The sequence below is a fragment of the Methylobacterium sp. Leaf89 genome, from assembly GCF_001422215.1.
In the GTDB taxonomy this organism is placed as follows: domain Bacteria; phylum Pseudomonadota; class Alphaproteobacteria; order Rhizobiales; family Beijerinckiaceae; genus Methylobacterium.
Genome location: NZ_LMML01000004.1, coordinates 85442 through 142696, shown reverse-complemented (window position 1 = coordinate 142696; position 57255 = coordinate 85442). Strand labels below are relative to the sequence as shown.

General features: G+C 66.3%; 52 protein-coding genes, 1 tRNA gene and 1 pseudogene (1 of these 54 running past the window's edge). 35 read left to right on the top strand and 19 right to left on the bottom strand.

Annotation, left to right across the window (positions count from 1 at the left end):
- Window positions 1-38, top strand: partial view of an alpha/beta hydrolase domain-containing protein gene (locus tag ASF18_RS02040; RefSeq protein ID WP_056348936.1) — the 3' end only. It extends 1927 nt beyond the left edge of the window; 38 of the gene's 1965 nt are visible here — the last part of the coding sequence; its start codon lies off the left edge, out of view; the stop codon is at window positions 36-38.
- Here ASF18_RS02040 and ASF18_RS02035 read toward each other — a convergent pair.
- Window positions 29-2584: an EAL domain-containing protein gene (locus ASF18_RS02035; RefSeq protein WP_056348932.1), complete on the bottom strand. Its 2556-nt coding sequence runs from the start codon at window positions 2582-2584 to the stop codon at window positions 29-31. The two genes, ASF18_RS02040 and ASF18_RS02035, sit on opposite strands and share 10 nt — an antisense overlap.
- A gap of 267 nt (window positions 2585-2851) precedes the next feature.
- Window positions 2852-3220 (bottom strand): hypothetical protein, encoded by a 369-nt coding sequence (locus tag ASF18_RS02030; protein WP_056216698.1) that lies wholly within the window; start codon window positions 3218-3220, stop codon window positions 2852-2854.
- 166 nt (window positions 3221-3386) lie between these two features.
- Between ASF18_RS02030 and uraD the strand changes: the two genes are divergently transcribed.
- The 3 genes from uraD to ASF18_RS02015 all read left to right on the top strand — a co-directional run bounded on the left by uraD (window position 3387) and on the right by ASF18_RS02015 (window position 4917).
- A complete protein-coding gene (gene uraD / locus ASF18_RS02025; RefSeq protein ID WP_056348929.1) occupies window positions 3387-4268 on the top strand; it encodes a 2-oxo-4-hydroxy-4-carboxy-5-ureidoimidazoline decarboxylase in 882 nt (293 codons plus the stop codon).
- 122 nt (window positions 4269-4390) lie between these two features.
- Entirely contained in the window at window positions 4391-4618 is a 228-nt protein-coding gene (locus tag ASF18_RS02020; protein WP_156649565.1) for a hypothetical protein, read from the top strand.
- 38 nt (window positions 4619-4656) lie between these two features.
- Complete coding sequence (locus ASF18_RS02015; RefSeq protein ID WP_056348923.1) at window positions 4657-4917, top strand: hypothetical protein; 261 nt, start codon at window positions 4657-4659, stop codon at window positions 4915-4917.
- Window positions 4918-4920: 3 nt separating this feature from the next.
- Here the strand turns inward: ASF18_RS02015 and xdhC are convergent, their stop codons facing one another.
- From xdhC to ASF18_RS01970, 9 genes are all read right to left on the bottom strand, one after another.
- On the bottom strand, window positions 4921-5739 hold the full coding sequence (gene xdhC, locus ASF18_RS02010) for a xanthine dehydrogenase accessory protein XdhC (protein WP_082486940.1): 819 nt from the start codon (window positions 5737-5739) through the stop codon (window positions 4921-4923).
- Window positions 5736-8093 carry a xanthine dehydrogenase molybdopterin binding subunit gene (gene xdhB / locus ASF18_RS02005; RefSeq protein WP_056348920.1) on the bottom strand — a complete coding sequence of 786 codons (2358 nt, stop codon included), beginning with the start codon at window positions 8091-8093 and terminating at the stop codon, window positions 5736-5738. The genes xdhC and xdhB overlap by 4 nt, the downstream gene beginning before the upstream one ends.
- A complete protein-coding gene (gene xdhA / locus ASF18_RS02000; protein WP_056348916.1) occupies window positions 8086-9597 on the bottom strand; it encodes a xanthine dehydrogenase small subunit in 1512 nt (503 codons plus the stop codon). The genes xdhB and xdhA overlap by 8 nt, the downstream gene beginning before the upstream one ends.
- 60 nt (window positions 9598-9657) lie before the next feature.
- Window positions 9658-10734, bottom strand: a complete 1077-nt coding sequence (locus tag ASF18_RS01995) for a BMP family ABC transporter substrate-binding protein (protein WP_056348913.1) — start codon at window positions 10732-10734, stop codon at window positions 9658-9660.
- A 28-nt stretch (window positions 10735-10762) separates the two neighbouring features.
- On the bottom strand, window positions 10763-11689 hold the full coding sequence (locus ASF18_RS01990; RefSeq protein ID WP_056216727.1) for an ABC transporter permease: 927 nt from the start codon (window positions 11687-11689) through the stop codon (window positions 10763-10765).
- Window positions 11690-11700: 11 nt separating this feature from the next.
- Window positions 11701-12777 (bottom strand): ABC transporter permease, encoded by a 1077-nt coding sequence (locus ASF18_RS01985; RefSeq protein WP_056348910.1) that lies wholly within the window; start codon window positions 12775-12777, stop codon window positions 11701-11703.
- On the bottom strand, window positions 12767-14362 hold the full coding sequence (locus ASF18_RS01980) for an ABC transporter ATP-binding protein (protein WP_056348907.1): 1596 nt from the start codon (window positions 14360-14362) through the stop codon (window positions 12767-12769). Before ASF18_RS01980 ends, ASF18_RS01985 begins: the two co-directional genes overlap by 11 nt.
- 1 nt (window position 14363) lies before the next feature.
- Window positions 14364-15725 (bottom strand): 8-oxoguanine deaminase, encoded by a 1362-nt coding sequence (locus tag ASF18_RS01975; RefSeq protein ID WP_056348904.1) that lies wholly within the window; start codon window positions 15723-15725, stop codon window positions 14364-14366.
- A 155-nt stretch (window positions 15726-15880) separates the two neighbouring features.
- The gene (locus tag ASF18_RS01970) at window positions 15881-16879 is read right to left on the bottom strand and encodes a hypothetical protein (RefSeq protein WP_156389557.1); all 999 of its coding nucleotides are present in this window, start codon (window positions 16877-16879) and stop codon (window positions 15881-15883) included.
- Between the two features lie 629 nt (window positions 16880-17508).
- On the opposite strand from ASF18_RS01970, the gene ASF18_RS01965 reads away from it, so the two are divergent.
- The 4 genes from ASF18_RS01965 (at window position 17509) to hpxZ (ending at window position 20431) form a co-directional block, all read left to right on the top strand.
- The gene (locus tag ASF18_RS01965; protein ID WP_056348901.1) at window positions 17509-18183 is read left to right on the top strand and encodes an isochorismatase family cysteine hydrolase; all 675 of its coding nucleotides are present in this window, start codon (window positions 17509-17511) and stop codon (window positions 18181-18183) included.
- A 246-nt stretch (window positions 18184-18429) separates the two neighbouring features.
- Entirely contained in the window at window positions 18430-18630 is a 201-nt protein-coding gene (locus tag ASF18_RS01960; protein ID WP_056348898.1) for a DUF4089 domain-containing protein, read from the top strand.
- A gap of 32 nt (window positions 18631-18662) precedes the next feature.
- Entirely contained in the window at window positions 18663-20039 is a 1377-nt protein-coding gene (locus ASF18_RS01955) for an AtzE family amidohydrolase (protein WP_244472548.1), read from the top strand.
- 11 nt (window positions 20040-20050) lie between these two features.
- Window positions 20051-20431 carry an oxalurate catabolism protein HpxZ gene (gene hpxZ, locus ASF18_RS01950; protein WP_056349307.1) on the top strand — a complete coding sequence of 127 codons (381 nt, stop codon included), beginning with the start codon at window positions 20051-20053 and terminating at the stop codon, window positions 20429-20431.
- 21 nt (window positions 20432-20452) lie between these two features.
- On the opposite strand, the gene ASF18_RS01945 is transcribed toward hpxZ, so the two are convergent.
- Window positions 20453-21031 (bottom strand): hypothetical protein, encoded by a 579-nt coding sequence (locus ASF18_RS01945; protein ID WP_056348895.1) that lies wholly within the window; start codon window positions 21029-21031, stop codon window positions 20453-20455.
- A 220-nt stretch (window positions 21032-21251) separates the two neighbouring features.
- On the opposite strand from ASF18_RS01945, the gene rfbC reads away from it, so the two are divergent.
- The 6 genes from rfbC to ASF18_RS01915 all read left to right on the top strand — a co-directional run bounded on the left by rfbC (window position 21252) and on the right by ASF18_RS01915 (window position 25361).
- A complete protein-coding gene (gene rfbC / locus ASF18_RS01940) occupies window positions 21252-21806 on the top strand; it encodes a dTDP-4-dehydrorhamnose 3,5-epimerase (protein ID WP_056348891.1) in 555 nt (184 codons plus the stop codon).
- A 53-nt stretch (window positions 21807-21859) separates the two neighbouring features.
- Complete coding sequence (gene rfbB / locus ASF18_RS01935) at window positions 21860-22927, top strand: dTDP-glucose 4,6-dehydratase (protein WP_056348889.1); 1068 nt, start codon at window positions 21860-21862, stop codon at window positions 22925-22927.
- A gap of 4 nt (window positions 22928-22931) precedes the next feature.
- Complete coding sequence (gene rfbD, locus ASF18_RS01930; protein WP_056348886.1) at window positions 22932-23852, top strand: dTDP-4-dehydrorhamnose reductase; 921 nt, start codon at window positions 22932-22934, stop codon at window positions 23850-23852.
- Entirely contained in the window at window positions 23849-24739 is an 891-nt protein-coding gene (rfbA, locus tag ASF18_RS01925) for a glucose-1-phosphate thymidylyltransferase RfbA (RefSeq protein ID WP_056348883.1), read from the top strand. The genes rfbD and rfbA overlap by 4 nt, the downstream gene beginning before the upstream one ends.
- A gap of 67 nt (window positions 24740-24806) precedes the next feature.
- Window positions 24807-25124, top strand: coding sequence for a hypothetical protein (locus ASF18_RS01920; RefSeq protein WP_056348879.1), 318 nt, complete (start codon window positions 24807-24809; stop codon window positions 25122-25124).
- A gap of 163 nt (window positions 25125-25287) precedes the next feature.
- Window positions 25288-25361, top strand: a tRNA-Gln gene (locus ASF18_RS01915).
- A gap of 15 nt (window positions 25362-25376) precedes the next feature.
- Here ASF18_RS01915 and ASF18_RS01910 read toward each other — a convergent pair.
- Entirely contained in the window at window positions 25377-26456 is a 1080-nt protein-coding gene (locus ASF18_RS01910) for a tyrosine-type recombinase/integrase (RefSeq protein ID WP_210166749.1), read from the bottom strand.
- A 453-nt stretch (window positions 26457-26909) separates the two neighbouring features.
- On the opposite strand from ASF18_RS01910, the gene ASF18_RS22730 reads away from it, so the two are divergent.
- The gene (locus ASF18_RS22730) at window positions 26910-27866 is read left to right on the top strand and encodes a DNA-processing protein DprA (RefSeq protein ID WP_244472532.1); all 957 of its coding nucleotides are present in this window, start codon (window positions 26910-26912) and stop codon (window positions 27864-27866) included.
- A 10-nt stretch (window positions 27867-27876) separates the two neighbouring features.
- The gene (locus ASF18_RS23425; protein WP_156649561.1) at window positions 27877-29124 is read left to right on the top strand and encodes an HAD family hydrolase; all 1248 of its coding nucleotides are present in this window, start codon (window positions 27877-27879) and stop codon (window positions 29122-29124) included.
- 137 nt (window positions 29125-29261) lie between these two features.
- Here ASF18_RS23425 and ASF18_RS01905 read toward each other — a convergent pair whose 3' ends face one another.
- The gene (locus ASF18_RS01905) at window positions 29262-29819 is read right to left on the bottom strand and encodes a recombinase family protein (protein WP_056348873.1); all 558 of its coding nucleotides are present in this window, start codon (window positions 29817-29819) and stop codon (window positions 29262-29264) included.
- Window positions 29820-30243: 424 nt separating this feature from the next.
- Here ASF18_RS01905 and ASF18_RS01900 point away from each other — a divergent pair, with 424 nt between their 5' ends.
- Window positions 30244-30522 (top strand): hypothetical protein, encoded by a 279-nt coding sequence (locus tag ASF18_RS01900; RefSeq protein WP_156649559.1) that lies wholly within the window; start codon window positions 30244-30246, stop codon window positions 30520-30522.
- On the opposite strand, the gene ASF18_RS01895 is transcribed toward ASF18_RS01900, so the two are convergent.
- Window positions 30523-30705 (bottom strand): hypothetical protein, encoded by a 183-nt coding sequence (locus tag ASF18_RS01895; protein ID WP_056348867.1) that lies wholly within the window; start codon window positions 30703-30705, stop codon window positions 30523-30525.
- 376 nt (window positions 30706-31081) lie between these two features.
- Between ASF18_RS01895 and ASF18_RS01890 the strand changes: the two genes are divergently transcribed.
- The 10 genes from ASF18_RS01890 (at window position 31082) to ASF18_RS01850 (ending at window position 46673) form a co-directional block, all read left to right on the top strand.
- The gene (locus ASF18_RS01890) at window positions 31082-34927 is read left to right on the top strand and encodes a phage tail tape measure protein (RefSeq protein WP_056348865.1); all 3846 of its coding nucleotides are present in this window, start codon (window positions 31082-31084) and stop codon (window positions 34925-34927) included.
- Between the two features lie 255 nt (window positions 34928-35182).
- Window positions 35183-36769 (top strand): class I SAM-dependent DNA methyltransferase, encoded by a 1587-nt coding sequence (locus tag ASF18_RS01885; protein ID WP_244472531.1) that lies wholly within the window; start codon window positions 35183-35185, stop codon window positions 36767-36769.
- Window positions 36766-37977, top strand: coding sequence for a restriction endonuclease subunit S (locus tag ASF18_RS22725; RefSeq protein WP_082486935.1), 1212 nt, complete (start codon window positions 36766-36768; stop codon window positions 37975-37977). The genes ASF18_RS01885 and ASF18_RS22725 overlap by 4 nt, the downstream gene beginning before the upstream one ends.
- A 1-nt stretch (window position 37978) precedes the next feature.
- Window positions 37979-41137, top strand: coding sequence for a type I restriction endonuclease subunit R (locus ASF18_RS01880; RefSeq protein ID WP_056348861.1), 3159 nt, complete (start codon window positions 37979-37981; stop codon window positions 41135-41137).
- Window positions 41138-41454: 317 nt separating this feature from the next.
- Window positions 41455-41877 carry a hypothetical protein gene (locus ASF18_RS01875; RefSeq protein ID WP_056348858.1) on the top strand — a complete coding sequence of 141 codons (423 nt, stop codon included), beginning with the start codon at window positions 41455-41457 and terminating at the stop codon, window positions 41875-41877.
- A gap of 133 nt (window positions 41878-42010) precedes the next feature.
- Window positions 42011-42868 carry a DUF1376 domain-containing protein gene (locus ASF18_RS01870; protein WP_156649556.1) on the top strand — a complete coding sequence of 286 codons (858 nt, stop codon included), beginning with the start codon at window positions 42011-42013 and terminating at the stop codon, window positions 42866-42868.
- 497 nt (window positions 42869-43365) lie between these two features.
- Entirely contained in the window at window positions 43366-43578 is a 213-nt protein-coding gene (locus ASF18_RS01865; RefSeq protein WP_156649554.1) for a hypothetical protein, read from the top strand.
- Window positions 43575-44108, top strand: a complete 534-nt coding sequence (locus ASF18_RS01860) for a hypothetical protein (RefSeq protein WP_056348848.1) — start codon at window positions 43575-43577, stop codon at window positions 44106-44108. Before ASF18_RS01865 ends, ASF18_RS01860 begins: the two co-directional genes overlap by 4 nt.
- A gap of 4 nt (window positions 44109-44112) precedes the next feature.
- Window positions 44113-44502: a hypothetical protein gene (locus ASF18_RS01855; protein ID WP_056348845.1), complete on the top strand. Its 390-nt coding sequence runs from the start codon at window positions 44113-44115 to the stop codon at window positions 44500-44502.
- Window positions 44503-44888: 386 nt separating this feature from the next.
- Complete coding sequence (locus ASF18_RS01850) at window positions 44889-46673, top strand: site-specific integrase (protein ID WP_056348842.1); 1785 nt, start codon at window positions 44889-44891, stop codon at window positions 46671-46673.
- A gap of 45 nt (window positions 46674-46718) precedes the next feature.
- On the opposite strand, the gene ASF18_RS01845 is transcribed toward ASF18_RS01850, so the two are convergent.
- Window positions 46719-46976 (bottom strand): helix-turn-helix transcriptional regulator, encoded by a 258-nt coding sequence (locus tag ASF18_RS01845; protein ID WP_056348839.1) that lies wholly within the window; start codon window positions 46974-46976, stop codon window positions 46719-46721.
- A gap of 108 nt (window positions 46977-47084) precedes the next feature.
- On the opposite strand from ASF18_RS01845, the gene ASF18_RS01840 reads away from it, so the two are divergent.
- From ASF18_RS01840 to ASF18_RS22720, 7 genes are all read left to right on the top strand, one after another.
- Window positions 47085-48335, top strand: a complete 1251-nt coding sequence (locus tag ASF18_RS01840; RefSeq protein WP_056348836.1) for an MBL fold metallo-hydrolase — start codon at window positions 47085-47087, stop codon at window positions 48333-48335.
- Window positions 48332-49408, top strand: a complete 1077-nt coding sequence (locus ASF18_RS01835; protein WP_156649552.1) for a hypothetical protein — start codon at window positions 48332-48334, stop codon at window positions 49406-49408. Before ASF18_RS01840 ends, ASF18_RS01835 begins: the two co-directional genes overlap by 4 nt.
- Before the next feature lie 169 nt (window positions 49409-49577).
- Window positions 49578-49994 (top strand): hypothetical protein, encoded by a 417-nt coding sequence (locus ASF18_RS01830; protein ID WP_156649550.1) that lies wholly within the window; start codon window positions 49578-49580, stop codon window positions 49992-49994.
- A 78-nt stretch (window positions 49995-50072) separates the two neighbouring features.
- A complete protein-coding gene (locus ASF18_RS01825) occupies window positions 50073-50555 on the top strand; it encodes a hypothetical protein (protein WP_056348825.1) in 483 nt (160 codons plus the stop codon).
- Between the two features lie 14 nt (window positions 50556-50569).
- Entirely contained in the window at window positions 50570-51022 is a 453-nt protein-coding gene (locus tag ASF18_RS01820; protein WP_244472530.1) for a hypothetical protein, read from the top strand.
- A gap of 17 nt (window positions 51023-51039) precedes the next feature.
- Window positions 51040-51528, top strand: a complete 489-nt coding sequence (locus ASF18_RS01815) for a hypothetical protein (RefSeq protein ID WP_244472529.1) — start codon at window positions 51040-51042, stop codon at window positions 51526-51528.
- Window positions 51468-51884 carry a hypothetical protein gene (locus ASF18_RS22720; RefSeq protein WP_082486932.1) on the top strand — a complete coding sequence of 139 codons (417 nt, stop codon included), beginning with the start codon at window positions 51468-51470 and terminating at the stop codon, window positions 51882-51884. The genes ASF18_RS01815 and ASF18_RS22720 overlap by 61 nt, the downstream gene beginning before the upstream one ends.
- Window positions 51885-52004: 120 nt before the next feature.
- Here the strand turns inward: ASF18_RS22720 and ASF18_RS01810 are convergent.
- From ASF18_RS01810 to ASF18_RS23420, 3 genes and pseudogenes are all read right to left on the bottom strand, one after another.
- Window positions 52005-52196: pseudogene (locus ASF18_RS01810) on the bottom strand (transposase); the annotation flags it as partial.
- Window positions 52197-53090: 894 nt separating this feature from the next.
- Window positions 53091-53948, bottom strand: a complete 858-nt coding sequence (locus tag ASF18_RS01805; protein WP_056348820.1) for a hypothetical protein — start codon at window positions 53946-53948, stop codon at window positions 53091-53093.
- A gap of 145 nt (window positions 53949-54093) precedes the next feature.
- Window positions 54094-54672, bottom strand: a complete 579-nt coding sequence (locus ASF18_RS23420) for a hypothetical protein (RefSeq protein WP_156649547.1) — start codon at window positions 54670-54672, stop codon at window positions 54094-54096.
- A 967-nt stretch (window positions 54673-55639) separates the two neighbouring features.
- Here ASF18_RS23420 and ASF18_RS01800 point away from each other — a divergent pair.
- On the top strand, window positions 55640-56779 hold the full coding sequence (locus tag ASF18_RS01800; protein ID WP_056348816.1) for a hypothetical protein: 1140 nt from the start codon (window positions 55640-55642) through the stop codon (window positions 56777-56779).
- The last annotated feature ends 476 nt before the right edge of the window (window positions 56780-57255 follow it).

The following is a 57255-nucleotide window of genomic DNA, read 5'->3' as shown; positions in this document are numbered from 1 at the left end:
TCGTCGCGGCCGCCCGCGCGGCGGAGGCTCAGCCTTGACCGGCGGCCACGCGCGGACCCCGTGAGGCTCCGGCCCGGTCGGCACGGGCCGCGATGTAGGCGGACGCCTCCCGCGGCGGCAGCGGCCGGCTGAACAGGAAGCCCTGGACCTGCGTGCAGCCTTCCCGGCGCACGAGGTCGAGCTGCTCCGGGGTCTCGACGCCCTCGGCGACGATGCCCATGCCGAGGCGCTCGCCGATGCCGACCACCGCCCGCACGATCGCGGCGGCATCAGGATCGGCAATGTCGCGGATGAAGGAACGGTCGATCTTGATCTGGTCGAAAGGAAAGCGGCGCAGGTAGCTCAGCGAGGAGTAGCCGGTGCCGAAATCGTCGAGGGCGATCCGGACGCCGCGGCCCCGCAAACGGTGCAGGCAGGCGAGGACCGCCTCGGCATCCTGCATCAGCACGCTCTCGGTCACCTCCAGCTTGAGGCGGTTCGCCGGGAGGCCGCTCGCGGCCAGGGCCGACAGCACCGTGGCCTCGAGGCCCGGGCGCCGCAATTGCACCGCCGAAACGTTCACCGCGACGCGGATCGGCGCGGGCCAGCCCGCCGCCTCCCGGCAAGCCTCCTGCAGGGCCCAGGCGCCGAGAGGCACGATGAGCCCCGTCTCCTCGGCGAGGGGAATGAAGGCGCCGGGCGCGAGGTCGCCCTGCACGGGATGGCGCCAGCGCATCAGGGCCTCGAAGCCCACCACCGTCCCCGTCGCGGCATCGACCACGGGCTGGTAGGCGAGATGGAAGGCATCGCGGCGGATCGCTTCCTTCATGTCGAGGGCGAGGAGACCGCGCTTGGCGATGCGCGCCCCCGCATCCGGCTCGAACTCCCGATGGGTGTTCCGCCCCGCCGCCTTGGCCTCGTAAAGGGCGATGTCGGCGCGCTTAAACAGCTCGTCCGGGTCACAGTCCTGCTCCGTCGCGACGGTCAGGCCGATACTGACGCCGACTTCGACGCTCTGCCCGTCGAGATCGATCGGTTCGCTCACCGCCGCGATCAGCCGCTCCGCGAGGCAGGCCGCTTCCCGCGCGTCATCGAGATAGGTGAGCACGATGGCGAATTCGTCGCCGCCGAGGCGGGCGATGGTATCGTAGGGTCGCAGAGCCGCGCGCATCCGCTCGGCGACGATGCGCAGCAACGCGTCGCCGGCCGGATGGCCGAGACTGTCGTTGACGGCCTTGAAGCGATCGAGGTCGCAGGCCAGCACCGCGAAGCCGGTCCGAACCCGGCGTGCATGGGCGATCGCCTGATCCAGGCGGTCGCGGAACAGCGTCCGGTTCGGCAGTCCGGTCAGGGCGTCGTGCAGCGCCATGTGACGGACCCGCTCCTCGGCCTCACGACGGGCGCTGACGTCGCGCAGGGTCGCCACGTAGGTGATCCGGTCCTCGGCCTGCGCATCCGGCAGGACGCGGACGGAGGCCTCGATCCAGACGTAGTGACCAGCCTTGTGACGATGCCGCAGGCAGGTGACGAACCGCCCCTCCCGACCGGCCTTCAGCTGAGACCAGTGCTCCGTCAGGGCCGCGGCGTCATCGGGGTGGCAGAACTCGGCCGCGGTGGTTCCGATGAAATCCTCCGGCTCGTAACCGAGGACAGTCCGCACGGCGGGCGAGACGTAGATGCAGCGCATGGCGATATCGCCGAGGACGATGACGTCGTTGGCATTCTCGGCGAGGAGCCGATAGCGGCCCTCGCTCGCGCGCAGGGCGCTCTCGGCCGCCCGGCGCGCCGTCATGTCGGTGAAGGTCCGCACGAGCCCGCCCCGCGGCAGGGGCAGGGTGCGGACCTGAAGCACGGTCCCGTCGGGGCGGACGCGCTCATAATCGTAGATGCGGGCCTCCGGTGCACCGTGCTCCAGCCAGGCCCGCAAGGCGTCGGGCAGGTGGGCGAACTCGCCGGTCGCCGCCTGGTGGGCCCGGACGGCCGCGAAGGGCGCACCGTCGTAGAGGAGTTCCTCCGGCACACCTATCAGAGTCGCCACGCGGCGGTTGAAGATCCGGATCCGGTCCGCGGCATCGGTCATCAGCAGGCCCTGATCCATGCGTTCCAGGGTGGTGCGGAGGAGGGTGTCCGAGGCCTCGGCCCGATGGCGCGCCTGACAGGCCTCCGACTCGGCGGCGCGCCCGCGCAGGGTCGCCTCGACGAAGAGGGCAAGGTCGGACAGGCGCCGGACCTGGGCCGCACTGAAGCCGGTGCGCGGAACGGTGTCGGCAATGCAGACGGTGCCGGCATGGCGGCCGTCACCCAGAGCGATCGACACGCCGGCATAGAAGCGCAGGAACGGGGCTCCCGTGACCAGCGGATTGGCGGCGAAACGTCGATCACGACGGGTATCGAGCACGATCAGGGGCGCATGGGCTTCGCCGCGAATCGTGTGGGCGCAGAACGCGATCTCCCGCTGCGTGCCCGGAAGGATCAGGCCCTCGCGGCCGAGGAACCACTGACAGGCACCGTCCAGTTGCGAGACGAAGGCGTAGCGAACGCCGAAGAGCGCGGCCGCTGTCCGGCATACGGCGTCCAGCTGCGGGTCCGGCGCAGGTTGGCTCAAGACCTCGACAGCTACTGGCTCACTCCGAGACGGCGACACTCCGGCCATTCTCATCACACCCACGGGTTTCTGGTCCGTGAGATCTGACATGCAACCTTTAATCGACCCGAAACAGCTGATCGCTTGCTATAGAATTGAGCATCGAGCCTTCCTTCATTTCACACAGCAGACTTTCGACTGTATGAATTCATACAGTTCCGCCAAATGCCGATCCCTCCTTCGCCTGAAGTCGGATCGGCAGGCGACGGACGGGAGTCTCCGGCAGGCTCACGGTGCGCGGGGAGGGCCCTTGCGCAGGTCGTCGTAGAGGCGCTGGACCTCCTGGATCGTCGCGTGGGCCCGGCTCCAGTTCGTCTCGCGGACGTTGGTTTCGGTGAAGGCGCTGTGCGAGGTGCCTCCGAATCCGTTGAAGACCGTCTCGACCCCGTCCACCCGGTAGTCGATCCGGTAAGAGGGGCTGAGACCCCGGCCCTTGCCCTTCCCGGTCACCCCGATCCGCACCAGGGCGTCGCCGTGCCGTTTCTGACAGAATCGCATGTTCCCGAGGAGCCGGCGCAGGTACTCCTCGGGCTCGGCGAGCTCACCGGCGACTTGGATCAGCGTCGCGTCGGGCGGAAGGTGCGTCTTGCGGATCATGGCTGGCCTCGCTGCCCGTCCGGCATTCATCGATCGAGCGGGAGCGCCGGCCAGACCACATTTTCACGCGCCTGGCGATCCTTGCGCGGCGACGCGCCCGCGCCGGATGGCCCGCTGCCTGCTAAGGCTTCCACGGCCCTCCGACCTTACGCAGGATGGATCCGCGATGCCGACCCTCGACGCCCTGAACCAGGCCTCGCACGGCGATTTCGTTGCCGCCCTCGGGGCCGTGTTCGAGCACGCGCCCTGGGTCGCCGAGGTCGCCGCCGCGAAGCGGCCGTTCCCCACCGTCCAGGCCCTGCTCGCCGCCCTGCAGGAGGCGGTCGACGCCGCGCCCGAGGCGGCCCGCCACGCCCTTCTCACCAACCATCCCGAGCTGGCCGGGCGTGCGGCCCACGCCGGCACGATCGCCCCCGACTCCATCGCCGAGCAGGCGGCCGCCGGCCTCGATCGGCTCTCGGAGGCGGAAGACGCGCGGTTCGCGGCGCTGAATGCGGCCTATGGCCGGACCTTCGGGTTTCCCTTCATCCTCTGCGTCAAGCGCCACGGTCGCGCCTCGTTGCTGCGCACCTTTCAGGCACGCCTCGCCGCCGACCCGGAGAGCGAGCGCCGGACCGCCCTCGCAGAGGTGTTCCGCATCGCCGCCCTTCGCCTCGGCACCCTGGTGAGCGGGCCGGGCGCGCCGCGCGTCACGGGCCGGATCTCCACCCACGTCCTCGACACCGTGGCGGGCCGGCCCGCGCCGGGAATCCCGGTGGAGCTCCACGAATGGGTGTCGGAGACCGAGACCGTGCTGGTCGCCCGGACGGTGACGAATGCCGACGGGCGCACCGATGCGCCGCTGATCGGCGGACGCCCCGTTCCGGTGGCCGCCTACGAGCTGCGTTTCCGCATCGGCGATCACTTCCGCGCCACCTGTCCGGGCCTGCCCGAACCGCCCTTCCTCGACATCGTCACGCTGCGCTTCGGGGTCGCCGATCCGGAAGGGCATTACCACGTGCCCCTGGTGGCGAGCCCGTGGAGCTACCAGACCTATCGCGGCAGCTGAGCGGTCCGAGACTGCGGCATCGGCACGATGTGACAAAGCCTTGTGATTTCAGTCCGCTCCGGCATGTCCTTTGCGTGCAACTTGATCGCCCCCGGTCACGTGGGGCGCAGGGAGGATGGGATTTGACGCATCGGCTTTCGGTTCGGACCCTGATGGTGCGCGGTCTTGCCGCGGCGCTGCTCCTGACGGGTCCCCTGATGTTTGCCCCGGCCGCCCGGGCCCAGGGCACCCTGATCGCGCCGGGGGGCCAGCCCCGGGTCACCGCCCCAGGCGGCCTGCGCGGCCGCTCCGCCTTCCGACACCGGCACAAGGCCCGCCACCAGCCGGCGCTCACCCGCCGCCACCGTTGAAACCGCCTCGACCATCCGCTTCCAGGAAACCAGACCGCATGATCCGTGTGCTCAGCCTTCTCAGCCTCTCCCTCGGCCTTGCCGGACCGGTCCTGGCCCAGGGCGCCGGCGCGCCCGCCGGCATGGAGGCTGCCACCGCCCCGGGGGGAACCGAGGGGCGGGCCGGCCCCCGCAACGAGGCGGAGGCGATCCGCAGCGGCGACGCGATTCCGGTTCCGCCCCGGGCCGGCGGCATTCCGATCGAGGAGCGGCCGGTGCACGGCACCGAGGCGCCTCCCCCACCACCCGGACGTCCCTGAGGCTCAGGACGCCAAGGCGGCGAGGAGTTCGGCCGCCGCCAGGGCGGCGATGACCGCGGGGCGCTTGTCGCGCACCCGCGTCCCGCCTATCGGGCAGACGAGGCGAGCCAGCGCGGCCTCGTCCAGGCCCATCGCCCGAAAGGCGCCGAGGAAGGTTGCCCGCTTCGTGGCGGACCCGATCAGGCCGAGATACGCGAAGGTGTTCGCCTCCAGCAGGCTGGCGCAGATCAGGCTGTCGAGGGCGTGGCTGTGGGTGACCACCACGTGGGCGGCTCCGGGCAGTGCGGCTTCCGCCGCGGCGCTGGCCGAGCCGACGATCCGCGCGACGCGCGCGCCCGACACCCGTGCGATCTCCTCGGGCCGGTCATCGATGATCCGCGTACGGAGGGGCAGCGGATCGAGCGCCAGGGCCAGGGCGCGCCCGACATGGCCCGCGCCGTAGATCATCACCAGGGGCGCCCGTGCGGCGGATTCGGCCTCCGAAGCCCGGAGGGCGGCAAGCGTACCGGCATCGGCCCGGTGGATCACCAGGGTCACGTGCCCGCCGCAGCACTGGCCGGTCTCGGGTCCCAGGGGCCTGCGCAGGATCGCCTCGGCCTCGCCCGCCGCCAGAAGCGCCCGGGCGCGGGCGATGCCCGACCATTCATAGGTGCCGCCCCCGATGGTGCCGGCGACCCGTTCGGGCATCACCAGCATGGCGGTGCCCGCCGCGCGCGGCGTCGAGCCCCGCGCCTCCGACAGGGCGACGAGGGCCGCCGGCTCGCCCGCCGCGAGGGCGGTCGCCAGGGCTTCCGACAGCGCCTCCGACGAATCGGCGCTCACGGCTGCGCAGATTGCGCGTCTGCCAGCGCCCGCATCCGGTCGACGGCGTCGAGGACGCGCTCCGGGGTCGCCGGGGCATCGAGGCGGGGGCAGTACCGGTGGCCGGCGACGCTCGCCACCGCATCCGAGAGGGCGTGCAGGCCGGCGATGCCGAGCATCAGCGGAGGCTCGCCCACCGCTTTCGAACGGTAGATCGTCGCCTCTCGGTTCTGGTTCTCGTAGAGCGCCACGTTGAAGATGCGCGGGCGGTCGCCGCAGGCCGGGATCTTGTAGGTGGAGGGGGCGTGGGTGCGCAAAGCGCCCTTGCCGTCCCACCACAGCTCCTCGGTGGTGAGCCAGCCGAGCCCCTGGATGAAGCCGCCCTCGATCTGGCCCCGATCCACCGCCGGGTTCAGGGAACGGCCGCAATCGTGCAGGATGTCGGCCCGCTCGATCCGGTACTCGCCGGTCAGGGTGTCCACCGCCGCCTGCACGCAGGCCGCGCCGTAGGCGAAGTAGTAGAACGGGTGGCCCCGGCCGGCCTCCCGGTCCCAATGGATGGTCGGCGTCTTGTAGAAGCCCGTGGCGGAGAGCTGGATGCGGGCGAGGTAGGCCTTGTGGATCAGCGTGGCCCAGGCGATCTCCTGGTTGCCGACCCGGACCCGATTCGGCAGGAACAGCACCGTCTCGGGCGCGACGCTCCAGGCCTCGACTGCGAAGGCCACGAGGCGGCCCTTCAGGGTCTGGGCGGCGGCGCGGGCCGCCATGCCGTTGAGGTCGGCCCCCGACGATGCGGCCGTGGCCGAGGTGTTGGGCACCTTGCCCGTCGTGGTCGCGGTGATGCGGACCCGGTCGGCATCGATCTGGAATTCCTCCGCCACCACCTGCGCGACCTTGACGTAGAGCCCCTGGCCCATCTCGGTGCCGCCGTGATTCAAGCCGACCGAGCCGTCGTTGTAGATGTGCACCAGGGCGCCGGCCTGGTTGTAGGCGGTGGAGGTGAAGGAGATGCCGAACTTCACCGGCGTCAGGGCGAGGCCGCGCTTGATCACCGGGCTGGTTTCGTTCGCCGCATGCAAAGCCGCGCGGCGGGCGGCGTAATCGCAGTCCGCTTCCAGCTTGGCCACCAGATCCCGGATGCAATTGTCGGCAATGGTCTGGTGGTACGGCGTGACGTTGTCGCTCTCGGTGCCGTAGAAGTTGCGCTTGCGCACCTCCAGCGGGTCGAGGCCGCAGGCATAGGCCACCTCCTCGATCACCCGCTCGGCCGCCACCATGCCTTGGGGCCCGCCGAAGCCCCGGAAGGCGGTGTTGGACTGGGTGTTCGTGCGGTAGGGCCGCGAGGTCAGGTGCACCGCCGGGTAGTGGTAGCAGTTGTCGGCATGGAACAGGGCCCGGTCGGTGACCGGCCCCGACAGGTCGGCGGCCCAGCCGCAGCGGGCGGCGAGCTGCATGTCGACGGCGAGAATCTTCCCGTCCGCGTCGTGCCCCACGAGGTAGTCGACCTCGAAATCGTGGCGCTTGCCGGTGATGACCATGTCGTCGTCGCGGTCGGGCCGGATCTTGGCGGCGCGGCCGGTCGTCTTGGCCACCAGGGCCGCCACGCAGGCGAACAGGTTCGACTGGCTCTCCTTGCCGCCGAAGCCGCCGCCCATCCGACGGACCTCGGCGGTCACGGCCGAATTCACCGTGCCCAGCACCTTGGCGACGAGGGCCTGGGCCTCGGAAGGGTGCTGGGTCGAGGTGTGGACCGTGACCTCGTCGTCCTCACCCGGGATCGCCAGGGCGATCTGGCCCTCGAGGTAGAAGTGTTCCTGGCCGCCGATCGCCATCCGGCCGCGGACGATACCCGGGGCCTCGGCGAGCCCCGCGTCGGAATCGCCGCGCTTCAGGGTCATGGGCGGCCAGACGAGTTTTCCGTCCGCCCGCGCTTGCCGGTAGGTGAGGACGGGGTCCAGATCCTCGTAGGCGATCACGGCCAAGCGGGCGGCGCGGCGCGCCGCATTGCGGGTCAGGGCCGCCACCGCGAAGATCGGCTGGCCGACATACGACACCGTGTCCTCGGCCAGCATCGGCTCGTCGTCCCGGTGCGAGGAGGAGATCTCGTTGACGCCCGGCACGTCGGCGCCGGTGAACACCGCGACCACGCCCTCGGCGCCCCGCACGGGCGCCAGATCCACCGAGACGAGGCGGGCATGAGCGCGTTCGCTCAGCCCCAGGCAGACGTGGAGCAGGCCGGCCGGCTCGGCCATGTCGTCGATGTAGAGGGCCGAGCCACTGACGTGTCGGGCGGCGCTGTCGTGGATGCGCGGCGTGTGGGCGCCGCCCGCGATCCGGTCGTCCACCTTCGGGGCCGGAGGCGTGCGATCAAGCATGGGCCGGCGCTCCGACGGTGGCGAGGCGGGTTTCCGGGGCCTCCGGCGCGGCCTCGTGGATCAGCCGCTCGATGAGGTTGCCGGCGACCTGGAGGCGGTAGGCGGCCGAGGCCCGCATGTCCGAGAGGGGCGTAAAATCCCGGGCCACCGCCGCCTTGAAGGCGGGGATGACGGCCGGGTCGAGGGACTGGCCCATGAGCGCGGCCTCGGCCTGGACGGCCCGCTTCGGGGTGCCCGCCATGCCGCCGTAGGCGATGCGGGCCTGCCGGGTCGTGCCAGCGTCGACGGTCAGCCGGAAGGCGCCGAGGACGGCGGAGATGTCCTCGTCGAAGCGCTTCGAGATCTTGTAGGCGCGAAAGACCGTCTCCGGGCCGAGCTTCGGCACCCGCACCCCGGCGACGAACTCGCCCGGACGCAGGTCCTGCCGGCCATAGGCGACGAAGAAGTCTTCGAGGGGAATCTCGCGCTCGCTGCCACGGCCGATGAGATGGAGGCTCGCCCCGAGGGCGATCAGGGCCGGCGCCGCGTCGCCGATGGGCGAGCCGTTGGCGATGTTACCGCCGAGGGTGCCGGCATTGCGGGTCTGGGCGGCGCCGTGGCGGCGGAAGAGCTCCCCGAGATCCGGGTGCAGGCCGGCGAGGTGCGTGCCGGCCTCGGAGAGGCTCACGCCGGCTCCGAGATACAGGTGATCGGGGCCCTCGCCCACGACGCGCAGGCTTCGCACCCGCCCGAGCCAGATCACCGGGTCGAGGACGCGCAGGCCCTTGGTCACCCAGAGGGCGACGTCGGTGGCCCCGGCCACAATCGTCGCCTGGGGGTGCTCGGCCATGAGATCGACGAGCGCCGGAAGGGTGGCGGGGGCGAAGAAGCGGCCCTTCGGCCCGGAGACCGCCACGGTCTCGTCGTCGCGCAGGGCCAGCAGCCGGGCGAGGGTGGCGTCGTGGGCGGCATCGAAGGTATCCGCTTCCGGCGCGGCCAACGCACGCTCGGCCGCGCGCACGATGGGAGCGTAGCCGGTGCAGCGGCAGAGGTTGCCCGCGAGCGCGTCGTCGATGGGGCTCGCCGAGGTTCGGAGCGGGCCGGTCTCGGCGAGCAGGTCCTTGGTAGGAGAATCCTTGGTCATCGCGAACAGCGACATGACGAAGCCCGGCGTGCAGAAGCCGCATTGCGAGCCGTGCTCCTCCACCATCAGGCGCTGGACCGGATGGAGGGTGCCGTCGGCCCCACGCAGGTGCTCCACGGTGAGGAGCTGGCAGCCGTCGAGCATCCCCAGGAAGGTGATGCAGGCATCCACCGCGCAGTAGCGCAGGCGCTCGGCGCCGGACGGCCCCTCGGGGCGGACCACCACCACGGTGCAGGCCCCGCAATCCCCCTCGTTGCAGCCCTCCTTGGTCCCGATCAGCCGCTCGGGACCGCGCAGCCAGTCGAGCACCGTCAGAGTCGGGTCGCAGGCCTCGATCGTGCGCGCGTCGGGCCCGAGGAGGAAGCGGATGGCGTGTCTCATGCGACCTCTTCGTCGAACACCGGTCCCTCTCCCCGCGGTGGGAGAGGGCTCTCGAACCCCCTATCGCGGCAGCGTGTCGCTGATGCCCTTCACGTACCAGTTCATGCCGAGGATCATCGGATCGGGAGCGTTCTCGCCGGCCTTCACCGCCTCGCTGCCGTCCTGCTTGAAGACGGGGCCGTGGAAGGGCAGGAGCGTGCCGTCCGCGATCGCCTTCTTGGTGGTCTCGGCCTGGGCCTTCACGTCGTCGGGCATGTTGGCGAAGGGCGCCAGCACGACCATGCCGTCCTTGATGCCGCCCCAGGTGTCGTGGCTCTTCCAGGTGCCGTCGAGGACGGCCTTGGCCTCGCCGACGACGTAGCCGTCCCAGTCGTCGACGATGGAGGTGAGCTGGGCCTTGGGGGCGAAGCGCATCTGGTCCGAGGATTGTCCGAAGGCGAGCTTGCCCTGCTTCTCCGCCTCCTGCAACGGCGCGGCGGAATCGGTGTGCTGCGACAGGATGTCGGCGCCCTGGGCCAGCAGCGCCTTGGCGGCCTCCGCCTCCTTGCCCGGGTCGAACCAGGTGTTCACCCAGACGATCTTAATCTTGATGTCGGGGTTCACCGACTGGGCGCCGAGCATGAAGGCGTTGATGCCGCTCACCACCTCGGGGATCGGGAACGAGGCGATGTAGCCCAACGTGCCCGTCTTCGAGAGGCGCCCGGCGATCACGCCGCAGACGTAGCGGCCCTCGTAGAAGCGGGCCGAGTAGGTCGAGACGTTGGGCGCCCGCTTGTAGCCGGTGGCGTGCTCGAACTTCACCTTCGGGAATTTCTTGGCGACCTTGAGGGTCGGCTCCATGAAGCCGAACGAGGTGGTGAAGATCAGGCCGTAGCCGGAGCGCGCGAAGCTCTCGATGGAGCGCTCGCTGTCGGCCTCCGGCACGTTCTCGACGAAGCTGGTCTCGACCTTGTCGCCCAGCGCCGCGGCGAGCGCCTTGCGGCTCTGGTCGTGCTGGTACGAGTAGCCGTAATCGGCCACCGGGCCGACATAGACGAAGCCGACCTTCAGCTTCTCGACGGGCTTCTTCTCCTGTGCCTGCGCGCCCCCGAGTCCGAGGGCGAGAACGGCCACCAGGGCCCCCTGCACGATCCGCATCGTTCAAAGATCCTTCGAGAGTGCGCGCCTACCGGTGCGGGGTGAAGACCCGGCCAAGGGCCGCCGGGGCGAGGGAGCCGCCCCGGCGCCTGCCGAGGGAGAGCAAGACCAGGGCCAGGATGGTGGCAAGGTAGGGCAGCGCGGAGAGCGCCTGCCCCGGCAGGCCGAGGCCGGCGGCCTGGGCGTTGAGCTGAAGCACCGTGGCGCCGCCGAACAGCAGGGCGCCGGCCAGCACCCGGAACGGGCGCCACGAGGCGAAGACAACGAGGGCCAGGGCGATCCAGCCGCGCCCGGCCGTCATCGCGGGCGCCCAGAACGGGGTGTAGGACAGCGACAGGTAGGCCCCGGCCAGACCCGCGCAGGCGCCGCCGAACAGCACCGCGCGGAAGCGCACCCTGCGCACCTGCAGGCCCAGCGCGTGGGTGGCGGTGTGGTCGTCGCCGATGGCCCGCAGGATCAGGCCGGCGCGGGTGCGCCACAGGAACCACGACACCCCGGCCGCCAGCGCGAAGGCGAGATAGACGAAGCCGTCCTGCCCGAAGAGCAGGCGGCCGAGGCCGGGCAGGTCAGTGAGGCCGGGCAGGGCGAGATGCGGCGCCGGATCGCGCTTGAGGCCGACATAGGAGGCCCCGACGAGGCCCGAGAGCCCGAGACCCAGGATCGTCATGGCGAGTCCGGAGGCGACCTGGTTGGCGCTCAGCACCACCGTGAGGAGGCCGAACAGGGCCGAGAGGGCGAGGCCCGCCCCAGCGCCGGCCACTGCGCCGACGAAGGTCGAGCCGGTTTCCACCGCCACCGCGAAACCGGCGGCGGCGCCCAGCACCATCATGCCCTCGACGCCGAGGTTGAGCACGCCCGCGCGCTCGGCCACGAGTTCGCCGAGCGCCGCGATCATCAGCGGGGTGGCGGCGGCCACGATGGTGACGAGCACCATCTGGACGATGTCGAGGGTCAGGCCATGAACGGTCACGCGGTCGCTCCCGGCACGAAGCGGACCCTGTAGCGCGACAGCGCGTCGGCCCCGAGCACCAGGGCGAGCAGCAGGCCCTGGAAGGCCCGGGTCAGGTCGAGGGGGAGTTTCAGGTCGATCTGCGCGCCCTCGCCCCCGATGGTGGTCAGGGCGATGACCAGGGCCGCCACCAGGATCCCCATCGGCGAGAGCCGTCCCAGGAAGGCCACGATGATGGCGGTGAAGCCGTAGCCCGGCGAGATCGAGGGCTGGAGCTGGCCGATCCGGCCCGCCACCTCGCTGATGCCGGCCAGCCCCGCGGCGGCGCCGGAGACGGCGAAGACCGCGAGCGTCAGGCGTGCGTCGCCGAAGCCGGCGAAGCGGGCCGCGCGCGGGCTCGCCCCCACCACCCGCACGGCGAAGCCGAACAGGGTGCGGCCGAGCACCAGGGTGGCGAGGACCACGACCGCCAGCGCGAGGGCGACGCCGGCATGCAGGGTGCCGCCCTCCATCAGGTAGGGCAGGCGGGCAGCGTCGTCGAAGGTGACGCTCTGGGGGAAGTTGAAGCCCGCTGGATCGCGCAAGGGGCCGCGCGCCATGTAGTCGAGCAGCAGTTCGGCCACGTAGACCAGCATCAGGCTGGTGAGGATCTCGGAGACGCCGAGGCGCACCTTGAGGAGGGCGGGGATCAGCCCGTAGACCATGCCGGCCCCCGTGCCGACGAGAAGCATCAGGGGCAGCACCCAGAGGGGGTCGCCGGGGATCCCGTGCGCGGCGACGCCGATCCAACCGCCGAACAGGCCGCCGACGACGAACTGCCCTTCGGCCCCGATATTCCAGATGTTGGCGCGGTAGCAGAAGGCGAGGCCGGTGGCGATGAGGGCGAGCGGCGCGGCCTTGATGGCCACCTCCTGCAGCGACCAGACCTCGCTCAGGGGCGCCACGAAGTAGGTGACGACGGCGGCGGCCGGCGAGCGGCCCAGGGCGGCCACGACGAGCCCGCCGATCACCAGCGCGGCCAGGAAGGCCAGCATGGGCGAGAGCGCGTCCATCAGGGCCGACCGGCCGGTGCGCGGCGTCAGGTCAATGCGCATGGGCCGCCTCCCGGGCGTGGTCCGGCGCGCCCGTCACCGGATCCTCGGCCGGCGTCGCCCCGCCCATGCGCAGCCCCAGGGCCTCGCGGGTGGTCTCGGCGGCCGGCGCCGCCGGCGACAGGGTGCCGTGATGCAGCACGGCGATGCGGCCGGTGATCGCGAACAGTTCGTCGAGGTCCTGGCTGATCACCAGCACGGCGGCGCCGCGGGCCGCGAGGTCGAGCAGCGCCTGCCGGATATGGGCGGCCGCCAGGGCGTCGACGCCCCAGGTCGGCTGGTTGACCACGAGGATGCCGGGCTCGGCCAGGATCTCGCGTCCCATCAGGTATTTCTGCAGGTTGCCGCCCGACAGGGTGCCGGCGGCGGGATCGGGGCCCGCCTTGCGCACGTCGAAGGCCGCGACCACGTCCCGGGCCAGGGCCTTGGCGGCCGCGCGGCGCAGGACGCCGAAGCGGCTCAGGCGCGCCGTGGCGTGGCGCGACAGAATCGCGTTGTCGGACAGGCTCAGGGTCGGCACGGCGCCATGGCCGTTGCGCTCCTCGGGCACGAAGCCGGCGCCGCCCCGCCGCCGGGCGGTGATGCCGAGGCGCCCGGATTCGACGCCGTCGAACCGCACCATGCCGGGTTCCGGCGCCAGGGTCTCGCCCGAGAGGGCGTCGAACAGCTCCGCCTGCCCGTTGCCGGCGATCCCGGCGAGGCCGACGATCTCGCCGCCGCGCACGCTCAGCGAGATGCCATCGAGGGCGGTGCCGTGCAGGCCGGGGGCGGGGAGGGTGAGCCCGGACAGGACCAGGCGCTCCGGCCCGGTCGCCACGCCGGCGGGCGCCGTCACCGCGCCTACCTGTGCCCCCACCATCAGGGCGGCGAGAGAGCGGGCGGTCTCGGCGCGGGGATCGCAGGCCCCCACCACCCGGCCGCCGCGCAGGATGGTGGCGCGCGAGCACAGCCGGCGCACCTCGTCGAGGCGGTGCGAGATGTAGAGAAGCGCCCGGCCCTCGTCGCGCAGGCGCTCCAGAACGGTGAACAGCAATTCGGCCTCGCCCGGGGTGAGCACCGAGGTCGGCTCGTCGAGGATCACGAGCTTGGGGTCCTGCAGCAGGCAGCGGATGATCTCGATGCGCTGGCGCTCGCCGGCCGAGAGCGACCAGACTGGCCGGTCGGGGTCGAGGTGCAGGCCGTAGGTCGTCCCGACCGCCGCGATCCGGGCCTTCAGGGCTCGGCCGCCCAGGCCCTTGGGCATCACCAGGGCGATGTTCTCGGCGACCGTCAGATTCTCGCAGAGCGAAAAATGCTGGAACACCATGCCGATGCCGAGGGCGCGGGCGGCCTCCGGATGGGCGAGGCGCACGACATCGCCCCGATGGGTGACGACCCCTTCGGTGGGCTCCAGGAGCCCGTAGAGGATCTTCATCAGGGTCGACTTGCCGGCGCCGTTCTCGCCCAGCAGGGCGTGGATCTCGCCGGCCCGGATCTCGAGATCGACCCCGTCATTGGCCGTGAAGGCGCCGAAGCGCTTGACGATGCCGTACGCGCCGAAGAGAGGCGTCGGCCCCTCCGTGCGGGCAGGGGGGACGACGGGGGCCACGCTAGAGCGTCCCGAACAGCGCGTGGGCGAGGCGGGTATGGGCCTCGCGCAGCTGGCCGGTCTCCATCCCGAGAGGCTGGCCGTCGACCACGCGCCACGACCCCGCCACCATCACCCGGTCGGCCCGGTGAGCGCCGCAGAGCACCAGGGCGGCCAGCGGATCGTGCGCGCCGGAGAAGCGCAGTTCGTCGAGGGTGAAAAGAGCCAGGTCCGCCTCGCACCCCTCCGCGATCCGTCCGATATCGGTCCGACCGAGGCAGGCCGCGGACCCCTCCGTCGCCCAGCGCAGAGCGTCGAGATGGGTCACGGCCTCGGCCCCGTAGGTCAGACGGTTGATCATCAGGGCGTGACGGACGCCCTCCATCAGGTTCGAGCTGTCGTTCGAGGCCGCCCCGTCAACGCCGAGGCCGACGGGGCTGCCGGCGGCCTCCAGCTCACAGGTCCGGCACTGGCCGGAGGCCAGCGTCATGTTCGAGGTCGGGCAGTGGCAGACGCCGACGCCGGCCGCGCCGAGGCGCTTCACCTCGGCGTCGTTGAAGTGGATGCCGTGGGCGAGCCAGGTGCGCGGGCCCATCCAGCCGACCTCCTCGAGGTAGTCCACCGGGCGCTGGCCGAACATTTCGACGCAGTAGCGGTCCTCGTCGAGCGTCTCGCCGAGATGGGTGTGCAGGCGGCAATCGTGGCGCTCGGCCAGCGCCGCGCTCTCGCGCATCAGCCGCTTCGTCACGTTGAAGGGCGAGCAGGGGGCCAGCCCGATCTGCACCATCGCGCCGGGCTTGGGGTCGTGGAACAGGCGCAGCACCCGTTCGCTGTCGGCCAGGATGGTGTCGTCGTCCTGGGTCAGACATTCGGGCGGCAGGCCGCCGTCGCGCTCGGACAGGCTCATCGAGCCGCGGGTGACGAAGGCGCGGATCCCGACAGGCCCGGCCTCCTCCACCTGAATGTCGACGGAGGATTCCAGCCCCTTCGGGAAGAGGTAATGGTGATCGCCGGCCGTGGTGCAGCCGGAGAGCAGCAGCTCGGTGTAGGCGAGACGCGTCGCCAGCCGGAACGCCTCGGGGGTGATCCTATCCCAGACCGTGTAGAGCGCCTTCAGCCAGGGAAAGAGCGGCTTGTTGATCGCCGCCGGATGGGCGCGGGTGAGCGTCTGGAAGAAGTGGTGATGGGTGTTGACGAGGCCCGGGACGACCACGTGGCGGCCGGCGTCGAAGATCTCGTCGACGGGCGCGGCGGGCATGCCTCCCGCGGGCACCCGCTCGACGATGCGGGAGCCCGCGACGACGAGGCCCCCGGCGGAATCCGGCGCCAGGATCGCCAGCGGGTTGCGGATCCAGAGACGTCGCGTCGCGGGGGTCTCGACCATGCTGATCCGGTGTTCCCTCGATGTGGACCGGCCATCACCATGGCCCGTCCGGAAATCCGGAGGCCGGATGGAAATCCGGCCTCGTCATGCAGACCATCGCTTGCGTGGATGGTCGTTCCGGGCAAGGGGCCCGTCGTGAGAACAGGTGCCAGCCCTCAGAAGACGTGGAAGGAGACGCCGGCCAGGAAGCTCTTCTCTTCGGTCCCCTTGAAGTTGGCGCGCTCGATGTTGCCGAACTTGTTGAGCCAGTACTGGAAGCCGATGAAGACGTCGACCCGGTTCGGCTGGTCGTAGATCAGCTTGCCGACATCGAGGACGAGGTTGGTCCGCGACAGGAATTCGAGACCCGTCTTCGGGTTGGTGGCGAAGGCGGACGGATCGTTCACACCGCGCCCCTTGGGCAGGACGATGTTGTTGAAGCCCGCGATGCTGAGCGGCAGACCCGTGAAGGCGAGCGGGAAGCTGTAGACGATCTCGAATTCCGGGACCGTGTTGAAACTGGTATCCCGGTTCGGAGCGACGTTGAAGCCGTTGCGATTCCACTCCTTGTAGGCATGGACCGAGGCGCTGAGGAACCCGGCCGGGACGTCGAATGCAAAGTTCAGACCGCCGACCACGTCGCGCTTCTTGGAACCGAAGGCATCGTTCTGCGCATTGGCATCGAAGCCGTAGGCGAGCGACACGTCCTTGATGATGCCGGGCACCACGAAGGCCTTCGTCCCGGTCAGGGCGTTCAGGCTCAGGGTTCCGCGGTAGAGGCCGTAGGCCTCGGTGTTCCCGTAATCGTAGAAGGTCGGCACGCCGAAGCCGTCGGTGGTGCCCGCCGAAAATTGCGACCCCGACTTGAGGATGTCGAGGGTGAAGAAATTGGTGCCGTAGGCCCAGGCATCGGCGTGCGAGATGTTGAGGATGTGCTTCGGCGCGTCCTGGTTGCGGAAGCTGCCGTCGGCGCGCTGGATCTGGGAGCCGGGCCTGGCGGCCGGGAACTGGTAGCGGTAGCTGATCTGCGTGTCGGAGAACAGGAAGAACCCGGAGGGCACCTCCACGGGTGCGACCGGCGCCTTCTCCTTGGCGAGGTCCGCGGCCAGGGCCGGCATCAGGGTGGCGAGGCTCAGAGCGGCGGCCACCAGCGGTCGTGTGAATGTCGCGATCATCGATAAAGTCCCCCCGGGATTAAGCACCCGTTGGGGCAATTGACCGCAACCGATGTGCCACCCGCTCGGCCTTCCCACACAACCAGACGGGGTGATGCATAGGCGCAACATTGCCTCGGTTCGCCCTGCGGGAACGACCCTTCGCGGGCTCGAACATCGGCAGGCGCGCGACGGGGAATCGCCACAGGACGAATACGAGTTAGACCATATGGTCTAATTTCTAGCCAGGGTTGCATCGTTGTTGGGCATCGCGGCGTCCATCTCCCACGGCGCCGCTGCCCCGGGGCACGCGCCCCGGACCGCCGATTCCGCGCCTTCGTGGCCGAGTGGTCTTGGCGGCCATACGCCGCCTGGTCTCTCGCGTCCGACGGGACGCGACCGCTTGGGAAACGCGACGTGGGTGCGTCCCGTCCGGAAATCGGTCCTGCCTCCCGGCGGGCAAGCCTCGTTGCGCCTGAGGCGCCGAGGCGCGGGCCGGGCCAACCTGCATGGGAAGGATGCAGCGCCGCGCATCATTTGGGCGTGTCTCCGGCGGACCCTGCATCCATGATTACCGAAGATTCGGGATCGGGGCGGAACGCGACGCCGTCCCTCCCGGGTCGCGCGCCCTCCGGCCCGGTGCCCCGAGCATGCTTCCCGTCATCGCGGCCGACCCCGCCCCTCTGACCTTCGATCCGGCGACCACCGCACTGGTCATCATCGACATGCAGCGCGACTTCCTGGAGCCGGGCGGCTTCGGCGAGACCCTCGGCAACGACGTCACCCTGCTGCAGACGGCGGTGCCCCCGATCCGGGCGGTGCTGGCGGCGGCGCGGAGTGCCGGCCTTCTCATCGTGCACACGCGGGAGGGCCACAAGCCCGACCTCTCCGATGCGCCGCCGGCCAAGCTGGAGCGAGGGACGCCCACCGCGCGCATCGGCGCGCCGGGTCCGATGGGGCGCATCCTGATCCGCGGCGAACCGGGCCACGCCATCGTTCCCGAACTGGCGCCGATCCGGGGCGAGGTGGTCATCGACAAGCCCGGGAAGGGCGCCTTCTACGCCACCGATCTCGGCGCGGTCCTCTCCGCCCGCCGCATCGCGACCCTGCTGGTCTGCGGGGTGACCACCGAGGTCTGCGTGCACACGACGATCCGCGAGGCCAACGACCGCGGCTACCGCTGCGTGGCGATCGGGGATGGCTGCGCCTCCTACCGCCCCGAGTTCCACCGGGTCGGCCTCGCGATGATCGCCGCCCAGGGCGGCATCTTCGGCTGGGTCTCCTCCTCGGCGGCGGTGGTCGAAGCCCTCGGCGGCGCACGCTAAGGGCGGGTGCCGCGGCCTGCGCTGTTCGGCCCCCATCGTTTCCGGCTTTCCGCACAGGCCCGCGGTGACGCCCGGCCTGGCGCTTGCTTACACCCGGGTGGCCGGGCAGCTCGTTGGGGCCGCGCGGGCGGCGGCCATCGCGCCGCGAATCCCGCCCTCGACCCACGCCGCCCTGCCGGCAGAAGAACTCCCCGCCACGCCGCCGGCGTTCCGGTCGCGCGGAGGGACATCACTGGGAGAAAGCCCATGTCGGAGCGCAACGACCCGTCCACTGGCGGCCTCGACGCCTACATCGAAGCGGCAGCCGGGCTGCTCGCGATTCCCCTCGATCCGGCCTGGATCGGCGCCATCGGCAGCAATCTCGCCGTCCTGCGCGCGACCGCCGCGCATGTGGCCGAGTTTTCCCTGCCCGACGAGGCGGAAGCCGCCCCGGTCTACGAAGCATGAGCGGTCCGGACACGATGCACGATCCGAGCACGATGACGGCTGAGGCGCTGGCGACGGCGTTTCGGGATGGGACCACCAGCGCCTGCGCGAACGTCGCCGCGACCCTGGCGCGCATCGCGCGGGTCGACGGCGCGGTGAACGCCTTCACGGACATTCTCGCCGCGCGCGCCCAGGCCCGCGCCGAGGCCCTGGATGCGGCCCGGGGCCGGGGTGAGCCCCTGGGGCCGCTGGCTGGCGTTCCCTTTGCGGTCAAGAATCTGTTCGACATCGCCGGTCTGCCGACCCGGGCCGGCGCGAAGATCAACCGCGATCGGGCCCCGGCGGAGCGCGATGCCGCCCTGGTGCGCCGCATGGAGGCGGCGGGCGCGATCCTCGTCGGCGGCCTCAACATGGGCGAGTACGCCTACGATTTCACCGGCGAGAACGTCCATGACGGACCGACCCGGAACCCGCACGATCTCGGTCACATGTCCGGCGGCTCGTCCGGAGGCTCGGGAGGGGCCGTCGGGGCCGGGCTGGTGCCGATCGCCCTCGGCTCCGACACCAACGGCTCGATCCGTGTCCCCTCCACCTTCTGCGGCTGCTTCGGCCTCAAACCCACCTACGGCCGCCTGACCCGGGCGGGCAGCTTTCCCTTCGTGGGCAGCCTCGACCATGTCGGGCCCATGGCGCGCAGCGTCACGGACCTCGCCCTGAGCTACGACGCCATGCAGGGGCCGGACCCGGACGACCCGGTGGCCACGACGCGCCCCGCAGAGCCGGCCCTGTCTCACCTCACCGACGGGCTCGGGAACCTGCGCGTTGCGGTTGCGGGCGGCTACTTCGCGCGCGGTGGCGACGCCGAGGCGTTTGCGGCGGTGGCCGCCATCGCCCGGGCCCTCGGCGTCACGCGCAGCGTCGCGATTCCGGAGGCGGCCCGCGCCCGGGCGGCGGCCTACCTCATCACGGCAGCCGAAGGAGCTGCCCTCCATCTCGACCGCCTCCGGACCCGGGGGGAGGATTTTGATCCGGCTGTACGCGACCGGCTGATCGCCGGGGCGATGATCCCGGCCCCGCTGGTCGAGCGTGCGCAGCGCTTCCGCCGCTGGTACCGGTCCGCCGTCCTCGATCTGTTCCGCGAGGTCGACGTGATCCTGGCTCCCGCCACGCCTTGCCGCGCGCCCCGTTCGGGCCAGGCCACCTTCGTCCTCGACGGGGTGACCCTGCCGGTGCGGGCCAATATCGGGGTGTTCACCCAGCCGATATCCTTCATCGGCCTGCCGGTGGTGGCGGTGCCCGTGCGCCTGGACGACGGCCTGCCCCTCGGCGTTCAGGTCATCGCCGCCCCCTGGCGCGAGGACCACGCCCTGCGCGTGGCGCACCAGTTGGAGCGGGACGGCGTCGTCCGCGCCCCCGTGGCGAACCTGTGAGCGAGACCGCGATGATCATCGACGATCCGACCGTGAAGGCCGAGGTGGAGGCCGCCTTCGCGGCCTACGAGGCGGCCCTGGTGCGCAACGACGTGCCGACGCTGGAGGCCCTGTTCCACGATGATCCGCGCACGATCCGCTACGGCGGGGCCGAGAACCTGTACGGCATGGAGGCAATCCGCGCCTTCCGTCGGGCACGGTCACCCGAGGGCTTGGCCCGCGACCTGAGCGAAACGGTGATCACCACCTACGGGTCCGATACCGGGATCGCCATGACGCTGTTCACCCGGTCGAGCGCCCCGGGCCGCATCGGACGCCAGAGCCAGACATGGATCCGCTTCCCCGACGGCTGGAGGGTCGTTGCGGCCCATGTGAGCATCATCACGGGCTGATCTCCTTACCCTCGCGGCGGATCAGGCGCCGTCGAGTGCCTTGGACAGGCGGCGCACGCGGCCTCCGCGCTTCTCATAGGCGAAGAGGGAGGCCAGGGTCTGCCCATCGGGGACGGACGCGTCGATCGAGGCGGCCTCGCCCTCCGCCTCTTCGGGCATCTGGGGCTGGGTCTCGGCCGGCGGTACTGCCGGGCGGGATAGAGGCAGGCGCAGGCTGGCGCGCTGCACCACCTCCCGGTCCCGCTCGATCTGCGCGGCCGTCTCGGCATCGGTCCGGACCAGAGCGTGGACCCCGTCCCGGAATCGAAGCTCGACGGACCAGGCCGGCCGCGCGTTGCCCCCGAGGACGTCGAGGCCGGCATGCATGAGGGAGGCGGCGAGGCCGAGCGGATTCGGCAGGGGACCGGTGGCCGTCAGGGCCTGCCGCAATCCCCGGGCGATACCGGTGCGCCGTGGCACCGCCTGCTCCGGCGGCGCGAGCGTCAAGGCCTCCAAGTCCTCGACTCCGCGCAGGCTTCCATCGGGCAGCCCGAAGACGCCGAATTCGTAAGATCCCGGCCCAGCGCCGAACGTTCCGGATATGATCTGAATGGCGATCATCGATACTTTCCGCCCGGATCATCCCCCGCGCTGAGGAGGAGGTCCGTCAACATCAAACGCCGTCTCCTGTCGCGAAGTCCTGTGTCGGAAACAGGGCCGCGGACTCGGGACGGCTCCGACGCATCGCGGCCCCTTTGAAAATCCCCCTCCGATCCTTGACAGCCTGGGATTCAGGCTCGTCAAGGACGGGACAGCTTCGTGATCTTGAGGTCTTCCGGGCATGCAGGTGATTGTGACGGACATTCCGGCGGTCCGGCGGGTGGTGCCGACGCGCTTCGGCGACGCGCGGGGCTGGTTCTCGGAGACCTACCGGGCGGACATCCTGGCGCGCGCCGGCATCGCGGATGTCTTCATCCAGGACAACCAGTCCTTCTCCGCCCCGCGCGGCACCGTGCGCGGGCTGCACTTCCAGCGCGCGCCCATGGCCCAGGCCAAGCTCATCCGGGTGCTCGCGGGTGCCATCCTGGATGTGGCCGTCGACCTGCGGCGCGCCTCGCCCACCTATGGCCGGCACGTAGCCGTGCGGCTCGATGCCGAGGGCGGCGAGCAGCTCTACATCCCGGTCGGCTTCGGGCACGGCTTCTGCACCCTGGAGCCCGACACCATGGTGGCCTACAAGGTGGCCGGCGGGGTCTACAGCCCCGAGCACGATGGCGGCCTGCTCTGGAACGATCCGGCGCTCGGCATCGCCTGGCCGGTGAGCGAGGCCGACGCCCAGCTCTCGGCCAAGGACCGGGTCGCCCCGCGCCTGGCCGATCTTCCGCCACTGTTCTGAGGCTTCTCCACCGGGCTCGGCCCGATCCGATTTCTCGAGAGATCTTTCATCCCATGCGCATCTTGGTGACGGGCGGCTGCGGCTTCATCGGATCGGCTCTGGTCCTGCACCTGGTGCAGGAGCTCGGACATGCGGTGGCGACGCTCGACGCGCTGACCTACGCGGCCAACCCGATCTCGCTCCAGCCGCTGGCGGGCAACCCGCGCCACCGCCTGGTGGAGGCCGACATCTGCGACCCGGGGGCCGTGCACGCCCTCTACGCCGACTTCCGGCCCGAGGCGGTGATGCACCTGGCCGCCGAGAGCCATGTCGACCGCTCGATCACCGATCCGGGTGCCTTCATCCGCACCAACGTGGTCGGCACCCAGGTCATGCTCGACGGGGCCCGCAGCCACTGGGACGGGCTCGCCGGCGAGGCCAAGGCGGCCTTCCGCTTCCTCCACGTCTCCACCGACGAGGTCTACGGCTCGCTGCCGCCGGACGGCTTCTTCACGGAAGCGAGCCGCTACGACCCGCGCTCGCCCTACTCGGCCTCCAAGGCCGCTTCCGACCACCTGGCCCGCGCCTGGCACGAGACCTATGGCCTGCCCGTGCTGGTGACGAACTGCTCGAACAACTACGGCCCGCGCCACTTCCCCGAGAAGCTCATCCCCCTGATGATCCTCAACGCCCTCGAGGGCAAGCCGCTGCCCGTCTACGGCGACGGCCTGAACGAGCGCGACTGGATCCACGTGGAGGACCATGCCCGCGGCCTCGTGGCGGTGCTCGAGAGGGGCCGGGTCGGCGAGACCTACCTGCTCGGCGGGCGCGCGGTGCGCAACAACCTCGGCGTCGTCCACGCGCTCTGCGCCGCCTTCGACCGCCTGCGCCCGGATCACGCCCCCCACGACCGGCTGATCACCTCCGTCGCCGACCGGCCCGGCCACGACCGGCGCTACGCCATCGACCCGTCCAAGGCCGAGGCCGAGCTCGGCTGGCATCCGACCCAGGACTTCGAGCGGGCCCTGGAGGAGACCGTGCGCTGGTACCTCGCCAACGAGGCCTGGTGGCGTCCGATCCGCGAGGGCCGCTACACCGGCGAGCGCCTCGGCCTGGGCACAGCCCCCACCGGCCGCGCCTGAGCCGATGCCCGAGACGCGCGACATCCTCATTCTCGGCGGCACCGGCCAGGTCGGCACCGAGTTGCAGGCACCGGCGCTCTGGGGCGCGGGCACCCGCCTGCACGCCCCGAGCCGGGCCGCCCTCGACGTCACGGACGCCGCCGCGATCGACGCCGCCCTGGCGCAGCGCCCCTACGCGGCGGTGGTCAACGCGGCCGCCTACACCGCCGTGGACCGCGCCGAGAGCGAGATCGCCGCGGCCTGGGCCCTGAACGCGGTGGCGCCGGCACTCCTGGCCGCCGCCACCGCCCGGGCCGGCATCCCCCTCGTCCACGTCTCCACCGACTACGTCTTCGACGGCCGCACCGAGGCCCCCTGCACCCCCGATACGCCGGTCGACCCGCAGAGCGTCTACGGCGCGAGCAAGGCCGCCGGCGAGATCGCGGTGCGCAGCGCCAACCCGCGCCACGCCATCCTCCGCACCGCCTGGGTGGTGAGCCCGCACCGGGGCAACTTCGTCAAGACGATGCTGCGGCTCGCCGCCGAGCGCGAGCGCCTCAGCGTGGTCGACGACCAGCACGGCAGCCCGACCAGCGCGGGCGACCTCGCCGCCGGCCTGGCCCAGATCGCCCAGGCGCTGGCCCGTGATCCTACCGCCCCCACGGGCACGCATCACTTCGTCAATGCGGGCGCCACCACCTGGTGCGGCTTTGCCCGCGCCATCGTGGCAGGCGCGGCCCGGCGCGGCGGCCGTTCCGTGCCGGTGGACGCCATTCCCACCAGCGCCTTCCCGACCCCGGCGCGGCGCCCGGCCCATTCGGTGCTGTCGACCGCGAGCCTGACGGCCGCCTACGGCCTGAGGCCGCGCCCCTGGGCCGAGGCCCTCGACGACATCCTCGACCGGCTGGTCGGCCCTGAACGGACAACGACGGAGACACAGGCATGAAGGGGATCGTTCTGGCCGGCGGCACGGGCACGCGCCTGCACCCGGCCACGCTGTCGATCAACAAGCAGCTGCTGCCGGTCTACGACAAGCCGATGATCTACTACCCGGTCTCGGTGCTGATGCTGGCGGGCATCCGCGAGATCCTGATCATCTCCAGCCCCGAGCACCTGGACAACTACCAGCGCCTGTTCGGCACCGGCGAGCAGTTCGGGCTGTCCTTCAGCTACGCGATCCAGCCCCGGCCGGAGGGCCTGGCCCAGGCCTTCCTGATCGGGCGCGAGTTCGTGGGCGCGGACAGCGTGGCCCTGGTGCTGGGCGACAACCTGTTCTTCGGCTCGGGCATGAGCGAGATGCTGCGCAAGGCCCGGGCGCGCGCGAGCGGCGCCACGGTGTTCGCCTACCACGTCGACGATCCCTCGGCCTACGGCGTGGTCACCCTCGGCCCGGACGGGCGGCCCCTGCGCCTCGTCGAGAAGCCAGTGGAGCCCGAGAGCCCCTGGGCGGTGACGGGGCTGTACTTCTACGACAACCAGGTCCTCGACATCGCCGCGGCGGTGACGCCCTCGGCCCGGGGCGAGCTCGAGATCACCAGCGTCAACGAGGCGTATCTCGAACGCGGGCAGCTGCACGTGGAGCGCATGAGCCGGGGCTATGCCTGGCTCGACACGGGCACCCATGACAGCCTGCTGGAGGCGGCCGAGTTCGTCCGCACGCTCCAGCACCGCCAGGGGCTGCAGGTGGCCTGCCTGGAGGAGATCGCCTACCTGCAGGGCTTCATCGGCAAGGAGCAGCTCATCGCCCGCGGCAAGCTCTTTGCCAAGACCGCCTACGGCCAGAACCTGCTCAAGCTCGCCCACGAAGACCAGAGCGGCCGCCTCGTACGATGAGGCCCGCACGGGGCCGAAGCGGGCAGGGGCCTCCCCGAAGCGGGGAGGGTCGGGTATAGGAGCGAGAATGGACAACATCATTCGCCCCACCTTCGGCGCCCCACGCCGCACGGAACCAGCCGATCCCCGTCGCGTCCAGGTCCTGACCCAGCGCGTGTACGGCGAGGCCCATGGCTGCCGGGTCTGCCTCGTCCACGACGAAGGCGCACCGGAGGGCGATGTCTACAAGGTGGTGGTGGGGTTCCTGACGGACGACGAAGTCAGCACCGTGGCGATCCTCCCGGCTACTCCGGAGGGGGACACCGATTGCGAGATCGTCGCCCTGGCGATCCTGCGCACCCTCGGCATGATCGAGGCCCGCCCGGAACCGCCGGGCAGCGCCTGAGGCAGCGCGAATCGCCTCACGGGCGGGCGTTCAGATGTGGGCTTGCATCGGTCCGGAAAGCCATGCTATCGCCCCTGCACCGGAACGGACCGGGTCTCAACCGCTAGCCTCAGCAGCGCTCGAGACGAACGACCGGATCCTGCCTCGTGCCACGCGAGGATGTTGGGGGATAGTTTAACGGTAGAACAGTGGACTCTGACTCCTCTAGTCCAGGTTCGAATCCTGGTCCCCCAGCCAAATAAAATCAACGACTTAGCCTTGGTTAGAGCTTGGCGGGTCGCTCTCCCAGACAGCGTTCCCAGACACATTTGACGGAAGAGAACGGGGCTTCGCTGGCCCGTAGAGGTCTTCCATCGATCTCGCATTTGACCGCTTCATGTCCGCCGTTCGGCTGTAGGTCGGAACTGCGAAGGTGGTCCGCTGACCGAGGATGTCTGCGATCTCGCGTTCGGTCTTGCCAAGCTCTCGAAGGTCAGTCGCCACGCTGTGCCGGAGACCGTGAGGCGTCAGCCCCTCCTGTATCTTCCCGGCCACTTTCAGTTTGGACAGGAGCTTCCTTAGAGAGGCGTGGAAGCCTCCTTCCGTCCAAGGAACGCCACTGCTTGAGCAGAACAGGTGTGTCTCGTGAGGGAGCCGCTGATCGAGGATCTCGGCGAGTGGAGCAGGGCAGGGGACCGTTACGTCGACGTCACCCTTCCCGGTGCGGAATGAGATCATGCCGTCGCGGTAGGCCCCGTTCGGCATCCCTCGAACGTCGCCCAGGCGCACCCCAAGATAGCGCATCAGAGCCAATGGGGCTTTGAGCTGGATCGGAGCAGCTTCAAGGACGGCATCGCGCTCTGCGGACGTCCAGGGGCGATTGCGGTTGGCCTCGCCCGTAGCCTTGCGCACCTTCTCTACGTTCTCAGCCGGGTTGGACTGTACCAGCCCAAGGCCAATGCCGATGTTGAACATGCGCGAGAGCACCTGAACGACGTAGTTCGCATGCCGGCGCTTGTGCTTGCGGAAGGCCTTGTTGCGCAGATCCGTGACCACGGCGCGGTCGAAGGAACGAAGTGGTACGTCCTTCATCGCCGCCAGATTGGTCATAACGCGCTCGTAGTCCCGCTTCGTCACCGGCTTCAGACGTAGGAACTCGGGCGAGGCCCGGTATTGCTCGACGAGGTGGCCGAAGGTGCCTTTGCGGGTCTCTCCCTTCGCGCTCCAAGCCTTCTCAATCCGATCCAGTTCAGCAATGAAACCGGCCGTCCCGAAGGGAGCGGTGATGCGCGTGCCGCTCTTGCGATGGTAGGCGTAGGTCTTTCCGTCACGCTTGTCGAAGAAGCGCTTCACTCCCGAGATTTTCATCGCCACTGGCATTCGCACCATCCCCAGCCCCGGAGACAGATGGATACCAGCTTGAGCATGGGCAATGCCAAGGAATCGCCTTCAGGTGCTAAGCGTCACCGCCGGCCGCCCCTGTGATCGGCCACAGGTCCCCATTCCGCGTAGGCTTTTTTTGGAGCGCATGATCTCGGGTGCCGCCGGACCATCCGATAATTCTGTGCGCTGTGTATTCCGGGGATTGACGAGACAGCCCGGTTTGAACCTCACATTTTGTACACATGCTTATGGGGTGATCGTAAGATGTGAGCCTTGCCTTACTCTGCGGTCTCGGCGGAAAATGCCTTTCGGAGGTGCTTTAAGTTGGAGATCGCGGAGAACAGCCCCTGGCGTGGAGTCAATATCGTAGTGGAAGACCCTTCACTTCGTTCGACCACAGGGAGCCCGGAGGTATTGCCAGTAGTGGCAGACGAAAAGATCTGCTTCCTTGCCCTGGCGAGCATTCGTGGCGTTGGGTACTGGACGCTTGCGCATATTGCTAAGTCCGGCACAAAATTCTCGACTGTTCTGGGCTTTCAGGATGGGACTGACGCCATTGCTCTTATGAAAAAGCATGGCGCTCGCCTCGAAAGCAAGGATGGCGGCGACTGGCAGCAGGTTAGAGAACGTGCTCTTGATCGGGCTCGCATGCTCTTTGACGAGCTATCCGACCAAGGCATCAAGCTCCTGTTTGCCTCGGATCTAGAGTTTCCGAGATCGCTCCAAGATCTAGCTGATGCGCCTGCGTGGCTCTTTGTTCAGGGGGATGAAAAGATCCTGAGCATGCCGTCGATTGCGGCAGTTGGAACTCGCACTCCCAGCGACGACGGCATGTGGCTGTGTAGGTTCGCCGGCCTTTGCCTGAGCCATTGGAAGGCGCCTACCGTAAGCGGTCTCGCAAACGGCATAGATCAATTAATCCATGAGATGTCGATCCGTGCGTCCGTGCCGACTGTCGCTGTACTCGGAACGGGCATCTTTTCGGAATATCCCAAAGGTAGCAGAGCGCTTCGTGAGCGGATTGTGGATTGCGGCGGCGCTGTAATCACCGAGTATCTACCTACCGACAGCTACAGCGGCGAAAACTTCGTTCGAAGAAACCGTATTCAAGCAGCACTCGCGAAGGTTCTGATACCAGTGGAGTGGGCACAAAAATCTGGCACTGCTCACACAGTGAGATATGCGGCAAGTATGAACCGGCCGATTGCATTTCTTCGCCTTCCCGATTGGGAAGAAAAGAGAACCTCTTTCGCGAACGGTATTGCGAAGAACGCACGCACCTTCACTATTCCTGGCGAAGGCGAAGATTTTCGACAATTTATCTCAGACGCACTGTCCGGAGGAAAGCCACCTCCGCTCGGTCAACTCAAGCTGATTTGAAGAAAAATTCATGCCTCTTCTTAAGGGTGTAATATTCTCGCTTCGCGATGTGATCGTCAAAGAGGGGGCAATCGATAAAGACTTACTCTCTGAACTCGGTAAGCTGGTCGCATTCCTGAAGTCTCGTGGGGTCCAGCCTGTATTTGTTATGAACAGGCCTTGGACTGCAAAGTCAAAGGACGGCACAGAGCGCGATCTCAAGGATGTTCTTGCAGAGCGCTGGGGTGAAATGCCCTGGTACGTGGCTCTTAACGGCGACATGCCATTCAAGCCGAAGGCGGCTGCTATGGAGCGGGTGCTGTCCGACATGGGCTGGCGACCGTGCGAAGCCATTTATGTTGGGTCCACTGAAGACGACATGATCACCGCCAGGAATGGCAAGTTGATGTTCCTGAATGCTCAGTGGCATAGCGGGTCTAACCCGTATGGGTATCAATTTAGCTCGCCCAAAGATATAGCCAGGTTCGTTGATTGTTTCTGTCTTGGGTTCCAAGACTGGTTCTGGGCTCTTGAGGACAGAGATCTTCGTGTTTACTCTTTGGCGCCCTTCTCGACTTTCGCGCGAGCTTACTCAGACGCCTGGGACTACTCATCGAATGCGAAGGAAACGGCAAAGCACTTGGGTGGTGATGCTACCTTTTGGGGGCGTCTACTAGCTGCCAGTGTTTACCTGTCGGGACTTGTGGAAAAAATTGATTACATTGCCTCCTATCCTGGCCATTCGGTTAGCTCTGCTCAGCCCGTCATTAGTGAAGCTTTGACAATCTTGGCGCAGTCGCTGAGGAAGACATACATACCTGATTTGATCGTCCGACATGTGACGGCGCCCAAGTCGCAGTCCGCTCGCAACTCAGGTCAATCGGTTGATCCGCTTAATCAAATAAATTCGATTCACCTCAACTCGAACCCGATCAAAAATAGCAAAGGCGATCGGTACGCAAAGACGCCGCTGAAAAAAGGCAAGACTGTTTTAATCGTTGATGATTTCTGTACTGAGGGCAATGCGTTCGAGGCCGGAAGGGCTTACGTTCAGGCGACCGGTGCGGGAGTCATATGCTTGAGCTGGCTCAAGACTATCAATCGTGACTATTTGGCATTCTCCGATCGCCCAACGCTCAACCCGTATGAGCCAAATATTCTCGGTGGATCTATGCACCGAGAAAGCTACTATTACTCAAGCCATATAAAAAATCGCAGCGCAACTGCTGATCTTAATCAAATATTTGGTCGATATTATCAATGGGATTGGCCAGAGTAGTGCGGCTGGCCATCATCAATCTGGCAGCATGTGAAGGTGATTTCACATGACGTGGTTGATGAGGCGATTCATGAAAGGAAAAAGGGCGCGCCGGTCTCCCGGTCACGCCCCTCGCGTCGCCCTCGATGTCGTGGAGCTTAGGCAGCCTTCGGATTGAGAGCGCGGTGTACCGACATGCGGCTGATACCCAGTTCCTTGGCGATGGCGGACGGCCCCATGCCACCGACGCTCAGTTCGCGGATCTTCGCGGATGGGATGGTCGCGGGACGGCCCTTGCCATCATACACGCCGTTGGCCTTGGCCTTGGCGATGCCCTCAAGCTGACGTTCCTTGCGCAGGTTCGTCTCGAACTCCGCGAACACGCCCAGCATCCCGAGGAACGCCTTGCCAGCCGCCGTGGACGTGTCCACCGGCTGTTCGGTCGCCCGGAGCGAAACGCCCTTGGCCTCAAGTGCCTTCACGATCTCGGACAGGTCGGAGATGGAACGGGCCAGCCGGTCGATCCGGGTGACGACGATGGTGTCACCCTTGCGGGCGAACTCGATCAGCGTCTGCAGTTCGGTGCGGCCCTCGGTGGTGGTGCCGGACTTCTTCTCGGCCCGGATGATCTCGCAACCTGCAGAGCGGAGGGCGGCATCCTGGATGCTGAGATCCTGATCCGTGGTTGAGACCCGTGCGTACCCGTAGATCGCCATTGCCGTGCTTCGCTGTATCAAAACGCTCTAAACCATCTTGGTGTAGCGTCACATAAATCGTCAGTCAACCATTTTGTTACGTAGCTCCGGTGTACCATCGGCATGTAGCCCAGCCGTATACCCTTCAGTGACACGCCAGGACACGCACACGAGGAATCATGAAACCAGCCGACGCCTTCGGGCCGTGGGCACCGAACCTGCAGCCATGCGAGCGGGTCGCCCGGTGCCGTTCTCTACGAGCCGTCGCCCGCGTTCTCGCCGGCCGACGCGCTGAAGCCTTGTGCGATGCCCTGGCATGCGCCGAGGCCGACGCCACCCATCTCGACCGCGCCTTGGTAGCCCTCGACCGTCTCGCACCGCTGGATCGTCGCGGCATACTCGCCAGCTACGGCCCGGTCATGTCGGCACCCGCGCCCTGCGCCGCATGAGGACTCTCGACGGGGAATCCGCCGTTCCGTATCATCCGGCGATGCGCGCTCCCCTGATCCTCGCTGCCATCCTCGCCGCATCCAGTGCGAAGGCTACGGAGCAGGACAACGCCACCAGAGCGGCGAACGCCCTCAGGGACATGGCCAGAGCACAGGAAGCCCGGTCCCGCACCGTGGAGCGCATGGAGCGCCTGGAGCGAGATCGGGCCACCAAGGAAGATCGTGCTCGTCGCAACGCCGAGGTGATGAGCCGGTCGGCTCGTCGGCACGACTGATCAGCCAGCCTGCACCGCACGCTGGCGCAGCCCGTCAAGATCCAGCAAGGCCAGAAGACTGTCGGCTGCATCGCTGGTGATCAGCGCGGCATCGTCGTCCCCTGCCTCTGTGTGGAGATCCAAACTGCGCAGGAGCTTCCCGGCGAGGCTGTCGAGTAGGTCTCGGGTGTGGTTGTCGAGCATTGCTTGTTCCCCTTGGCGAAGCGCCGGGCAGCAACATGCCAACTCCCAAGCAGAAATCAAGATCATCCATGACGTTTGCATTGAATTACTGCAAGCAACAAGCGTGCATCGAGCATGCAAGTCTACATAATAAGATGATTTTGAAGGGGTGGTCATTTGCACTGGCATGAATGCAAGTGTCGATTTTTTTAATGCAACATACCCCCACCCCCTGTGTATGGGCAGAATTTTTGCGAGCAACAAAAGGCCCCCTTTTCATTCGCACGAGGGGGTAGTCCGCAAGAACAGGGCGGCACCCTTGCCGTCCAGAAATTTTGCGAAGCACTAAAAGACCCTATTAACGCCAACAAGGCCGGAACAACCGGTCGGAGAAGCCATGACCACTGAAAACCTCCAGATGACCATCACTGCCGTCGATCATGCATCGGCCGTCGTTGACCGTCTCATGTCCAAGATGAAGCAGCTAACTTCGATGGCATCGAAGATCAGCGCGAACCCGACCAAGGGCCTGGGCAGCCTCGACACCAGCAAGGCCGTCCGCGACAACTTCACGAAGTCGCAGGCCGAGGCCATGAAGGGTCTACGCCAGCGCTTCGCATTCGAGACCCGCATGCATAACCAGCGGATCGCGGGCGAACGGGCCGTTGCCGCCGAACAGGGCCGCACCGCTCGCCAGCAGGAGCAGCAGCAGTCCCGACAGCAGGCACAGCAGGAACGCGCCCGTCGCATCGGCGAGTCCGCCACGATGGCCGGTTTCCGGCGTCAGATGGCCTTCACGTCCAACTTGGCACGCCAGCGGGCGACCCTGGAAAGTGACGCCGAGCGGTCTCGCGCCCGGTCCATCGCCGCCAGCGAACGCCAGCACGCCGCCCAGATCCGCCAGCAGATCCAGGGCCACCGCTACCTGTTCGGCCTTCGGGAGCGCACCGAGCGTCAGGAACAGCGCAGCGCGGCCCAGGCTGCCAAGTCCGAAGAAAGCCGACGAACCGCAGCCTATCGAAACCTCGGACGCGGTGTCTCACACACCCGTGATGCAGGCCGGGGCATCATGGATTCGGCTCGCACCGTCACCGTCTACGGCGCCGTCGCTGGAGGCATCATCAGCCAGCTCGCTCGCAACGGCATCTCGGCACGATCCAGGGCGGACACCGCCGAAGCGAATGCGCGGATGTTCGGAAACCTGAGCCGACAGCAGGTAGACCAAGCACGGAGTGGGTGGCTGAACAGCGCCGCCGTCGAGAACGGGTTTCGGCCGGCCGACGCCATCAATGCCTTCACCGAAGTTCTGAAAGCCGGCATTCCTCAGGCGTCCGCCCCCGATGTCGCGAAGTCGATCATGGGCGCGTCCGCTGGCCTCGACCTCAACGTGGCCGACACCACCAAGCTCGTCGGCCGTCTCTCGACCCTCACGCAAGATCCTAAGTCGTTCTCGTCCGGCGCCATCGACCAAATGCTGAACGGGATCGCGGTGGTGGCGAAGGTCACGGCGGCGGACTCCAAAGAGCTTGTGTCCTCGCTCAGGCGCGGCGCTGGCGTGCTCGGCTCGTCGAGGATGTCCGTCACCGATCTCACGGCCTTCACCGGCACCGGCATCTCGGCCGGTATGCAGGAGGGCAAGGCCGGCACCTTCATGGACTTCCTCGTCAACGATCTTGTCAACGCAAAGAACTCACGGGGCCAGCGCGGGAAGGATTTGGCGTCCGGCCTGTCCCTGGCAGGCGTCGGCGGTGTCGAACAGGTCTCGCGGCAGGCTGCGAACGATCCGACCCAGCTCCTTCTGAAGCTGTTCGGCAACATGTCGAAGATGGACCCGGCGAAGGCCGGGCGGGTCGCCTCTCTCATCGGCATGCGCGAGTGGCGCGGCGAGATCCTTCAGATGATGAAGGCGTTCCCGATGCTGAAGCAGACCGTCGAGGCAGGGCGTGACCCTGCCAACGCCGGCCACCTTGCGCAGGCCCGCGACGAACGTCTCGGCACCCTCGCCGGTCTCGGCTCCCAGCTCCGCGCGACGTTCGATCTCGCATGGGAAGCCATCGGAGGCGGCATCGAGGACATCGCCCGCGACATCGGGCGGTTCTTCGTGAACCTCGGTGGCAAGCTCAACCTCGACGTGATCAAGGCGCACGTCGCCAGCCTGCTGAACGGCTTCGTGGACGGCCTCGGGTTCGCCAACGTCACCGAGATGCTGAACAAGGTTTTCGGCAAGCCTGATTTCAGCACCGTCAACTCATTCTTCCGGTTTGCTCAGGGCTTCGGCCAGGGCGTGCGGGAGGTGATCGACACGGTGCGGTCAGCCTTCTCGATGTTCGCCGGAAAGGACGCCGACGCCGAGACGATGGGGAATCTTGCGGCCAAGATCCTCAGCCTCAGTGTGGCCTTGGTCACGCTCGCTCCAGCGATTGGCGTAATGGGATCACTCACCGCCATCATCGGTGGTCTGGCCTTCGCGGTCGGCGGCATTGCCAAGGGCGCAACGGGCCTCGGCCTGTTCGGTGGTGCAGGTGTTCTCACAGCGGCCGGCGGCATCATCGGTGCGGCTGTCCTGGCCACCATCGCGGACAAGCTGGGCATCCTCAAGGGTCCCGACGTGTCCAAGGGATGGGGCAGGGGAATCGTCGATTTTCTTGATCCGGGTCTCGCCTCTCGCATCTACGGCGACGGCAAGGCAGCCCCCACGGACGCCCAGAAGCGTGGCCCCGCCAACGCCCTCGACGGGGCCGACAAGGGCGTGATCCAGAAGCAGTCTTTCCAGGCTGACAATCCGCTCGCTGGCCTGATCCAGAAGGCATCGATGACGACCGGGTACGATGGCCGCGACGACGCCATCGAGCGCCTGTCCGACAACGTGCGCACCATGGGCGCCCGGTTCCAGCTCGCGGCCCTGTCCGGTCCCGGTACGGGTTCCGGCCTCGGCTCCTCCCTCGGTGGTGGTGGTGGTGCCGGTGGTGGTGCCGTTTCGTCCCCCAGCTCCAAGTTCTTCAAGCCTGACGGGATGAGCGTGCCCGGATGGTACGGCAAGGGAAGCGGCGGCGGTTCGGCCTCATCCAACCCGGCCAACTCGAAGGCGTCGGCAGCCATGCTCGATGCCATCGCGGCGACGGAATCGGGCAAGGCCGGGTATGACACCGTCCTCGGCAACGGGAAGTACGGCATGCCGTCGAAGCCCGTCTCCACCATGTCCCTTGACGAGGCGTTCCGGTTCGGCCGGACCGTCAAGGCGCGGCACGGATCGTCCTCGGCTCTGGGCCGCTACCAGATCGTCGGGAATACCATGCGGGCTGCACAGAAGGCCCTCGGCATCGGCGGCGACGCCACGTTCGATGGTCCCATGCAGGACCGCATGGCGCGCTGGATCGCACGGAATCAGGGTCTCGGAGCGTGGGAGGGTCTGAAGGGCAACGGCGCCAAGATGGCCGCAGCTCGTGCAGCTCTGGCAGCCGGTGGCGCGTCCGACGCTCCCGTGGGCGGTGGCGTGGCTGGCATCTCACCGAACCTCGGTGGTGTCGTGCCTTCGCTCGACGGCCTGCGGATCAAGGGTGCCCAGGCGACCGGTGGCGGTTCCCATGCCGCTGGCCTCTCGGCTCTGGCACGCTCGATCCAGGATGGTGGGATCGCTGGCGGTCTCAACCGCTTCACGGCGTTCAACGACCAGTACCACCAGGGCCGGAGATCGAAGCACAACGAGGGGCTGGCGTCCGACTTCACGCTGAACGATCCGAGCAAGTCGGCGGAAGCCGCTGAGCAGGTTCGCCAGCGCCTCAGGGCAGCTGGCCTCCCGGACAACGCCTTCAAGGTCATCGACGAGTACCGGAACCCATCGGGCCACGCGACGGGCGGTCACGTCCATGTTCAGTTCGCCGGGAAGGAGTGGGCAGAGAAGTACCGGCAGTCAGTGGAGCAGGCCAAGGCGGCGCTTCAGCCGAAGCTTGCGACCGGCGACGGTGGCGGCTGGAAGGCCGGAGCAGGCGGGAACGCTGAAGCTCTGGGCATGGGCGTTCCGGCGAAGTCAGCAGCGGAACGGGCCGTGGAGAACGTGCCGATGTCGACAAGGCGTCCGGCCGGTGTCGGCACTGGTGGCGGTGGTGGCGGCGGAACCGTCAACATCAACCAGACCATCAACGGTGGCCAGAACACGCCTCAGGAGATCGCGAACTTGTCTCAGCGGCAGATCACGAAGGACTGGAACCACCGCTCCCACGATGTCGAGTTCGACATGGCGTAGGGGCGACAAGGCAGCCTCAGGGCGGCGGTGGAGGCTTCTCAGGTGCGCAGGCACTAGGGCGGCTGCCACTGCCCTCCTGGGGGGCTGGTAAGAGTGAAGAGCTGAGGGGGGCAACGAGTACCGTTGGAAGCGTGCTTCAAGAGATTGATCTCTGGCAGTGCGAAGACCGTCACCGGTGTGGCTTTGTGATCACCCAGTCGCCCTTCAGGCGGACTATCGGCTCTTGCTTGATTGCCCTGTTTCGGAATCGAAGCGATGGTCAAGCAGCTCAGGAGAGTGAACGTGGCCGTCGATCTACAAGACCTATCGAAGCGCCTTTTCAAGGCGGCTGACCAGCTCTGGGCGAACAGCACCCTACGGCCCGATCAGTACGCCCAGCCGGTCTTGGCGCTCATCGCGTTGCGCCAGATGGAGGCGAAGTTCGAGAAGGTCCACGCCGACCTAGCCCCGAAGTTCAAGGGCCGTCTGAAGGCTACCCCAGCCGACTACCAGGCTCGCGGCGCGATCTACCTGCCCGAGGTTGCTCGCTACTCCTACCTGCTGGCCCTTCCGGAGAGCGCCAACCTTGCCGAGGCGATTAACACGGCGATGAAGAGCATCGTCGACAACAACCCCGACCTTGCCGGCGTGCTGCCCCAGGCATACGGGGCGTTGCCTGATGCTGTCCTGCGCGAACTGATGCGTCTGTTGGCGCCCCTGCAAATCGATGGCGATGCCTATGGCCTAATCTTTGAGTACTTCATGGGCGCGTTCGCGGCGGCATTCATGCAGAAGGGCGGAGAGTATTTCACCCCGTCCTCGATCGTGAAGCTGATCGTCGAGGTGATCGAGCCGTATCGTGGCAAAATCTTCGATCCTGCATGTGGATCGGGCGGCATGTTCGTCCACTCCGCCGAGTTCGTCCGTCGACACCATGCGGCTCCCGAGCGAGAGATCAGCATCTACGGCGTCGAGAAGATGTCGGACACGCAGCGTCTCTGTCGCCTAAATTTGGCCGTCCACGGCCTCTCTGGGGACATCAAGGAAGCGAGTAGCTACTACGAAGACCCGCACCGCTTGATCGGCAAGTTCGACTTCGTCATGGCGAACCCGCCCTTCAACCAATCCGAGGTCGACAAGGCCCGGCTGGTTAGCGAGGCCGGAATGGTCGACGCCCGGTTTCCCCTGGGAATGCCGAACACCAATAACGCCAACTATCTCTGGATTGGCCTGTTCTACGCCGCGCTGAACGAGACGGGCCGCGCCGGGTTCGTGATGGCCAACTCGGCCAGTGACGCGGGTGGCTCCGAGCGTGCCATGCGACAGAAGCTGATCGGCAGTGGCGCGATCGACTGCATCATCACCACCTCGCCCAACATGTTCTTCACTGTCACCCTACCGGTGACCTTGTGGTTCCTCGATCGTGGAAAGGCCAAGGGTCCACGCGGCGACCAGGTGTTGTTCATTGATGCTCGCAACATCTTCAGACAGGACAGTCGGGCCAACAGGTCCTTCACGGCCGAGCACATCGAGTTCCTTGGCAACGTCGTAAGGCTATGGCGTGGCGAGACCGTAGAGGCCGAGCAGGGCAGCCAAAAGCGTATGAAGGAGACGTTCGGAGCTGATGGCTACCGGGACATTCCCGGTCTCTGCAAGGTTGCCAGCCGCGCCGAGATCGCCGCGCAGGACTGGAGCCTGAACCCTGGCCGTTACGTCGGCGTGAAGCCGGGAGAGGCGCACGATGACGAGAGTTTCAAGCTAAAGCTAGAAGTGATGCAGGAGGAATTGGAGCTGCTCAACGTCGAAGCCGCGCGGTTGCAGGCCATCATTGCAGGAAACGTGGCGGAGTTGTTGCAGGCATGAACGAATGGATCACAATCTCGCTCGGGGAAATTTGCGACAAAGGCGGCGGGGAAATTCGAACGGGGCCATTTGGTTCGCAGCTTCATGAAGCGGACTATTCTTCCGATGGTATACCAGTGGTGATGCCCAAAGACATCCCTTCCGGGAAGGTAGACGAAGCCACCATTGCTCGTATCCCTGTAGACCTCGTGCACAGGCTATCGCAGCATGTTCTGAAGGAAGGCGACATCGTCTATGGCAGGCGAGGCGACATTGGGCGGAAAGCACTAATCACAGCTCGTGAGGCCGGTTGGCTCTGTGGCACCGGCTGCCTTCGGATCACTCCTGGCGTTGGGATAGTTGATCCAAGGTTCTTATTCTACAGACTTGGGGCGCCTGAAACCGTGTCGGCAATCGCCAATCAGGCGGTGGGCGCTACCATGCCCAACCTAAATTCTTCGATCCTCCGAGGCGTAAGCGTCACGCTTCCTTCTCTCGCCACGCAGGGCCGTATCGCCTCGATCCTGGAGGCCTACGACGACCTGATCGAGGTCAACCGGCAGCGGGTTGTGCTGCTAGAGAACATGGCACGTAGCCTGTTCGAGGAGTGGTTCGTTCGATTCCGCTTCCCGGGGCACGAGGCCGGCAAGATTGTAGATACGCCCGACGGGCCCAGGCCGGAGGCTTGGAAACATGTCAGGCTCGACGACGTACTTGTGCTCCAGCGCGGATTCGATTTACCGACATCAGCTCGCTCTCCAGGACCCTTCTTTGTCATTTCCGCAAGTGGACGGCATGGCGCACACGCGGAAGCCAAGGTGAAGGGGCCGGGCGTAGTGACGGGCAGGTCGGGTACGATTGGCAAAGTCCATCTCGTGCTTGAGGATCATTGGCCGCTCAACACAACGCTCTACGTAAAAGAGTTCAAGCGCGGCGGCCCAGCGTTTGCATCACTGCTCCTCAGACACCTTGACCTTGCAACAAGTAGCAGCGGTGCGGCGGTGCCGACGTTGAATCGTAATCACGTACATGGCTTGCCGATTGCCGTTCCACCTAATGACTTCGTGGACCGGTTCGAGGATGTCGCGATGAGCTGGCTGAGGCTTGCCCACAATCTGAGGAGTCAGATCGAGCGGCTGGCCGTCTCACGCGACCTCCTGCTCCCTCGCCTGATCTCGGGCCAGCTCTTGGTCGCTGCCGCCGAGCGTGAGCAACAGGAAGCCGCCTGAAATGGCTCCATCGCTGACCGGCCACATTGCCTCCGAGATTGGCTCGGTCGAGCAGCCCGCGCTTGAGCTGTTGGAGGAGCTGGGATGGCAGCGCGTCAACCTGCAGGCCGAGCAGCCGGGGCCCGGCAACCCAACCGGCCGGACCAGCTTCCGCCAAACCTACTTACCCATACGAATGAAGGCAGCGCTTACCAAGCTCAACCCGCACTTGCCTGCCGAAGCGCTTGCGCTGGCCGAGGAACGCCTGACAGAAGATCGGTCCGCCATGCTGCCGGTGGCAGCCAATCGAGCCTTGTTGGAGCTGCTGATCGACGGAGTGTCGGTCGAGGTTCGGCGCGGCGATAGCAGCTTCGAGGCCCTCAGCGTACGCATAATCGATTGGACGGAGCCGACCAACAACGATTTCCTTGTCGCCAGCCAAGTGTGGATAGAAAGTCCGCTTGGTGGGCGTAAACGTCCCGATACAATCGGGTTCGTCAATGGCCTGCCGCTGATGCTTGCCGAGTGGAAAGGCCTCACCAGGCCTCTCGCGGACGCCTACGACAAAAACCTGCGAGACTACCGCGATACCATCCCGCGCCTGTTCGACGCCAACGGCTTCGTTATCCTGTCTAACGGGCTGGAGGCAGTGATGGGAGCCAGCCATTCAGCCTTCGAGTTCTTCGCACCATGGAAGCGCATGGAGGAGGGCGGACCGGAGAGCGTTGGCTTGGAGATGCTCCTACAGGCCACATGCGAGCCGCGTCGGTTCCTCGACCTAATCGAGAACTTCATCCTGTTCGAGGATGGGCGCGACGGCCTGCGCAAGGTCATCGGCAAGTACCACCAGGTGTTGGGAGTCAACCGTGCGATCGAGGCCGTGCGGACTGTGAAGGACAACCAGGGACGGCTGGGAGTATTTTGGCACACGCAGGGCTCTGGCAAGTCATTCTCTATGGTGATGTTCGCCGAAAAGGTGCTGCGGCGGCTTGGCGGCAACTTCACGTTCGTGATCATTACTGATCGTAACGAGCTGGACGACCAGATCGCTGGGACGTTCGCGGCCACGGGAGCACTGACTAAGAAAGTCGACGATGCCCAAGCGAACAGCCGGGCTCATCTGCGCGAGTTGCTGGCGGGCAATGAGCGGTACGTGTTCACGCTCATCCAGAAGTTCGGCACTGCCGATCTGGAGCACATGCCGGTTCTGTCCGAGCGGTCGGACGTGATTGTCATCACCGACGAAGCGCACCGGAGCCAGTACGATCAGCTTGCCGCCAACATGCGGGCCGCCCTACCCAATGCTGCGTTCATTGGGTTCACCGGCACTCCGTTGATCCAGGGCGAGGAGAGCAGCACCCGCAGGGTGTTTGGTGACTATGTGTCGGTCTACGATTTCGCTCAGTCAGTGAAGGACGGCGCGACCGTTCCGCTGTTCTACGAAGCTCGCAAGCCCGAGCTGCAGATGAATGCCGACGAGCTACGCGAGGACATGGAGGCCTTGCTGGAGGATGCGGCGCTCGACGAAGCTCAGGAAGAGCGACTGAACCGCGAATTTGCCCGCCAGTATCAGCTCATCACCCGCGACGACCGCCTCGACAAGGTCGCAGACGACCTGGCTTTGCACTTCGCGACCCGAGGGTATCGCGGCAAGGCAATGTTCGTAGCGATCGACAAGGCCACAGCCGTCCGCATGTACGACAAGACCAAGGTGGCTATTGCGCGATTGATCGCGGCGGACGAGGAGAGACTGAAGACCGCGCATGAGGCTGAAGGAGCTGCCATCGTTGAGCGGCTGGCCTGGATGCGCTCGCTTGATACAGCAGTAGTCGTCAGCCAGTCGCAGAACGAGATCGGCGACATGAAGGCCAAGGGGCTCGACATCGTGCCCCACCGGACTCGAATGCAACACGAGGATCTGGAGACCAAGTTCAAGAATGCGGACGATCCGCTGCGTCTGGTGTTCGTCTGCGCGATGTGGATCACCGGGTTCGACGTGCCCTCGATCAGCACCGTCTACCTGGATAAGCCGATGCGGAATCACACGCTCATGCAGACGATCGCCAGGGCGAACCGCCGGGCGAAAAGCAAGACCTCTGGTGTGATTGTCGATTATGTCGGCGTGTTCCAGAACCTACAGAAAGCCTTGGCAGTCTATGCAGGCGCGGTGACGGGTGGTGCATCTGGCGGCAGCGCGAGCCCGATCGAGGACAAGCAGGCGCTGGTCCGAGCGCTGGAGGCCGAACTCGACGCGGCGACGGCCTTCATCGATCCTCTTGGCGTAGACATTAACGCAATCCTGGCGGCCAAGGGATTTGCTCGGAACGCTCTGATCGCGAATGGCGTGGAGGTATTGGTCGCCCCTGACGAACGCCGCCGTGAGTTCCTGCGGCTCGCAGGCAACGTCGTGAAAGCCTACAAGGCTCTACTGCCCGACGAACGCGCTGCGCCTTACCTCGGGCCGGTGGCCGTGATCCACACTCTCTCGGACGCTGTGAAGGCCAAGTTGGGCCCAGTCGACATCTCGGCAGTCTCGGCCCGGATCGCGGCGCTGCTGGACGAGAAGATCGAAGGCGTCGCCATTCTCACGCCGATCGTAGAAGGCGACCGCGCAGATGGCCGGGTGAACCTATCGGACATCGACTTCGACAAGCTTGCCAGCCTGTTCGCTACCACGCCCAAGACAGCCGCTGCTCAGCTCCGCGAAGCGACTGAGGAAAAGGTCGAGAGGATGGCCGAGCAGAACCCGACGCGCCAAGGGTTGGTCGATCGGCTCGAAGAACTCGTTGCTACCTACAATGCCGGCTCGATCGACGTGGAGGCGTTCTTCAAGGATCTCAAGGCCTTCGTGCGGCAGTTGGACCAGGAGGAGACCAGAGCAGCCCGCGAGGGCCTGAGCGAACAAGAACTGGCAGTCTTCGACCTCCTCACCAAGCCTGCTCCGGTCCTCACGAATGCCCAGGAGATCGAGGTTAAACGGGTAGCCCGCGAACTGCTGGAGAAGCTCCAAGAGCGCGTGTCTGGAGTCGATTGGTTACGTGGTCGTCAGAGCCGAGCTGCAGTCCTGTCAGAGATCAGGTTCAAGCTCAATGAACTGCCCGAAGAGCCCTACCCAGAGCCGCTTTGGGACGTCAAAGTTCAGAGCGTCTGGGATTTCGTGCTTCAGCGTTACTCAGCTTGACATACAATGACCTGGATGCGGCGTGTCATGCGCATCCCCCAGCCTATGAACATCGGCCTCTGATCCAGATTGCTGGGTAAGTTGCCCTAGGATCGCCCAGGACGGCCTTCGTCGATGTCGTTGGACGTGGATTGGTCGAGGCGCGGAACAAGCCCTGGCAGGGCTGTGATGTGACGCTCACAGGAGTTCTGCCTTCAGCGTTCGAGTGCAGCCCATAACCGAAGTTCCAGTACCGCTTGGTTACGGCACCATCCCTTGTGGCGGTGCCGTAACTGCACCACCTCATGGTTACGGCACCATTAGGATCGGAGCGATAGGTGGCACTAACGAATGCAGAGAAGCAGCAGCGGCACCGCACCAGGGTGAAGGAAAGGCTGGCTCAGGCCGTGAACAAGGTGTGCGCCGAGGAGATCGAGGCGTTCAGGAAGGACTGCGAAGCGGAGCGGGCCGCAATCGCTGACGGCAACAGCATGCCGGAATTCGGGATCGATGATCTCCTCATCGACATGTTGACGAACGAGGCCGGCACCGACTTGCACGGCCCCTTCCTGGCGCGGGCGATGGGCCTGCCGTCAGATCCGTGGCCGGATCTCACGTTGGACGACCTCAACCGCATGACGAAGGGCCGGACGAAGGAAGCCAAGCGGCTCGGTATCCCCACAGGGGGAGGAGGGCCTTACCCGGCGTCGTTCCTGATGAAGCTGCAAGCGGCGAAGCACAGGGAGTGGCTGGAGGGCTAGTTTGCCCGCATCCACTCTGATCACCCTTAAAAGAAAATCCCCTTTTTCAATCGAAATAGGGACACTCACGCCAAAACCCGCCCCTTGTCGGCCAGACAAGTCAGGAGCGGGTTCAAGCAGATCAGGAACACCAGTGAAAGATACACCGTTCAAATCGGATCTACAAGACCCGCTCGTGCCGGCGCACGTCAGTTTCGCCGGCTACCACTACATCCCCTTGGACATCAAGATGTTGACGGAGTCCGACCTCGCGTTCCTCACGGGCGATGGCTTCAAGGCCGCGCTCATCCTCCTGGCGAAGTCGTGGCAGGAAACGCCAGCCACCTCGCTCCCCGATGACAACCGCTTGCTCGCGAACCTCGCGGGGTTCGGGAAGGGGCCGGCTGCGATGTCGGAGTGGGAGAAGGTGCGGGAGGAGGCACTATCCGACTTCGTCCTCTGCTCTGACGGCCGACTCTACAGCCAGTCACTACAGGCACGGGCATTGGAAGCATGGGAAAACACCCTGAAACGCCAAGCCCAGACCAAGAAGGGTCGCGAGAAGATCGAGGCGATGAGGGCCAAGCAGAAGGCCGACAAGGAAGCGGCTCCAACGCTGGCATCTGTCACCGACACTGTGACAGCCTCTGTCATAGACACAGCCACAGAACGTAAAGAAGAGGACATCACAGGACACGACATCATAGCAGATCACATGGAAGGACAGGAAGTAGATGTTCCGGCTTCTCCGGCCATGCTGGCGGAAGTTACGTCGAGCCCCAAGCCTCGCAGACGCGCTCTAAACAAGTTCAACGGAAGATCGCTTGATCTGGACGTCAGTCAGGTAACCGGTCTCGCAGACGAGTTCGCCTTCCTGCCGGACATCATGAAAGACCTGGGGGAGATCGACATCGAACTCGACCGGGAGAAGATCGCGCCTCGCGACAGGCCGAACAGGCTCCGCGAGAAGCTAAAGGGCCGGAACAGTCAGGAGATCAAGGTCCCGTTCTAAGAAAGCCAGAACGGAGTCCGTGGGTGACGAGCTACGTCGCCTGCGGCTCCTTCCCTCGCTGCGCTCGCATCATCGTCATCCAAGATCGTTCTAAGGATCACCGAGGCAGGCCAGACATCTGAGCACGAGCAGGCAAGCGCAGAGCACAGCGTCTCCCGTCACCAAGGCCAGAGCGAAGCAAGAGCCAGGGACCGCCGCCGCCTCGACGGTCTCGCCCATCCTGACAGGCCGGAGTGCGAAGCACACGAGCCCCTGTTCCGCCCGCCTTGACTTGTCAGGACAGGTCAGCGTGCTTGACTTATCCGTCTGAGAACGTATAAGAGAGATACGATGCCCGACATGTTTGATACGAGACTTGACATGAGCGTGGGGGGTGTGCTAAGAATTCTGTACGCTCTGTAGTAATTCCGAGTAGAGTCCCGAACCACCAAAATCCCCAGACCTACCCCAACACTGCGCCCCAACCGGGACGCGGTGCGCTTTGCCGTGCGCTTTGCATGGCCCTCACGAGGAACACCATGAAGAAGAACCCGAACCCAATCCCGAAGCCGCGCATCGTTCTCGAACTCGACCCGGAGCACATGGCCGTGCTCGACACCGCCCGCCGCAAGCTCGGACTGAGCCGGACGAACTTCGCCCGCTCCACCCTCATGCGGTGCATCCTGGCCGGTGAGGCATCCACCCTCGTCCCTTCGGAGGTGGCGCGATGAGCACCCCGGCCAACACCACAGATACCACCTTCGGGCGCATCGGGCCTGACGACGCCCTCAAGGCCATCAAGGCCGAGAACCGCCGGGCCGGCGTGACGATGTCCTACTCCGACGAGATCGCGACGGCGTACCAGCTCGCCGGCGCACTTCGGCTCGATCCCACGACCGGCCGGACCCTTGTCGTTGATGACGCCGGCAACACGCGGACCAAGGGCCAGGGCACCGAGACAGCGGACCTCTCGGCCGCTGAATTCATCACCCTGCTACAGGTAGGCGTCGCCTCATCGTCCCGCTCCAAGTCATCGCCGGTCCCGGTCTCAGGTGGAGCAAACCGCACCGAGCGCGCCATCGCGACGAACGCGGCCAAGCGCTCCCCCCGGTCGGAAGCGAAGGCAGCCCAGGCCGCCGACCTCGTGCGTGAGTACGGCAACCCGTGGGCGCCTCACTCAATCAACCGGACACGCCAGAACGTCGTCCAGAACCTCGACCCGGCCCTCGCCGAACAACTCCGCAACACCGCAGGACACTGACCCCATGCCCAACGAAAACACCACTCCCATCCCCAGCCTGGGGGAATACCGGCAGCGCCAGAAGGCAGCGAAGGATCGCGCCGAGGCGCGCATCGCACCCCCGGATGTCCGTGCCGCCCGTGCCGCCGCCCTCGACCGGCGAGAAGCCGGCATGGCAGCCGGCCGCGAGGAAGCGAACCAGAAGGCCAACCGACCCGCCGAGGTGTACCGGGAGACCCTGGCCCTCGTGCCCGACGAACTGCTCTACGAGTTGCAGCGGGGCCTCTCGACCCTCTCCACGCGGACAATGGCCGACATCGTCTCGGATGTTTTGACCGGGCGCCGGAGAGCACGGCACGCGGCCGACTTCGCACCGGTCAGCCGAGCCACAGGGAAAGCCGCCAAGGCCCGTTGACGGCCAACGCTACCGATGGCGCTTCCAGGCCAGGGAGGGGCCTCCTGGCCTCTCCCTGGCAACGGAGTCGAGCCTCCTTCCGTGGCCTTCGCATACTGCCTCTTACGGCCTCCAAGCGAGCGCATTGTTCCCAGACACTTTGAGCAAATTCCTGGCCTTGTTCAGTGCAGTTCCAGACACCTTTTCGAAGGCTAAGTTGCTGATTTTTATCATGGTATGGGTGGACTCTGACTCCTCTAGTCCAGGTTCGAATCCTGGTCCCCCAGCCACCGCCAGAACTAAGTCACTCCAGGCGTTCGACAATCTTCTGAGCCGCCCTGCGGTCTGAGCCCTTTGCTACACACCGCTGCTACACAGACCGTCCGCGCGGACGGCGGGAGCGCGGTTTGAGTTCGGTCGCCAACGTCGTCCAGCGGGGACGCACTTTCCACTTCAGACGTCGGGTTCCGGTCGACCTGCGGCTGCGCCTCGGCCGCCACGAACTCGTGTGCAGTCTCGGCACGAACGACATCCGCACTGCCAAGCTCGCGGCCTGTCGGCTATACGTGGCGGCGGAAGAGCTGTTCTCGACCCTGCGCGCCATGCCGATGCTGACCGACGACCAACTCGCCCACCTCGTCCGGGACTTCTACGACACCCTGCTGTCGGATGAGAACGCCGGCCGGCTCACCCGTGGCCCGCTGCCCGACGGCGTACGCGAAGCCCGCGTTAGGCAATACGCGACGATGGCCGCCAGGGGTCGCGAGGCGCTGGCCAGCAACCGCCTCGAAGAGGCAGCCTTCGTCGCCGAAATGATGCTGAAGCGTCAGGGGATCTCCATCCAAGAACTCGCACCTGCGGAAGCGGCCAAAGCCAAGCAGGCAATGCTGCGCGCCGGCATCGACCTCTCGGAAGCCCTGAAGGCCCGCTACGAGGGCGACTTCAACTACGAGCCGCGCGACAAACTTCTGAAGGCGACGCTCGCCGACCCACACTCGAAGCGTTGGCCGACGCCCGCGAGTGCCCCGACAACTGCAACCGCCCCCGTCGCCCCATCGGCATCACCACCGCCCAAGAAGGACGGTCTTGCTCCAGCGCCCGAAGTCCGCTTCGAGGACCGTGGAAAAGCCTTTCGCGACCAACAGGTCCAGACGAAACGCTGGGACAATCAAACGGCGGCGCAAGCTGGCGCCACCTATCGGCTGTTCGCGGACGTATGCGGCGACAAGCCCCTTGACGCTTACACGCGCAAGGATGCTGGGCGCTTCCGTGAGCGCGTCGAGCGGTTGCCCAGCGATTACGGCAAGCACCCGCGCTACCGCGGCCTGAGCGTCGAGGCGATCTTGGCCACCTACACGGCCCTGCCGAAGGGCTCGGGTGTCGGAGTCATCACGCAGAAAACCATCAAGCGCCACTTCTCCGCCCTGTCCACCCTCTGGACAGCAGCGGTGGCGGAGGGTGACGCGAGCGAGAACATCTTCTCCGGCCATCGCTTCGCCGCCACTCGCAAGGCGAGCGAGCAACGCGACATGTGGGAGCGGGCCGAGCTCGTTCGTCTTTTCGCAACGCCGGTCTGGACGGGCTGTGTGTCACCGACCCGGCGCACAACGCCAGGCGGCCTCATCGTGCGGGACGAAAAGTTCTGGCTGCCCCTGATAGCCGTCTTCTCCGGCATGCGTCAGGAGGAAATCTGCCAGTTGCACGTCGAGGACATTCGGCAGGACGAGGACGTCTGGTTCATCGACATCAACGACCGGCCTCCGCGCAAAGTGAAGAACGCGACTGCTGTGCGCCGCGTGCCGATCCACTCGGAACTGATCCGCCTCGGCTTACTCGCTCACATCGACAAACAGCGACGCGTTCGACAGCCACGGGTCTTCCCTGGTTTGGAGCGTGGCGGAGCCGACGAACGGCTCGGCCATGCCTTCACCAAGTGGTTCACCCGCTACCGCCGTGACGTCGGGGTCTACCGGGTCGGGCTCGACTTCCACTCGTTCCGCCACACCGCGACGACGCTGATGCATCAAGCTGGCGTGATGCCATCGGTGATCGATCACGTCACGGGCCACGCGACGGCGGGCGAAACGGCGCGCTACACCAAACGCTCGACCCTGCCGCAACTGCAGACCGCTATCGAGACGATCGCGATTGGGGTGGATCTCTCCCAACTTTACACCGCAGTGCACAAGTAAGTTTGAGGCGCGAGGCCTCATCCGGGTCGGGGACGAAGGCACCATTCAACGCCGACGTCCGCCCCGGAGCGGCACGGGCGGCGTCGCGCCTTCATCCGGCGCGACGAACAACTCACCGAGCGGGACAGCCAGCGCCGCCGCGACCTTGTCGAGCAGGTCGACCGTCGGGTTCTCCGACTGCCGCTCCAACCCGCCAAGATACGCCCGGTCCACGCCCGCGTCGGCCGCCAGCCGCTCCTGGCTTAAACCCTGCGCCACGCGCACCCTGCGCAGGTTCCACGCCACCAATGCTCGCCCCTTCATGAGCGAGGATCAGCAGCCAGCACGGGCTATCTAACCACTGGCTATAGCCACACCGTACCGCTAAGCTCGTCCCACGGCAGGGTGCGGTACGGGGCAAGCAAGATCACGATGCGGGTGCGTATTCACCGCGGCACGCGCGAGATCGGTGGCACTTCCGTGGAGTTGGAACACGACGGCTCCCGCCTGCTCCTCGACCTCGGCCTCCCCCTGGACGGCGACCCCGACGACACAAGCCGCCATCCGGCGATCGACGGCTTGGTCGGCGGTGGCGACCTCCTCGCACTCGTGCTCAGTCACGGCCACCGCGACCACGTTGGGCTCACCCACCTCGCCGGCCCAGACCTGCCCGTAGCGATGGGCGCGGCGACGCTGCGCATCCTGCAGGCGGCCGCTACCTTCGTCCCGGACAGCTACGTCCCCACCAACACGGTCACCTTTATCGAGGGGGGCGCGCTCACCTTCGGTCCATTTACGGTTACCCCGATCCTCGTCGACCACTCGGCCTACGACGCCTACGCCCTACTGGTGGAAGCCGGTGGGCAGCGGCTGCTCTACTCCGGCGACCTCCGTGCCCACGGACGCAAAGGCGCACTGTTCGAGCGCCTCGTGCGTGACCCACCGCGCGGCATCGACACGCTGCTGCTGGAAGGATCGAGCCTCGGCCGCCTCGACGACGATCGTACTTTCCCGAGCGAGGCGGAGATCGAGGACCGCTTCGTCGACCTGTTCGTCGACACCGAAGGCATGGCGTTGGCGGCGGCCTCGGCCCAGAACATCGATCGCGTTGTCTCACTCTACCGCGCCTGTAAACGCACCGGCCGTACGCTGGTGCTCGACCTCTATGCCGCCGAGGTGTTGGCCGCGACCGGAAATCCCCGCATCCCGCAATCCGACTGGCCGGGCGTCGCCGTCTTCGTGCCCCAGCACCAGCGCGTGCGGATCAAGCGCACCGGCCGCTTCGAACTGATCGAGCGGCACGGGGCCAACCGTATCTTCCCAGAGCAACTTGCGGCCATGGTCTCGCGCGCCGCCTTGCTGTTCCGCCACTCGCTGCTGCCCGACCTCGACCGCGCAGAGTGCCTCGCGGGCGCGCGGGCGATCTGGTCGCAATGGGCAGGCTACCTCGACCAGCCGCGCGGGCGGGCACTCGCCGACGACCTCGCCGCGCGCGCCATCCCGCTCACCCACGCCCACACCTCGGGCCACGCCAGCATCCCGGACCTGAAGCGCTTGGCCGCGGCAATCGCGCCGCGCCAACTCGTGCCGGTCCATACCTTCATGCCCGAGCGCTTCCCCGCTTTGTTCGGGCCAAACGTCACGATCAGAGAGGACGGACAGTGGTGGGACACGGCAGCATGAGAGGCACGAGCGAGGCGGAGACCGCGATTGGGGGCGGCACGACGGCGGTTCCGTACCGGAGCCTCGGGAAGCCGTTCCTCGCGGCGTTGGAGGCGCTGGCCCAGTCACCGGACGGGAACTGGTGGGCCGACGTGCTCGCCGACCCGGACCTGCTGCTGGCCGTGCGCGACCGCTCGCTCAACGTCTACCATCGCGGCGCCTCGCTGTTCCGGATCACCCCGGCGGGGGTGGGCGTCGCCGCCGAGACGCACGCCAAGTACCTCGTGCGTCAACGCCAGGCGCTGACCTGGCTCGGCTCGGAAGGCGGCTTCGACCTCGACCCGGGCAGTGCGGTGTGGACGCGCTACGAGGGACCCGGCACGCTGGCTGAGATGAAGCGGGCAGCCGCTGCACTGTCCGGTCTGGAGAAGACCGGGGTGCACGCGCTGGTGCAGGCCAGCCTCAACGTCGTCGACGTCGAGATCGCGCTGAGCAGCACGCCGGCCGCGGCAGCTGCTGTCGAGCCGGACGGGGCAGAAGCGAACGCCGCGCTTCTCGCCCCGGAGCCCGAGGTGCATTCAACCCCGGCCCAGGCCCGCCAGGATCGGCTAGACGTGGCAAGCGTGGAAGAGCGCGGCGTACCAGGCGAGGCTTGGCTGGTGTTCCACGAGGCCAAGCTCGCTGCGAACCCTGGCCTTCGTTCGAAGACGACCCCGGCGATTGTCGCGCAGGTCGCGCGCTACCGAGCGAGCCTCACCGAGCAGGCGGAGCGCCTGGCGAAGGGATACCCAGCTCTCTGCCGCGATCTCGTCCGCCTCGACGCCCTGCGCAACGCGGTGCGCACTCCCCGCGGCCTCGACGCCGTAACGCCCCGCGATCCCCTCATAGCCGAAGTCGCCTCCGGCGCACGCCGGCTGCGGGTCGACCCCGAGCCACGTCTCGTAGTGTTCGGCTTCGACGCGGACCAGCGCGACGGTGCGCTGCGGGCGATCACCGACGACCTGCGCGGCCGGCACGGGCTGCAGGTCTACGCGGTCGGCCGGCCCAATGGACGGACGACCGCTGCCTTCCGCCGGCCGTCCGACCCAGTCTGAGGATTTCGGCTTCGGAGGGGGTGCGACCGCCGGCCGCGGCAGGAATATGCGTCCAGCTGTAAATTCGCGGGGGGGGCAACGGGAATACCTCTTCTCAGCTCCGCTGGAGCGTCCGCGAGACCCCTTCGTCATGTCCAGCCTATCCGATCACGCTGCCCCGATCCGTCGCGTGCTGCACCTTCACCGGCCCGTGCACTCGATCCCGACCTTGATGTGCCTCGGCGTCCTCCTCGCGATTTCGGTGACACCCATACAGGCGAACCCGTCCTTCGAAGGGCATTACCAGGGGCGAGGCGAAGGTCGCCTCACCCTCAAAGTATCTTCGCTCGGTCAGGCAGGACCGGCTGCCACCTACTCGGTCGAGGCCTTCACCGGCATCCCCAACGCGTGTTCGGGCACCGTCTCAGGCGCTGCCCGCCGGATCGATACCGACACGTTGCGGCTCAGCCTGAAGGGAGACGAGGCAGCTTGCGAGCTCACTCTGCGCTTCGGCGCAGACCGTAAGCGCGTGCGGATGGAGGAGCAGGGCTGCGGCGATTTTCACGGGCCTGCCTGTAGCTTCGACGGCGCGCTGACCCGCCGCTGACCGCAAGCCATGTCGGTCCGCCGCCTCCGAGCGCCCGGACTACATGCCTTTCCTCTCCCTCTTCGACGGACCACCCCCATGATGCGCGCGATCCTGCCGTTGTCCCTCGTTCTTGCCGTCTCTCCGGCTTGGGCAAACCCGCCGGTCGACGAGACCGAGACCGGCGGTTGCCTCGAACTCAAGCTCGACGGGCGACCTGCCTCCTGCAACCACGACTTCCGCCTCGTCGACGACGGCAAGGGCGAGGTGAACTTCGTCACCGGCTACCGGGAGGGGCAGGCGAAGCCGGAGATGGTGGTCAACTTCGCGACCGCCCAGGTTCTCAACATGGAGAACGCCTACGGCTACGCGCTCGGCCTGACCCACGTGACGCTGATGACGGTCGGCGCCCCCGACCAGCAGCGGCACTGGCCGGCCAAGGGCCTGTGCTTTCTGGTCAAGCCGAGCCCAGTACGGGCTGGCGCTAAGGCGGTGCAGCAGGACGTCGTGGTGATGTGCTCCGCGACCATGTCCGATGCCAGCGCACCCGTACACCGGATCGACTGGAAGTTCGTGTTCTGAAGGGGGAGATCACCATGAGCATGAGCACTCCCGGCACGGACACCACCACTCCGTGTTCCAACACCCCTCCCGGCAAGCTGCCCGCCCCGAGCGTCGGCATCTTCTGGGGCGTGCCGGACAGCGGGCATATAGTGCTGGTCACAGACCACACGACCCTGGCAGAGGCGGAAACCTACGGTGACTGCCTCACCCACCCGCGCGGGCACCACGAGGTCTGGGAGGCGTGGCGCCGACTCGGGGCGACCGCTCTGCGCCGTCGCGGCCTGCCGCCGGCTATCGCGGGTCACGAGTACGAAACTTTCCCGCGCGGACGGGTGGTCTACATGCGCGGACCGGCGCTTTTCACCCTCTACGCCGACCGACACCTGCAGCGGCCCAAGACGATCGCAGAACTCGTGCTGCTGTTTGGTCTCGCCGGGGAGCGTCACGCGGTGCGCTCGGACGCACACTACCGCACGCTCGCCTGACCCGATGGACACACAGCATGGGCGGCAGTTCGGCAGACATCGAGGCACTGCTGGTCGACGTCAACGACCCGGACAACCCGTCACCGAGGATGCTGCCGGCGATCTTCCGCGACATCGTCGGGCGGCTCGACGCGGCCGGGCTCGCCTACGCGGTGGTAGGGCGCCTCGCCCTGACCCTGCGCGAGCAGGCCCGCTTCGTCGACGAGATCGAGATCGTGGCAGACCTCGACCCGGACGGGGACGAGCATGCGTCGGAGCTTCTTCGGGCGACGCGGTCTCGGTTCGCGGCGCACATGGACCTGCAGCGGTGCCAACGGCCCATCGCCCTGAAGCTGCGGCCTTGCATCGGCGCGATCGAGACGGGCCTGCTGGCGGAGGCGATCACCCGCCCGTGGTTCGGCGTGCCCGCGCGGTTGGCGAGCGCGGAGAACCTGCTCTGGGCTATATGGTGCTGGTCGGACGCCATCGATCATCCCGCGGACGCCGCGCTGATTGCATTCTTGTAGGCCGGATTTTGCGACAGCTCGGACTTTTCTATCGTAAGAACGTTCGTGGCCTGCCAGGCGCCCCCGATTTCGCAAATCAGAGCCAGCGATGGGCCGTCTTTGTCAACGGCTGCTTTTGGCATCGTCACACAGGCTGTTCTCGAGGTGCGCCGCCCAAGTCGAATATTGACTTCTGGGCGCCCAAACTAGCTCGCAATCGCCACCGTGATGCGCAGGCGATTCGAGCCCTTCGACGCGCTGGGTTCATTGTCGCCGTAGTCTGGGAGTGTCGCATCGGCGAGGCAGACCATCACCTCCGTCAGACCATTCTGAGGCGCGACGTACGCTCACGAGCTAAGCGTGGACCGAGAGAATAGAGGGTCCGCCCCCATCATCTCCTTCCGCCGAGCGACCAAGCCAGCAGCCAACTTGCGGCGCGTGGGCGGTTCTAAAGCAGGTTCTATCCTTGCGCCTTCGTTGCTTCCTATTAGGGCGTGTCATCGCCTGAGCCAATCGAGGGCGGCTGCGAGGGAGAGGACGCCCATGAAGCTGACGGCAGTCTTCTCGTAGCGGGTGGCGATGGCGCGCCACTCTTTGAGCCTAGCCCAGAGACGCTCGACCTGGTTACGGTTGTTGTAGATCCAATCCGGGGAGGCCACGGGCGCTTCGTGGCGCTGAGGCGGGATCGCACCTCGAGGTTGGCAAGAGCGACTTCCAACGCATGGACGAGCGCCGCCCGGCCAGCCTGAAACGAGCAGTTCTACTGCTCAAAAATGGGAGAAAATTCGCCAGCCCCACGTATAGGCGCTAACCCATTGCAATCACTAGTCTTTATGACCTGACTTTCCATTTCGGCGTTGCAAACGTCCATTCCACGCTAGTCGATCATTAAGTGGCAGTTTTCGCGGAAAGCCGGGCGCTCCCTCCAAGCCAGTGGCTCTCGAATCGCTTGCACGGCATGAAGAGCGTTCCTAACGCGATCACCCAATGGACATCCCGAAGCACGACGGTTCAGTTCGCGCTGGACTGGTAAACCTTAGGCTTGCCGGAGCAGGGGAGGGGGGCGACCGAGGGTCCGCCATACCATCACAACGTGCGGCCGCGGAACCGCGCATTGCGTTCCAGGCATCGTTGCCACCCGAACCTCTATGCGTTCTGATCCCCATCAGCGTCAGCAGCGTGCAAGTCTTCAACGACTTCGACCATCTAGGGCAGTCGCCCTTACGCGTGACGCCATACCACGGGAGCCGCCAACCATGAGACGTGCTGACGCGTTCGGCATCGACTGAACAGGACCGCCATCCGAACCATCAGGGTGGACTTTCGGACCTCATCGCAAGCCTGGGCCCTGCTCACCGCCAGACTCGGGACTGCCCGAGCCTGATACACCGTTCGTCGCAGCCCCGGGTCCGCGCAGCCAGTCCGTCTGCCTCCATCGCCGTGGCGGACATAGGAACGGCCCGCCGATGATGACCGGCGGGCCGTTTGAGCTGGTTCCGGAGGCACTATTGAGACCACATTCGGACCGTAGACTGGACACCGTCCCCGTCGAGGTTACGTTGCCTGGCCTCGCGGTCCAGGCATCACAACAACTCCATCCGAAGCATCTCCGTCAGCCGGTCAGACTTCCCACGCTGGTACTCCCAATCGGTGTATCGTTGGAGTTCATGATCGATCAGGTACAACTTCTCCGGATACGCAGCCTCGCGCCGGGACTTCTTCTGCATGTCTTGCGCCAAGCGAACCCGTGGCAGCGTCACGATACCGCTGTAGCGATGCCTTAGACCGAAAGCTTCGGCAAAGGTGTCGCCGAGGGCAACTTCGTGCACCTCCCGCTCCGCCGGGCTAACGAAGGGATCTATTCCCTTGAAGCAGTACTTGAACCAGCGCCACTGCTCAGCGATCGCCCGGATGGAGTCCGTCTCCCGGCGCCGCCGTACATGCAGACGCCGTCGATACCCGATGCGATCAACGCGACTGATATATCGGTCCAGCCAGCGTTTGAACTTCGGGTAGACCCGGATCGGCACATGGACGGCGCTATGCGAATGCAGGCCGAACACACTGGAGCGCTCGAAGACCGTGTAATTAAAGTTCGGCACCTTATTTCGTCGCATGAACTTACGGAGGGACTGCATCCATAGGCTGGATGCACGGTCCACCTCCTGCCCATAACGGTACCCCATCGAACCCCAAGCTATGGTCACCTCGACATTGAGGATGCTTCCCTCATGATTCGCGAAGGCTACACCTTCGTGGGCCCGGTAGAACTGCCCCCGCGTTATGAAACGCGAAGACGGCTGGAACTGTTCATCATAGGCCGCAGGACAGCAGCCCACCACGGCGTCCCGCATCGCACGCTGGTGACCATCGGCATAAGGACGCCAGATATCTTCCTCCGATCTATCGAGGAACGGCGTCGCATCGTCGAACTCAAACATTGCTGGACCCTCTGAGGCTCTGCCTCGGACGACGCGCTGCGCCGCGCAGGCGCAGGGACGGGCCGTCCGAGAGGGGGGGAGTTAGTCCGCACGCAGTGGCGGGGACGGGCTTCGGCAAGGGATCATGCCCCTCGATCCGGCGCAGTTACGCCTTCTCGGTGTCCGCGGCCAAAGTTGGAATAGTCAACGTGTCGATGAGGGATAGTCCTCGCCGAACTCGAGCAGGCTTACGCTTTGGCATCTGGGCGGTCGCGTACTTGCGCTTATTCTCGCGAACCAGCTTCTTCAAGATTTGAGGCGTCGATCGAAGCGGGCCGGCAAGATGTGACTGGACCAGTACCCCTGTCATGCTCGCGTTTGCCACTGACTCGATCAGGATGCGCGAACACGTGCATCTCGCCATGATTTGGTACTTCTGCACCAGTTCGGCTCGGCAGCTCAAATCCGAGACTGTGAAAGCTTTTTCGATCTGCCTCCGACGCTCGGAGGCGTCGAACCAGCCCAGGGGGGTTCCACAGCAGTTCGGCTCCGAAACGACCGGCGAAGCAGCGGCGTACGCCGAGAGCTCGTCTAAACATTCGCAATGAATTTGCGTCGGGGAGCCGGTCGAGACCGCACCATTCAAGGCAAACAGAGAAGACAAACTCTGCGTTTCCGCCAAATTATTGTTAACCTTCAGAACCCGCTCGGAAGACGAAGTCCTATTGAGGAACTGGCCGTGCATGGAAACTACTCCATCATGCACGCCTTCAGATGGCTACAGCACTTCCACCCGAAGGCGCATCATGATCGCAGCGCTCGTGGGCGCGCGATTACATCGATGAGGCATGAGTGCCGAGCGACCGGGCGCAGCTCGGGCTGCACCGTCCTCTTTCTCGGGAGAGTGGCTGTCACACGACGTCCCGGCAGACCGATTCAGTTGCGCATATCCCCTCTCGCCGCACGGGAAAGAGGGAGCAGCTGATGGTGAGAAGCAGCATTGGGTTACGCTCCTTCAAGAAGCTACCCCTTCATCGCTGCTCTGGCCTCACCTGCGCTTTCTGGCTGCACGACGGAATACAGACAGATCTCTAACCGCCCGACGGCAAGAGAAAAAGCATGTCAGCCAACAGAACGGGCCAATCGGAAGTCGCATCACTCCGTTAACAAACCTAGCCACTAATTAGGTACGAATCCGCCTATGACAAGCTTTGACTGGGTAGGAAAATTCGGCCTGCCTCGCACCGTCGGGACGAGCCCCGTGTTTTCGCCAACGCCGTACTGCCCTGCTGTCCCCCACCCAAATCGGTCGGCAATACGAGACGCTCCAGCAACGCATCTCTGCGAAGGGCGACGGCTGAAACGAGTGTTCACCGGCTTCCTCACAGACTATAAAATGAGAACCCCCTGCACGAAGAAGACTACCCCTGCGCCAGCCAGACAGCCGGCGCGGCATGGACTACGGCGCAGACCACGACCTGCCTGTACGCCGCGGACGGCCATGACGTGGATGATCACAGCGACGAACACGACCTGACCGTGTGCTTCCTCCCCCACTTATGTGGCCGACGGCGCCCTCTACCTGCACGGCCACACCGCCCTTCGTCGCTCCCACCGAACCTCTTGCCACCGACCTATTCCCGTTCAGTTCTCGATCCTGTCCGGGAACCCTGACCTGACCGCAAACCGCGGCCGCATGTCAGGACTTCATCATGGCCACCAACGTCCTCATACCGCTGCCCGCTGCCTGTGACCCCGCTGGATCATCCGCTGCTCTGGCCCTGCTCGATCCCAGCAACCTGGGAACACTGCCTTTGGTGCCGCTCATCCCCGAGGCCCAGCGCCGCCAGCACCACGTCTTCGTGCCCGCCGATCACCGTTTCAAGGCTGCAGCCCGCTTCCTTCAAGCACTGTGGCGCGAGGACAGAGACCTCGCCATCGGCCGCTACCCTGACAACACCACTGGCCGACGCCGGCGCTTGGGCTCACGCATCACCATGTCCGCTGGGGGTGACGGCGCAAACTTCCTTCATCCCCGCATCATCCCGGTCGTGGCGCATGCCCTTCACTACCGAGAACCAGGAGCGGTCTATGACGTGGATCGGCTCAAGACGAACCTGCTCTCGTCCCAGCCCCTGACCTTCAACCTGTTCGGCTTGCTCGCCCGCGACCTCGACCTTGCCACTCGCTTCATCGCGGACTTGCTGCCGGGGGCTATGGCCGAAGTAACGGAGCTCCTGTTCGAGCACAGCCCCGGCCGCGGCGATGCACGCTTTACCGCCGACGGCACTGCCTTCGACCTCGCCATCCGCGGCCGCTCAGCCACGGGGGAGCGCGTCTTCATCGGCATCGAGGTGAAATACAGCGAGAGCGCCTACGAACCCGCTCCGCGCTTCAACGAACGATACGCCGCCCTTGCCCCGACCACCGACCTGTTCATCGACGCAACCGATCCCGGCTTGGTCTCCAACCCCTGCCAGCAACTCTTCCGGCAGCACTGCCTCGCCGCCTCGATCCTCGACCAGGGCCTGGCGGACAACGCGATCCTCGCCTTCATTGCGCCGAGCCACAATTACCTCGCCCACGCCGCGGCCACGACCTACGCCCGCCACCTGCACTCGGCATCGACTGGCCGTATCCCCTTCATTCCACTTACTTTGGAACGGACGATTGCGGCCTTGGCCACGGCAGGCCTCCCCGACCACGCCCGCGCACTGCACCGGCGCTACACCGACTGGTGGCTCATCGACGGCGAACTCCACCTCGACGAAGTCCCGGACGCGGCCAGCAACTTATTCACGGCCGCCGCTTTTGCCGACCGAACGGCGCAGCGACGCGCCCGCACCGGTTAAAACGACGCCTCCTCTTACATTCGGGTAGAACGGTCTCGGCCCCGGCAGACCACGTCCGCAAGGCCGAGACCATGCGCTGTCAACGCAACCAGACCCACTATCCCGACCAGATCAGCGCCTGAACCTTCGTCCCTTCATTGCCATTGCGGACTGGGTTCGTGCTGTTCTCCTACCCGCCATTTGTGCGACCAGGCCTCCGAGAACCCAGGCGACGACATCTCACAATTCTTGCGAAATCGGCCACAGCCAAGTCTTTGAAACTATGGAACGCGCGACCTAATAATTCCGCCTACATGCCGCCTTCAGCGCTACCAACGAGCTGTAGCTCAGCCTCCCCGAGAAGCAGGCAATATGGCGCCAACTCGTCGGCAGGCTGAGCGGAGCAAAAGGGCCCATAAGCGCCCGAACCGGACGTTCCGCATCCGACCCAACCTCGCCGTTCGAAGGTCTACGGCCGGTTCTCAGAAGCGGACGTT

Excerpts from the sequence above, each read along its gene's own strand:
- ASF18_RS01825 (WP_056348825.1), top strand. The coding sequence starts at position 50,073 with ATGATGCGCGCGATCCTGCCGTTGTCCCTCGTTCTTGCCGTCTCTCCG.
- hpxZ (WP_056349307.1), top strand. The coding sequence starts at position 20,051 with ATGATCATCGACGATCCGACCGTGAAGGCCGAGGTGGAGGCCGCCTTC.
- ASF18_RS01995 (WP_056348913.1), bottom strand. The coding sequence starts at position 10,734 with ATGCGGATCGTGCAGGGGGCCCTGGTGGCCGTTCTCGCCCTCGGACTC.
- ASF18_RS01820 (WP_244472530.1), top strand. The coding sequence starts at position 50,570 with ATGAGCATGAGCACTCCCGGCACGGACACCACCACTCCGTGTTCCAAC.
- ASF18_RS01905 (WP_056348873.1), bottom strand. The coding sequence starts at position 29,819 with ATGGCGATCTACGGGTACGCACGGGTCTCAACCACGGATCAGGATCTC.
- ASF18_RS01920 (WP_056348879.1), top strand. The coding sequence starts at position 24,807 with ATGGACAACATCATTCGCCCCACCTTCGGCGCCCCACGCCGCACGGAA.
- ASF18_RS02015 (WP_056348923.1), top strand. The coding sequence starts at position 4,657 with ATGATCCGTGTGCTCAGCCTTCTCAGCCTCTCCCTCGGCCTTGCCGGA.
- ASF18_RS01835 (WP_156649552.1), top strand. The coding sequence starts at position 48,332 with ATGAGAGGCACGAGCGAGGCGGAGACCGCGATTGGGGGCGGCACGACG.
- xdhB (WP_056348920.1), bottom strand. The coding sequence starts at position 8,093 with ATGCTTGATCGCACGCCTCCGGCCCCGAAGGTGGACGACCGGATCGCG.
- ASF18_RS01840 (WP_056348836.1), top strand. The coding sequence starts at position 47,085 with ATGCGGGTGCGTATTCACCGCGGCACGCGCGAGATCGGTGGCACTTCC.
- ASF18_RS23420 (WP_156649547.1), bottom strand. The coding sequence starts at position 54,672 with ATGCACGGCCAGTTCCTCAATAGGACTTCGTCTTCCGAGCGGGTTCTG.
- ASF18_RS22720 (WP_082486932.1), top strand. The coding sequence starts at position 51,468 with ATGGTGCTGGTCGGACGCCATCGATCATCCCGCGGACGCCGCGCTGAT.
- ASF18_RS01945 (WP_056348895.1), bottom strand. The coding sequence starts at position 21,031 with ATGATCGCCATTCAGATCATATCCGGAACGTTCGGCGCTGGGCCGGGA.
- rfbA (WP_056348883.1), top strand. The coding sequence starts at position 23,849 with ATGAAGGGGATCGTTCTGGCCGGCGGCACGGGCACGCGCCTGCACCCG.
- ASF18_RS01965 (WP_056348901.1), top strand. The coding sequence starts at position 17,509 with ATGCTTCCCGTCATCGCGGCCGACCCCGCCCCTCTGACCTTCGATCCG.
- ASF18_RS02030 (WP_056216698.1), bottom strand. The coding sequence starts at position 3,220 with ATGATCCGCAAGACGCACCTTCCGCCCGACGCGACGCTGATCCAAGTC.
- ASF18_RS01890 (WP_056348865.1), top strand. The coding sequence starts at position 31,082 with ATGACCACTGAAAACCTCCAGATGACCATCACTGCCGTCGATCATGCA.
- xdhA (WP_056348916.1), bottom strand. The coding sequence starts at position 9,597 with ATGAGACACGCCATCCGCTTCCTCCTCGGGCCCGACGCGCGCACGATC.
- ASF18_RS01900 (WP_156649559.1), top strand. The coding sequence starts at position 30,244 with ATGAGGACTCTCGACGGGGAATCCGCCGTTCCGTATCATCCGGCGATG.
- ASF18_RS01845 (WP_056348839.1), bottom strand. The coding sequence starts at position 46,976 with ATGAAGGGGCGAGCATTGGTGGCGTGGAACCTGCGCAGGGTGCGCGTG.
- ASF18_RS22725 (WP_082486935.1), top strand. The coding sequence starts at position 36,766 with ATGAACGAATGGATCACAATCTCGCTCGGGGAAATTTGCGACAAAGGC.
- ASF18_RS01975 (WP_056348904.1), bottom strand. The coding sequence starts at position 15,725 with ATGGTCGAGACCCCCGCGACGCGACGTCTCTGGATCCGCAACCCGCTG.
- uraD (WP_056348929.1), top strand. The coding sequence starts at position 3,387 with ATGCCGACCCTCGACGCCCTGAACCAGGCCTCGCACGGCGATTTCGTT.
- rfbD (WP_056348886.1), top strand. The coding sequence starts at position 22,932 with ATGCCCGAGACGCGCGACATCCTCATTCTCGGCGGCACCGGCCAGGTC.
- ASF18_RS01800 (WP_056348816.1), top strand. The coding sequence starts at position 55,640 with ATGGCCACCAACGTCCTCATACCGCTGCCCGCTGCCTGTGACCCCGCT.
- ASF18_RS01970 (WP_156389557.1), bottom strand. The coding sequence starts at position 16,879 with ATGATCGCGACATTCACACGACCGCTGGTGGCCGCCGCTCTGAGCCTC.
- ASF18_RS01815 (WP_244472529.1), top strand. The coding sequence starts at position 51,040 with ATGGGCGGCAGTTCGGCAGACATCGAGGCACTGCTGGTCGACGTCAAC.
- ASF18_RS01985 (WP_056348910.1), bottom strand. The coding sequence starts at position 12,777 with ATGCGCATTGACCTGACGCCGCGCACCGGCCGGTCGGCCCTGATGGAC.
- ASF18_RS01860 (WP_056348848.1), top strand. The coding sequence starts at position 43,575 with ATGAGCACCCCGGCCAACACCACAGATACCACCTTCGGGCGCATCGGG.
- ASF18_RS01880 (WP_056348861.1), top strand. The coding sequence starts at position 37,979 with ATGGCTCCATCGCTGACCGGCCACATTGCCTCCGAGATTGGCTCGGTC.
- ASF18_RS01885 (WP_244472531.1), top strand. The coding sequence starts at position 35,183 with ATGGTCAAGCAGCTCAGGAGAGTGAACGTGGCCGTCGATCTACAAGAC.
- ASF18_RS01855 (WP_056348845.1), top strand. The coding sequence starts at position 44,113 with ATGCCCAACGAAAACACCACTCCCATCCCCAGCCTGGGGGAATACCGG.
- rfbB (WP_056348889.1), top strand. The coding sequence starts at position 21,860 with ATGCGCATCTTGGTGACGGGCGGCTGCGGCTTCATCGGATCGGCTCTG.
- ASF18_RS01960 (WP_056348898.1), top strand. The coding sequence starts at position 18,430 with ATGTCGGAGCGCAACGACCCGTCCACTGGCGGCCTCGACGCCTACATC.
- ASF18_RS23425 (WP_156649561.1), top strand. The coding sequence starts at position 27,877 with ATGCCTCTTCTTAAGGGTGTAATATTCTCGCTTCGCGATGTGATCGTC.
- ASF18_RS01805 (WP_056348820.1), bottom strand. The coding sequence starts at position 53,948 with ATGTTTGAGTTCGACGATGCGACGCCGTTCCTCGATAGATCGGAGGAA.
- ASF18_RS01895 (WP_056348867.1), bottom strand. The coding sequence starts at position 30,705 with ATGCTCGACAACCACACCCGAGACCTACTCGACAGCCTCGCCGGGAAG.
- ASF18_RS01955 (WP_244472548.1), top strand. The coding sequence starts at position 18,663 with ATGACGGCTGAGGCGCTGGCGACGGCGTTTCGGGATGGGACCACCAGC.
- ASF18_RS01865 (WP_156649554.1), top strand. The coding sequence starts at position 43,366 with ATGGCCCTCACGAGGAACACCATGAAGAAGAACCCGAACCCAATCCCG.
- rfbC (WP_056348891.1), top strand. The coding sequence starts at position 21,252 with ATGCAGGTGATTGTGACGGACATTCCGGCGGTCCGGCGGGTGGTGCCG.